The organism is Roseateles sp. P5_E1 (assembly GCF_054049335.1).
The window spans coordinates 1-55,078 of record NZ_JBFUMN010000035.1 but is presented as its reverse complement, the minus strand read 5'-3'; the positions used below and the strand labels follow the sequence as shown (position 1 = coordinate 55,078).

52 protein-coding genes are annotated in these 55,078 nt (G+C 67.3%); 31 read left to right on the top strand and 21 right to left on the bottom strand.

Going from position 1 to position 55,078, the window contains the following annotated elements:
- The 5 genes from ACXJKJ_RS21600 to ACXJKJ_RS21580 all read left to right on the top strand — a co-directional run.
- The coding region (locus ACXJKJ_RS21600) for a FlgK family flagellar hook-associated protein (RefSeq protein WP_457392285.1) at positions 1-1,694 on the top strand (1,694 nt) is incomplete at its 5' end.
- Positions 1,695-1,697: 3 nt separating this feature from the next.
- Positions 1,698-2,981 (top strand): flagellar hook-associated protein FlgL, encoded by a 1,284-nt coding sequence (flgL, locus tag ACXJKJ_RS21595; RefSeq protein ID WP_457354237.1) that lies wholly within the window; start codon positions 1,698-1,700, stop codon positions 2,979-2,981.
- A gap of 157 nt (positions 2,982-3,138) precedes the next feature.
- The gene (locus ACXJKJ_RS21590; protein WP_457392282.1) at positions 3,139-4,323 is read left to right on the top strand and encodes an EAL and HDOD domain-containing protein; all 1,185 of its coding nucleotides are present in this window, start codon (positions 3,139-3,141) and stop codon (positions 4,321-4,323) included.
- A 41-nt stretch (positions 4,324-4,364) separates the two neighbouring features.
- Positions 4,365-6,842, top strand: coding sequence for a sensor histidine kinase (locus ACXJKJ_RS21585; protein ID WP_457354239.1), 2,478 nt, complete (start codon positions 4,365-4,367; stop codon positions 6,840-6,842).
- A gap of 9 nt (positions 6,843-6,851) precedes the next feature.
- On the top strand, positions 6,852-7,481 hold the full coding sequence (locus ACXJKJ_RS21580; RefSeq protein ID WP_056199180.1) for a response regulator: 630 nt from the start codon (positions 6,852-6,854) through the stop codon (positions 7,479-7,481).
- Positions 7,482-7,615: 134 nt separating this feature from the next.
- Here ACXJKJ_RS21580 and ACXJKJ_RS21575 read toward each other — a convergent pair whose 3' ends face one another.
- Positions 7,616-8,953, bottom strand: a complete 1,338-nt coding sequence (locus ACXJKJ_RS21575) for a sensor histidine kinase (RefSeq protein WP_157281726.1) — start codon at positions 8,951-8,953, stop codon at positions 7,616-7,618.
- Between the two features lie 173 nt (positions 8,954-9,126).
- On the opposite strand from ACXJKJ_RS21575, the gene ACXJKJ_RS21570 reads away from it, so the two are divergent.
- From ACXJKJ_RS21570 to ACXJKJ_RS21555, 4 genes are all read left to right on the top strand, one after another.
- A complete protein-coding gene (locus tag ACXJKJ_RS21570; protein WP_056199185.1) occupies positions 9,127-9,495 on the top strand; it encodes an Hpt domain-containing protein in 369 nt (122 codons plus the stop codon).
- 7 nt (positions 9,496-9,502) lie between these two features.
- Entirely contained in the window at positions 9,503-11,725 is a 2,223-nt protein-coding gene (locus ACXJKJ_RS21565; protein WP_457392280.1) for a putative bifunctional diguanylate cyclase/phosphodiesterase, read from the top strand.
- A 176-nt stretch (positions 11,726-11,901) separates the two neighbouring features.
- Complete coding sequence (locus ACXJKJ_RS21560) at positions 11,902-13,779, top strand: GGDEF domain-containing protein (protein WP_457392278.1); 1,878 nt, start codon at positions 11,902-11,904, stop codon at positions 13,777-13,779.
- A gap of 163 nt (positions 13,780-13,942) precedes the next feature.
- Positions 13,943-15,985 carry an autotransporter gene (locus ACXJKJ_RS21555; RefSeq protein ID WP_457392275.1) on the top strand — a complete coding sequence of 681 codons (2,043 nt, stop codon included), beginning with the start codon at positions 13,943-13,945 and terminating at the stop codon, positions 15,983-15,985.
- Positions 15,986-15,992: 7 nt separating this feature from the next.
- Here ACXJKJ_RS21555 and ACXJKJ_RS21550 read toward each other — a convergent pair whose 3' ends face one another.
- The 6 genes from ACXJKJ_RS21550 to flhB all read right to left on the bottom strand — a co-directional run bounded on the left by ACXJKJ_RS21550 (position 15,993) and on the right by flhB (position 24,018).
- A complete protein-coding gene (locus tag ACXJKJ_RS21550) occupies positions 15,993-17,339 on the bottom strand; it encodes a methyl-accepting chemotaxis protein (protein ID WP_457392272.1) in 1,347 nt (448 codons plus the stop codon).
- A gap of 51 nt (positions 17,340-17,390) precedes the next feature.
- Complete coding sequence (locus ACXJKJ_RS21545; protein WP_457392269.1) at positions 17,391-18,104, bottom strand: RNA polymerase sigma factor FliA; 714 nt, start codon at positions 18,102-18,104, stop codon at positions 17,391-17,393.
- Positions 18,105-18,202: 98 nt separating this feature from the next.
- On the bottom strand, positions 18,203-18,979 hold the full coding sequence (locus ACXJKJ_RS21540) for a flagellar biosynthesis protein (RefSeq protein WP_200955297.1): 777 nt from the start codon (positions 18,977-18,979) through the stop codon (positions 18,203-18,205).
- An 8-nt stretch (positions 18,980-18,987) separates the two neighbouring features.
- Complete coding sequence (gene flhF, locus ACXJKJ_RS21535; protein WP_457392266.1) at positions 18,988-20,649, bottom strand: flagellar biosynthesis protein FlhF; 1,662 nt, start codon at positions 20,647-20,649, stop codon at positions 18,988-18,990.
- Complete coding sequence (gene flhA / locus ACXJKJ_RS21530) at positions 20,646-22,736, bottom strand: flagellar biosynthesis protein FlhA (protein WP_057295862.1); 2,091 nt, start codon at positions 22,734-22,736, stop codon at positions 20,646-20,648. Before flhA ends, flhF begins: the two co-directional genes overlap by 4 nt.
- A gap of 106 nt (positions 22,737-22,842) precedes the next feature.
- Positions 22,843-24,018, bottom strand: a complete 1,176-nt coding sequence (gene flhB / locus ACXJKJ_RS21525) for a flagellar biosynthesis protein FlhB (protein ID WP_457354249.1) — start codon at positions 24,016-24,018, stop codon at positions 22,843-22,845.
- A gap of 171 nt (positions 24,019-24,189) precedes the next feature.
- On the opposite strand from flhB, the gene ACXJKJ_RS21520 reads away from it, so the two are divergent.
- Positions 24,190-24,942: a substrate-binding periplasmic protein gene (locus tag ACXJKJ_RS21520; protein ID WP_457392264.1), complete on the top strand. Its 753-nt coding sequence runs from the start codon at positions 24,190-24,192 to the stop codon at positions 24,940-24,942.
- A 36-nt stretch (positions 24,943-24,978) separates the two neighbouring features.
- On the opposite strand, the gene ACXJKJ_RS21515 is transcribed toward ACXJKJ_RS21520, so the two are convergent.
- The 9 genes from ACXJKJ_RS21515 to ACXJKJ_RS21475 all read right to left on the bottom strand — a co-directional run bounded on the left by ACXJKJ_RS21515 (position 24,979) and on the right by ACXJKJ_RS21475 (position 31,218).
- Complete coding sequence (locus ACXJKJ_RS21515; protein WP_457323259.1) at positions 24,979-25,557, bottom strand: hypothetical protein; 579 nt, start codon at positions 25,555-25,557, stop codon at positions 24,979-24,981.
- A gap of 154 nt (positions 25,558-25,711) precedes the next feature.
- Complete coding sequence (locus ACXJKJ_RS21510) at positions 25,712-26,341, bottom strand: protein phosphatase CheZ (protein WP_157255979.1); 630 nt, start codon at positions 26,339-26,341, stop codon at positions 25,712-25,714.
- A gap of 27 nt (positions 26,342-26,368) precedes the next feature.
- Positions 26,369-26,761: a chemotaxis response regulator CheY gene (cheY, locus tag ACXJKJ_RS21505; RefSeq protein ID WP_056199225.1), complete on the bottom strand. Its 393-nt coding sequence runs from the start codon at positions 26,759-26,761 to the stop codon at positions 26,369-26,371.
- A gap of 55 nt (positions 26,762-26,816) precedes the next feature.
- Positions 26,817-27,791, bottom strand: a complete 975-nt coding sequence (motB, locus tag ACXJKJ_RS21500; RefSeq protein WP_457323260.1) for a flagellar motor protein MotB — start codon at positions 27,789-27,791, stop codon at positions 26,817-26,819.
- 127 nt (positions 27,792-27,918) lie between these two features.
- Positions 27,919-28,776, bottom strand: a complete 858-nt coding sequence (gene motA, locus ACXJKJ_RS21495; RefSeq protein WP_056199232.1) for a flagellar motor stator protein MotA — start codon at positions 28,774-28,776, stop codon at positions 27,919-27,921.
- An 89-nt stretch (positions 28,777-28,865) separates the two neighbouring features.
- Complete coding sequence (locus ACXJKJ_RS21490) at positions 28,866-29,618, bottom strand: class I SAM-dependent methyltransferase (RefSeq protein ID WP_457392260.1); 753 nt, start codon at positions 29,616-29,618, stop codon at positions 28,866-28,868.
- Positions 29,619-29,640: 22 nt separating this feature from the next.
- Positions 29,641-30,177: a flagellar transcriptional regulator FlhC gene (gene flhC / locus ACXJKJ_RS21485; RefSeq protein WP_056263210.1), complete on the bottom strand. Its 537-nt coding sequence runs from the start codon at positions 30,175-30,177 to the stop codon at positions 29,641-29,643.
- A gap of 35 nt (positions 30,178-30,212) precedes the next feature.
- Complete coding sequence (gene flhD / locus ACXJKJ_RS21480; RefSeq protein ID WP_457392257.1) at positions 30,213-30,533, bottom strand: flagellar transcriptional regulator FlhD; 321 nt, start codon at positions 30,531-30,533, stop codon at positions 30,213-30,215.
- Positions 30,534-30,756: 223 nt separating this feature from the next.
- Positions 30,757-31,218, bottom strand: coding sequence for a tetratricopeptide repeat protein (locus ACXJKJ_RS21475; protein ID WP_457392254.1), 462 nt, complete (start codon positions 31,216-31,218; stop codon positions 30,757-30,759).
- A gap of 443 nt (positions 31,219-31,661) precedes the next feature.
- Here ACXJKJ_RS21475 and ACXJKJ_RS21470 point away from each other — a divergent pair, with 443 nt between their 5' ends.
- The 8 genes from ACXJKJ_RS21470 (at position 31,662) to ACXJKJ_RS21435 (ending at position 38,877) form a co-directional block, all read left to right on the top strand.
- Complete coding sequence (locus ACXJKJ_RS21470) at positions 31,662-32,573, top strand: flagellin N-terminal helical domain-containing protein (RefSeq protein WP_457392253.1); 912 nt, start codon at positions 31,662-31,664, stop codon at positions 32,571-32,573.
- A gap of 291 nt (positions 32,574-32,864) precedes the next feature.
- On the top strand, positions 32,865-33,782 hold the full coding sequence (locus ACXJKJ_RS21465; RefSeq protein WP_056199250.1) for a flagellin N-terminal helical domain-containing protein: 918 nt from the start codon (positions 32,865-32,867) through the stop codon (positions 33,780-33,782).
- A 199-nt stretch (positions 33,783-33,981) separates the two neighbouring features.
- Positions 33,982-34,956, top strand: a complete 975-nt coding sequence (locus tag ACXJKJ_RS21460) for a flagellin N-terminal helical domain-containing protein (RefSeq protein WP_056199253.1) — start codon at positions 33,982-33,984, stop codon at positions 34,954-34,956.
- Between the two features lie 146 nt (positions 34,957-35,102).
- Positions 35,103-36,503: a flagellar filament capping protein FliD gene (fliD, locus tag ACXJKJ_RS21455; RefSeq protein ID WP_457392250.1), complete on the top strand. Its 1,401-nt coding sequence runs from the start codon at positions 35,103-35,105 to the stop codon at positions 36,501-36,503.
- A 124-nt stretch (positions 36,504-36,627) separates the two neighbouring features.
- On the top strand, positions 36,628-37,065 hold the full coding sequence (fliS, locus tag ACXJKJ_RS21450; protein ID WP_056199259.1) for a flagellar export chaperone FliS: 438 nt from the start codon (positions 36,628-36,630) through the stop codon (positions 37,063-37,065).
- A gap of 46 nt (positions 37,066-37,111) precedes the next feature.
- A complete protein-coding gene (locus ACXJKJ_RS21445; RefSeq protein ID WP_056199261.1) occupies positions 37,112-37,411 on the top strand; it encodes a flagellar protein FliT in 300 nt (99 codons plus the stop codon).
- A gap of 168 nt (positions 37,412-37,579) precedes the next feature.
- Entirely contained in the window at positions 37,580-38,311 is a 732-nt protein-coding gene (locus tag ACXJKJ_RS21440) for a flagellar brake protein (RefSeq protein ID WP_457392247.1), read from the top strand.
- Positions 38,212-38,877: a pilus assembly FimT family protein gene (locus ACXJKJ_RS21435; protein WP_457392244.1), complete on the top strand. Its 666-nt coding sequence runs from the start codon at positions 38,212-38,214 to the stop codon at positions 38,875-38,877. The genes ACXJKJ_RS21440 and ACXJKJ_RS21435 overlap by 100 nt, the downstream gene beginning before the upstream one ends.
- A gap of 222 nt (positions 38,878-39,099) precedes the next feature.
- On the opposite strand, the gene fliE is transcribed toward ACXJKJ_RS21435, so the two are convergent.
- Positions 39,100-39,426, bottom strand: a complete 327-nt coding sequence (fliE, locus tag ACXJKJ_RS21430) for a flagellar hook-basal body complex protein FliE (RefSeq protein WP_056199272.1) — start codon at positions 39,424-39,426, stop codon at positions 39,100-39,102.
- Positions 39,427-39,573: 147 nt separating this feature from the next.
- On the opposite strand from fliE, the gene fliF reads away from it, so the two are divergent.
- The 13 genes from fliF to fliR all read left to right on the top strand — a co-directional run bounded on the left by fliF (position 39,574) and on the right by fliR (position 51,109).
- Complete coding sequence (gene fliF / locus ACXJKJ_RS21425; protein ID WP_457392241.1) at positions 39,574-41,268, top strand: flagellar basal-body MS-ring/collar protein FliF; 1,695 nt, start codon at positions 39,574-39,576, stop codon at positions 41,266-41,268.
- Positions 41,269-41,282: 14 nt separating this feature from the next.
- On the top strand, positions 41,283-42,278 hold the full coding sequence (fliG, locus tag ACXJKJ_RS21420) for a flagellar motor switch protein FliG (RefSeq protein ID WP_056199280.1): 996 nt from the start codon (positions 41,283-41,285) through the stop codon (positions 42,276-42,278).
- Positions 42,279-42,527: 249 nt separating this feature from the next.
- On the top strand, positions 42,528-43,304 hold the full coding sequence (locus ACXJKJ_RS21415; protein ID WP_056199282.1) for a FliH/SctL family protein: 777 nt from the start codon (positions 42,528-42,530) through the stop codon (positions 43,302-43,304).
- Complete coding sequence (gene fliI / locus ACXJKJ_RS21410; RefSeq protein WP_457392238.1) at positions 43,301-44,728, top strand: flagellar protein export ATPase FliI; 1,428 nt, start codon at positions 43,301-43,303, stop codon at positions 44,726-44,728. The genes ACXJKJ_RS21415 and fliI overlap by 4 nt, the downstream gene beginning before the upstream one ends.
- Positions 44,729-44,807: 79 nt before the next feature.
- Complete coding sequence (gene fliJ, locus ACXJKJ_RS21405; protein ID WP_056199287.1) at positions 44,808-45,263, top strand: flagellar export protein FliJ; 456 nt, start codon at positions 44,808-44,810, stop codon at positions 45,261-45,263.
- Positions 45,264-45,276: 13 nt separating this feature from the next.
- Positions 45,277-46,590: a flagellar hook-length control protein FliK gene (locus ACXJKJ_RS21400; RefSeq protein WP_457392235.1), complete on the top strand. Its 1,314-nt coding sequence runs from the start codon at positions 45,277-45,279 to the stop codon at positions 46,588-46,590.
- A 134-nt stretch (positions 46,591-46,724) separates the two neighbouring features.
- On the top strand, positions 46,725-47,324 hold the full coding sequence (locus ACXJKJ_RS21395) for a flagellar basal body-associated FliL family protein (protein WP_056199292.1): 600 nt from the start codon (positions 46,725-46,727) through the stop codon (positions 47,322-47,324).
- 13 nt (positions 47,325-47,337) lie between these two features.
- Positions 47,338-48,342: a flagellar motor switch protein FliM gene (gene fliM / locus ACXJKJ_RS21390; protein ID WP_057295840.1), complete on the top strand. Its 1,005-nt coding sequence runs from the start codon at positions 47,338-47,340 to the stop codon at positions 48,340-48,342.
- A complete protein-coding gene (gene fliN / locus ACXJKJ_RS21385) occupies positions 48,332-48,778 on the top strand; it encodes a flagellar motor switch protein FliN (protein WP_056199299.1) in 447 nt (148 codons plus the stop codon). The genes fliM and fliN overlap by 11 nt, the downstream gene beginning before the upstream one ends.
- A 94-nt stretch (positions 48,779-48,872) precedes the next feature.
- Positions 48,873-49,196: a FliO/MopB family protein gene (locus ACXJKJ_RS21380; protein ID WP_457392232.1), complete on the top strand. Its 324-nt coding sequence runs from the start codon at positions 48,873-48,875 to the stop codon at positions 49,194-49,196.
- On the top strand, positions 49,186-49,932 hold the full coding sequence (gene fliP / locus ACXJKJ_RS21375) for a flagellar type III secretion system pore protein FliP (protein WP_457392228.1): 747 nt from the start codon (positions 49,186-49,188) through the stop codon (positions 49,930-49,932). Before ACXJKJ_RS21380 ends, fliP begins: the two co-directional genes overlap by 11 nt.
- Before the next feature lie 60 nt (positions 49,933-49,992).
- Positions 49,993-50,262, top strand: a complete 270-nt coding sequence (gene fliQ, locus ACXJKJ_RS21370; RefSeq protein ID WP_457392225.1) for a flagellar biosynthesis protein FliQ — start codon at positions 49,993-49,995, stop codon at positions 50,260-50,262.
- Positions 50,263-50,344: 82 nt separating this feature from the next.
- Entirely contained in the window at positions 50,345-51,109 is a 765-nt protein-coding gene (gene fliR, locus ACXJKJ_RS21365) for a flagellar biosynthetic protein FliR (RefSeq protein ID WP_056199310.1), read from the top strand.
- On the opposite strand, the gene ACXJKJ_RS21360 is transcribed toward fliR, so the two are convergent.
- The 4 genes from ACXJKJ_RS21360 to ACXJKJ_RS21345 all read right to left on the bottom strand — a co-directional run.
- Positions 51,106-52,422, bottom strand: a complete 1,317-nt coding sequence (locus ACXJKJ_RS21360) for an ABC transporter permease (RefSeq protein ID WP_457392223.1) — start codon at positions 52,420-52,422, stop codon at positions 51,106-51,108. The two genes, fliR and ACXJKJ_RS21360, sit on opposite strands and share 4 nt — an antisense overlap.
- A 2-nt stretch (positions 52,423-52,424) precedes the next feature.
- The gene (locus tag ACXJKJ_RS21355; protein ID WP_056199318.1) at positions 52,425-53,594 is read right to left on the bottom strand and encodes an ABC transporter permease; all 1,170 of its coding nucleotides are present in this window, start codon (positions 53,592-53,594) and stop codon (positions 52,425-52,427) included.
- Positions 53,595-53,682: 88 nt separating this feature from the next.
- Complete coding sequence (locus ACXJKJ_RS21350) at positions 53,683-54,369, bottom strand: ABC transporter ATP-binding protein (protein ID WP_056199321.1); 687 nt, start codon at positions 54,367-54,369, stop codon at positions 53,683-53,685.
- Between the two features lie 4 nt (positions 54,370-54,373).
- Positions 54,374-55,078 (bottom strand): efflux RND transporter periplasmic adaptor subunit (locus tag ACXJKJ_RS21345; protein ID WP_457392221.1); only part of this gene is annotated, 705 nt, incomplete at its 5' end.

Genomic DNA, 55,078 nt, shown 5'->3' with positions numbered 1-55,078 from the left:
AGATCTTCCCGCCCGGCACCGAGGGCCTGGGCTATGCCGCCAGCCAGTTCCTGAACGCCATGGTCGACGTGACCAGCCGCCCCAACGACCCCTCGGCGCGCCAGGTCGCCCTGGGCCGGGCCAACGAGCTGGCCGTGCGCTTCTCCAACGCCGGCCAGCAGGTCACCGATCTGCAGGCCGGCGTCGTCAGCGACCTCAAGGCCAACGTCGTCGTCGTCAATCAGCTCGCGCAGCAGATCGCCAACATCAACGACCAGATTTCCAAGACCCGCGGCAGCGGCCACACACCCAACGACCTGATGGACCAGCGCGAACGGCTGATCTCGCAGCTCGGTGAGCATGTGGCGGTGACGACACTGGCCGCCGACGACGACACCGTCGGCGTCTTCATCGGCGGCGGCCAGCGCCTTGTGCTCGGCAACCAGGCCTCGTCGCTGCAGGTCTCGGCCGACGCCTACGACCCGCTGCGCGCCGTGGTGTCCCTGAACGAAGGCGGCCAGAGCCGGCCGCTGGACGAAAGCGTGCTGACCGGCGGCTCGATGACCGCGCTGCTGAGCTTCCAGAACAAGGATCTGCAGGACGCCAAGAACCTGCTGGGCCAGCTCGCAGCCGCCATCGGCACGCGCGTCAACGACCAGAACGCCCTCGGCCTGGACCTGTCCAACCCGCCCGGCAAGGGTGCCGCCATCTTCAGCGTCGCCGTACCCAACGTGCTGCCAGCGGCCAGCAACCAGCGCAACCCCGGCGGCGGCTTCACCAACGGCGTCGCGGCCAGCATCGTCGACGCCAGCCAGCTGCAGGCCAGCAGCTACAAACTGAGCTCCAGCACGTCCGGCAGCTATGAGCTGACGCGCCTGTCCGACGGGCTGGTGCGCACCGTCAACGACGGCGACACCATCGATGGCTTCAAGATCGTCTTCACCCCTGCAGCGCCGGCCGCAGGTGAGAGCTTCCTCATCGAGCCCGTGGGTTCCGCCGCCGTCAACATGAAGCGCGTGCTGGACGCCCCCACGGGCATCGCCGCCGCGTCGCCGCTGACCGCTTCCACGAACGTCAACAACACCGGCACCCTCAGCGTCGACAGCATCTACGCGGTCAACCAGAACTTCGACCCGACCACGGCGCCCATGACCCTGCAGTTCGGTGCGCCCGATCCGGCCAACGCCAACAATGTGCAGTACACGCTGACGTTGGCCAACGGCAGCGTGCTCAGCGGCATCTGGAGCTCGGGCCAGCCCATCGGCAACCAACCCGCCGCCGGCATCGACCTCGGCTTCGAGCTGCGCACCAACGGCGTGCCGCGCAGCGGCGACAAGATCGCCATCGACCCGACGACCTACACCGCCACGAACAACGGCAACGCCAAGGCCTTCCTCAACATCCAGAGCGAAACCTTCGTCGGCCGCCAGGTGCTGGCTGGCGGCGGCTTCACGCCGGGTTCGACCATCAACGACACCTATGCCGCGGCGATGAGCGACATCGGCGCGCGCGTGCAGAGCGCCAACTACCTGTCCGACGTGTCCACCAGCGTCGCCGGCGATGCCGAGACCAGCCGCGCCGGCCAGGCCGGCGTCAACCTCGACGAGGAAGCCTCGCGGCTGATGCAGTTCCAGCAGGGCTACCAGGCCGCCGCCAAGGTGCTGCAGACAGCCCAGACCCTGTTCGACGAACTGATGCGAATTGCGCAGAGGTAATCCATGAGACTCGCTACCGCCAACCTCTTCGACGCGTCCATCGCCAATCTGCAACGCCGGCAGAACGCGATGCAGACCCAGCAAGAGCAGCTGACCTCGGGCAAGCGCATCGCCCTGGCCAGCGACGACCCCACCGGCGCTGCGCGCGCCGAGCGGGCTCTGGCCTCCATCGGCCGCGTCGAGGCCAACCAGCGTGCACTGGAGGCCAGCCGCAACAGCATGACCCTGGGCGAATCGGCCCTGGGCGACGCCAACGAGCTGCTGCAGCAGGCCCGTGAAACCATGGTTTCGGCTGGCAATGCCAGCTATTCCGACGCCGAACGCCAGGGGCTGGCCACCAAGCTCAAGGGCATCCGCGACCAGTTGCTGGCCATCGCCAACCGGCCCGACGGCTCCGGCGGCTACATCTTCTCCGGCCAGGGCGCCTCCACCCCACCCTTCCTGGATCAAGCCGGCGGCGTCAGCTACATCGGCGTGCCCGGCAACATCCAGACCGGCAACCTCGACAACTTCCAGCTGACCATCGATGGCCGCGCCTCCTGGGAGCAGGCGGGCAGTGGCAATGGCTCCTTCGAGACGGCGCCGCGCACGCTGACCACCGACCCCACGACCGGCAAGTCCGTCGTGCAGTTGATCGACCCCGCCACCGGCGGCCCGCTGGTCAATGGCATCACCGGCAACGTGGCTTCGGGATGGATCGACAGCGGCCGCACCATCGACCCCAAGCTGCTGACCGGCCATAACTACCGTGTCGACATCGCCGGGGCCACGCCCTCGCAAACCTACACGCTGACCGACACCGACCTCGGCAGCGTCGTCTCCAGCGGCAGCTTCAAGCCGGGCCAGGCCATCACGGGCGACGGCATGGCCTTCACCGTTTCAGGCACGCCGGTCGACGGCGACGCCTTCGCCATCGCCGGCTCCAAAAACGGCCTCAAGGTCTTCGACGTCATCGACAAGGCCATCGCCGACCTCAACACCACGCAGCGCACTCCCACGCAGGTGACCCAGGCCAACACCACCAGCATCCGCGACATCGACGCCGTCATGGGCAATATGCAGAGCATGCGCAGCCAGGTGGGCGAACGGCTGAACAACCTCGACGGCACCGAAAGCCGCCTGGCCGCCTTGAAGCAGTACAGCGCCGAGGAAAAGAGCGCAGCCGAGGATCTGGACATGGTGCAAGGCATTTCCGACTTCCAGAACCAGCAGACCGGCTACGAAACGGCGCTCAAGACCTATGCCATGGTCCAGCGCATGACGCTGTTCCAGTACATCCAGGGCTAGGCACGCCCCGCTGCACATGATTTCAGGACGGCGCCGCGCCGTCGGCTGCCATCTCTGGTGTGGCGCCACCGGGAATGAATTCGGTCACGAATCGTCCCGGTAGGGCGGCGGCGCTCGTGGCAGACTGCCGCATTCACCGCCAGCCCAGCGCCGCGCCATGTCCGACAACTCTCCCGCCGCTCTCGATCGCGCAATCCTGCCCGGTGTTGCCCTGGGCTATGCCCCCGTCATCGACCGCCAGCGCAACATCGCCGGCACACGGTTGACGCTGGTGCCGCTTCGCGCCGATGCCAGGACCGATCACGCCGAGCTGCTGGCCGCGCTGGCCGCGACCTGGCCCCAGGGCGGCGCCGTCATCAGCGCCCAGGGCGAAGCCCTGCTGGCCGCCCTGCTGGCCCAGCCGCCGGCCGAGCCGACCCAGATCGAGGTGCCGGCCTTCATCGCCGCTGATGCCGCGCACGGCGACGCCATCGCCGCGTTGAAGGCGGCTGGCCACAGGGGCCTGCTCAAGGGCCTGCCCAATGCACCGCTGCCGGCCGCCGTCGGCGCCGCCTTCAGGCAGGTGGTGCTGGAGCCCGGCCAGGCCGCGCCGGCCGGCGTTGCCGTCGTGCATGCCGGCGTGCGTGGCGCCGACGCTATCGACGCCAGCTTCAAGGCCGGCGCCGAAATCGTCATCGGCTGGCCCATGGACGGCCCTTACGAAGCGACCGCCGGCGCCGCCAAGACTGAGATCGCGGCCGACCTGCAGGTCATCATGGAGCTCATTTCACGCGTCGACGAAGGCGAGGACGTCGAGCGCCTGGAGCAGACCTTGAAGCGCGACCCCAGCCTGGCCTTCAAGCTGCTGCGCTACATGAACTCGGCCGCCTTCGGCCTGCCGGTCGAGGTGTCGAGCTTCCGTCACGCCATCATGCTGCTCGGCTATGCGCGCCTGAAACGCTGGCTGGCCCTGCTGCTGACGACGGCCAGCAAGGACCACAGCATGCGCCCCATCATGTTCGGCGCCGTGCGCCGCGGCCTGCTGATGGAGGAATTTGCCGCCAGCATCGAAGACCGCGAGCAGCGCGACGAGATGTTCATCTGTGGCCTGTTCTCGCTGCTGGACCACATGCTCAAGGCGCCGTTCGAGAAGCTGCTGCAAAGCATTCCCGTGCCCGAGCGTGTGCGCCAGGCCCTGGTGGACGACAGCGGCCCCTTCCACCCCTATCTGGAGCTGGTGCGCGCCATCGAATCCGAGAGCGTGTTCGACTACCGCGAACGCGCTGACGCGCTGATGCTCGGCGCCGGCGAGATCAACGCCTGCGTGCTGCGGGCCTTGCACAAGGCCACCCAGCTCGAATGAGCAAGGCGCCATTGCGGATCATCGGCTCGCCAGGCTGAGCCATGTTCGGCCCGCCCGCCTCCACTGCCCTGCTCGACCTCGTCGGCGACCCGGTGCTGACGCTACGGGCGGATCTGTCCGCACTGCGCGCCAATCCAGCGGCGCGCGAATGGCTGGGCGCCGACGCCGCCGAGGGCTGGCGGCTGCTTCGCCATGCCGCCGGAGCGCGGCTGGAAAGCTGGCTGCGCGAGGCCGCCCATGCCATCGACGCCGGTCGCGCGCCGCCACTTGCGCCACCGCTCAAGCTCGCCGACGGCCAGCGCGCCACGCTGCACCTGCTGCGCGAACGACCCAACTGGGTGCTGCATGCGCGCCTCAGCGCAGCCGACCCTGGCGAGCCACCGCTGGCCGAATGGCTGGCCCTGCTGCCCCTGCCGGCCCTGCTGGCCGATGCCGCCAGCGGCACGCTGCTGCGCCACAACGCCGCTTTTGCCGGCCTCTACGCCGGCGCCCCCCGCCACCTGAACGACCTGCCCGATCTGCTGCAGGCCCTGCTGGGTTGGCACCGCGGCACGCCGCTGCCGGCACTGACGGCGCAGCGCCCGCAGGACGGGCCGCTGATCACCGAGGCCGAGTACATCGACCCGCAGGGCCAGCACCGCTGGCTGCAGGCGCGGCTGCGCCTGTGGCGCCATGCCGGCCGCGCCCTGCTGCTGGCCGTGCTGGAAGACCACAGCACGCTGCATGAGCGCGACCTTGCCCACCAGCAGCTCGACGCGCTGATGGACACCGCCGCGGTGGGCCTGGCCACCTTCCAGCCCGAAGCCGGCTGGCTCAAGGCCCACCGCAAAGGCTCGCCCTTCAAGACCGGCAGCAAACAGCCAGGTGGCACGACAGGTACGGCCGGCTCGCTGCAGGGCATCAGCCGCGAGATCGTCGAGCCCGCCTCCCTGCCCGAATTCGAACGCCTGCAGCGTGCGCTGAAAAAGGGCGACGCCGTCGAGGTGCGCTATGCCGTGCGCCACCCCGAGCTCGGCCGGCGTTGGCTGCTGACCCGCGTCGCGCCTGGCCTGCTGGCTGGCGGGCGGCGCTCCACCTCGGTCGTCACGCTCGACGTGACGGCCCAGGCCCAGGCCGAGAACGCGCTGCTGCTGCGTGCCGAGAGCGAACGCGCCGTGCTGGACTCCGTGCTGGTCGGCATCGTCACCGTCGGGCCTGACGGCATCGAGTGGATGAACCGCTCCGCGCGCCGCATGTTCGGCTGCGAACTCGAGGACGTGCAGGGCCAGCCCATGGGCGTGCTGGCGCCGGAGGATGACGAGCACGCCTTTCACACGGAGCCCGGCGCCGATGTGTTCGAGTGCCGGCTGCGCGGCCGCGACGGGCGCGAGTTCTGGGTCATCGGCAATGCGGTGCAGACGCAGCGAGAGGATGGCCCCGGCAAAGTCACTCAGCAGCTGACCTATGCCCTGCTGGACATCGACCGCCGCCGCCAGGCCGAGGCCCAGAGCCGGCTGGCCCAGGCATCGCTGGCCCGCATCATCGAAGGTGCGCCACTGGCCATCACGCTGCATGAGGCGCAGAGCCTGCGCATCGTCAAGCTCAACCACGCCGCCGCCACGCTCGCCGGCAGGCCCGAGGCCGCGATGCTGGGCGGCACGCCGGCGCAGCTCTTCGGCGACGAGCAGGGGGCGCAGGTGGTCGCCGACATGCGCGAGGCCCTGGAATCCCAGACCGTCGTCCAGCGGGAATACCACGTGCCGGCCGGCAACTCGACGCGCATCTGGGACGCGCGGCTGCTGCACCTGGCCGGTGTCGGCGGCGACGACACGCCCGAACTGCTGCTGCTCGTGGCCAGCGACGTCACCGAGCAGCGCGCCGCCGAGCAGGCCAGGCTGCAGGCCGCCATCTCGCAGCGCGAGCTGTTGGTGCGCGAGGTGCACCACCGCATCAAGAACAACCTGCAGGGCGTGGCCGGCCTGCTGCAGCAGATCGCCGTGCGCCGCCCCGAGGTGGCCGGGGTGCTGAAGGAGGCCGTGGGCCAGGTGCAGGCCATCGCCCAGGTCTATGGCCTGCAGGTCGGCGCCTCCGGGCCGCTGGTGCTCAAGCGGGTGTTCGACGCCATCGTCGGCTCGGTGCAGCGCATGCAGGGCCGCGTCATCACCACGGCCGCCGAGGGCGGCGCGCTGATGGAGGACTGGTGCCTGCCCGAGGCCGAGGCCATCCCGATCGCGCTCAGCCTCAACGAGCTGCTCGGCAATGCGCTGCGGCACAGCAACGGCGCCCAGGTGCGCTGCCAGCTCATCTGCGACATGGCCGGCATCACCGTCGAGATCGCCAACCCCGGCCGCCTGCCCGAAGGCTTTGCGCTGCAGAACGTCAAGAGCGGCGTGTCGGGCCTGGGCCTGGTGCGCGCCCTGCTGCCGCGGCGCAGCGCCATCCTGAGCCTGGAACAGCAAGGCGACGATGTCGTCTGCCGGCTGGAACTGATTCCACCGAGCGTGGTTCACAATCCGGCCATAAAACCAAGTTCTGGATAGAGGGGCACGGTGAGCAAGGGCAAGATCCTGGTCGTCGATGACGACCGTCTGGTACTGGCGACGCTGAGCTATGGGCTCACGCAGGCCGGCTTCGAGGTCATCGACGCCGACAACGGCGACGATGCCATCCTGCTCGCCCGCGAGCACCGGCCCGAACTGGCCCTGCTGGACATCCGCATGGAAGGCCTGACCGGCTTCGATGTGGCCGCCTATCTGCGCGAATTCCTGCAGACACCCTTCATGTTCCTGTCCGCCTTCACCGACGAGGCGACAGTGGCGAAGGTCAAGGAGCTGGGCGCCGTTGCCTACCTCGTCAAGCCGCTGGACATCTCGCAAATCGTGCCCGCCGTCGAGGCCGCTTTTGCACGTTCAACCACGCGTTCGACGCCCCCCGTCGCCACCTCAGCCCCGGCGGCACCGGCCGCCATGGCCCAGGCTTTCGAGGCCCCCTCGGAATTGCCGTCCATGGACGTGACGGCCCTGGCCGTCGGCGTGTTGATGCACCGCTATTCCCTGCCACGCGACGAGGCGCTCGCCCGCCTGATGAGCCTGGCCTCCGCCGATGGCCACAGCCTGCCCGAGCAGGCACGGCGTGTCGTGGATGCGCTGGAGCTGCTGGCGCGCCCGGGCCAGAAGTGAGCCCCTCGTCCAAGGAATACCTTGGCCGGTCCCCCAGGGGGACGGCGATGCTTGCCGGATCGACCGGCAAGCACATCGCCTAAGGCGGGCCGGCTAGGGAGCGGCCCGGCGCTCGGCCCGCAAAGCAATGGGCGTCAGCCCAAAGTGAAATAAAAACGCGAGCCCTCGCCCACGGCGGATTCGGCCCAGATGTCGCCACCATGGCGGCGAACGATGCGCCGCACCAGGGCCAGGCCGACACCGGTGCCCTGGAAGTCGCTGGCGCTGTGCAGGCGCTGGAAGACGCCGAACAGGCGCTCGGCAAAGCGCATGTCGAAGCCGGCACCGTTGTCCGACACGACGAAGACGCGCCGCCCGCCCTGCTGCACGCTGCCAAAGCCGATCTGCGTGCACTCGACCTTGCCGCTGTACTTCCAGGCGTTGCCCAGCAGGTTCTCCAGCACCATGCGCAGCAGCGTCGGGTCGCCCTGCACCGTCAGGCCCGGTTCGATGTCCAGCACCAGCTCGCGCTGCGGCGCCCCGCGCTTGATCTCTTCCATCACATAGCCGGCCTGTTGCGACAGGTTGACAGGCTGGCACGCCAGTGGCCGCGTCGACAGCTGGGAGAGCGACAGCAGCGCGTCGATCATGCTGTTCATGCGCGCGGCAGCGCTCATGACGCGGTCGAGGTGGTCATTGCCGACGCGATCCAGCCGCGCGCCGTAGTCTTCCTTGAGGATGCGCGCAAAGCCCTCGACGACGCGCAGCGGCGCACGCAGATCGTGGGAGACCGTGTAGCTGAAGGACTCGTGTTCGGCGGCCAGGTCGGCGGCATGCGCCGGCTGTGGCGCTGGCGTCGCCTCGGCGGGCTCGTCGGGGCGGGCCGTGCCCAGGTAACCAGCGAAATGGCCGTGCGAGTCGATACAGGGCAGGCCGCGCAGCCGCCAGGCGGTGCTGCCATCGGCAGCGGCGAGCTGCAAGTCGACAAAGGGCTGGTGGGCACCGAGGCGCTCGCGCAATTGGGCGGCCGGCTCGGCAACCTCGAAGCGCTCCCACAGCTGCTGGGTGCTGGCGCCCGCACCCACCCAGCTCGATGACGGCGCGCCCTGCGGCGCCTGCCAGCGCACCAGGCGGTGCTCGGCATCGGTGGCCCATTGCCAGTCACGCTGCAGCTGGGCCTGCATCAGCAGCTGCTGGCGCACTTCGCGCAGGGGCTCGGCCAGGCGCTGGCGCGTCAGCCGCACGCCGGCATGCCAGCCCAACGCAGCCGCAACCAGCAGCAGGACGCCGGTGAAGAATGCCGTCAGCACCAGGGCCGCGTGCACGAGGCCAACCTCGCCGCCCCAGACCCGCATCAACGCCAGCACCACCAGGCCGCCCAGTACCAGCATCAAGATGGAGACCGTGGCCAGGGTCAGCATCAGCAGCCGCATCGGCAGTCGTCGCTCCTGGCGGCGCGAGATGAGCGCGCTGTCGTCGCTGAGGCTGTTCATGCGCTTCATTGTAGGCAGCGCTTCCCCAGCAACAGGGCCTGGGCATGCCCGGCGTCGCCCGATGTCAATAACCACAGCGCAGCCGGCCGAAAGTGTGCATTCCTTCGCGTTTGGCCCCCCTCCCACCCGAGATACATTTAGGCGTGCCGAGTCCCTGACCCGCAGACCAGTCCATGACCGCCTCACAGCCCGCAGCCCTGCTCGATCCCGAGGCGATTCGTCGCCTGCGGGAACTCGACCCGAGCGGCGGCAACAAGCTGCTGGAACGCGTCGTGGCGGCGTTCTCCAACTCACTGGACCGTTTGCTGCCCGACCTCGCCCGCGCCCGTGAAGGCGCTACACCTGACCTCGCCGTCGTGCGCCATGTCAGCCACACGCTGAAATCCTCGTCGGCGAGCCTGGGCGCCATGGCACTGTCTGCGCGCTGCGCCGACATCGAAACCATGGTGCGCGATGGCCGCGTGGACGGCCTTTCCGAGCAGTTGGACGCTATGCTCCAAGACATCCAACAGGTACGCGCGGCGTTGGCCGCGCTGCTCTAAGAGAAGCATGCTGCCTACCGGTCAAGCCCTCGACGACCTCCCGCCGCGCCCGCGCGTGCTGCTGGTGGACGATGACGAGGTCAATCTGCTGTTGACCGCCGCCGCGCTGCGCGAGCGCGGCTTTGAAGTCACCGAAGCGCCCAGTGGCAGCGAGGCCCTGGGCCTGCTGTCCACGCGCACGCCCGACGTCGTCGTGCTGGACGCGCTGATGCCCGAGCTCGACGGCTTCGAAACCTGCTCGCTGCTGCGCGCCACACCCGGCTTCGAATCCCTGCCCGTGCTGATGCTGACCGGCCTGGACGATGAAGCCTCCATCAACCGCGCCTACCAGGCCGGCGCGACCGACTTCTTCGTCAAGTCGCCGCAATGGAGCCTGCTCGACGGCCGGCTGCGCTATCTGCTGCGCAGCTCGCGCACCCGGCTTGAGCTGGAGCGCAGCAAGGCCAAGCTGGCGCGCGCCCAGGATCTGGCCCGCATGGGCAGCTTCGAATGGTGGCGCGACACGGCCGCCAGCTTCGCCATTTCCGCCGAGGGCCTGCGCGTCTTCGGCCGCGGCCCACAGGACCGGCTGGACTTCATCGGCGTCATGCGCATGGTGCCGGCGGACGACCGCCATGTCTTCCTGCGCCTGCTGCGCGACGTCATCGCCCACACCTCGGTGCTGGTCACCGACCTGCCACTGACCCTGCCCGATGGCCGCCAGCGCGTCGTCCACATCGAGGCCGAGCCCGAATTCAATGAACAGGGCGGTGTCAACGGCTACACCGGCATCCTGCAGGACGTGACCGACCGTCGCCAGGCCGAGGACCGCATCCGCCAGCTCGCCCATTTCGACGCGCTGACCGGCCTGCCGAATCGTCGCCAGCTGATCTACCGTGTCGAGCGCGCGATCGAGAGCGCGCGCCGCGGCGGCCACGAGGTTGGCCTGCTGCTGATCGACCTGGACCGCTTCAAGGTCATCAACSACACCCTGGGCCACGCCGCCGGCGACGAGCTCCTCGTCGAGGTCGGCCGTCGCCTGCGCAGCTGCGTGCGCCATTCCGACCAGATTCTGGAAGGCGTGCTCGACGGCCTGGGCAACCGCAGCCACCGCGGCCTGGAGGCCGTGGGCCGCCTGGGCGGTGACGAGTTTGTCGCCCTGCTGCCCGAGGTGGCCGACGAACGCGATGCCGAACGGGTCGCCCAGCGCGTGCTGGACGCCCTGCGCGAGCCCATCTTCGTCGGCGGCCAGGAATGCTTCGTCACGGCCAGCGTCGGCATTGCGCTGTACCCGCGCGACGGCCAGACCATGGCCGACCTGCTGCGCAATTCCGACGTGGCCATGTACGCGGTCAAGAGCCAGGGCCGCAATGCCTCGGCCGTCTATTCGCCGCAGCTGGCCGGCCACGGCAAGCAGAAGCTGGAACTGGAAAGCGCCCTGCACAAGGCGCTGGAGCGCAACGAGATCGTGCTGCACTACCAGCCCAAGATCGACGTGCGCGCCGCCCGCATGGTGGGCGCCGAGGCGCTGATGCGCTGGCAGCGTGGCAATGTGCTGGTGCCGCCGGCCGATTTCATCCCGCTGGCCGAAGAGACTGGCCTCATCGTGCCGCTGTCCGAATGGGCCCTGAAGGAAGCGGCCCGCCAGGCCAAGCTGTGGTCGCTGCAGTTCGGCTTCAGCGACTCCATCGCCGTCAACCTGCCCAGCCGGCTGTTCGAGCGTACCGATCTCGTCGAGCACATCCACCAATGCGTCAGCGCCTATGGCGTGCCGCACCGGTCGATCCAGCTCGAGATCACCGAGAACAACCTGATGAAGGACCTGCAGAACGTCATCCCGTCTCTGCATCGCCTCAACGAGGTGGGCGTGGAGATCTCCATCGACGACTTCGGCACCGGCTATTCGTCCCTCGCCTACCTGACGACGCTGCCGATCTCGGAAGTGAAGATCGACCGCACCTTCGTGCGCGACCTCGGCATCACGCCGCAAAGCTCGGCCGTCGTCACGGCCATCATTGCGTTGGCGCGGGCCCTGGGCTTGCGCGTCATTGCCGAGGGTGTCGAGACGCTGCGCCAGATGGAAGTGCTGCACCGCCTGGGCTGCTCGCTGATGCAAGGCTTCCTGTTCAGCAAGGCGCTGCCGCCCGATGAGCTGGAGCGCTGGATCGCCCAGACCGTGCTGCCGCGCAAGGCGCCCTGGATCACGCAGGCCGACGGCAGTACCGACGCCACATCTCGCGGGCAGCGTTAAAGAAATGACGCCCCTCGTCCAAGGTGTACCTTGGCCGGTCCCCCAGGGGGACGGCGATGCTTGCCGGCTCGACCGGCAAGCACATCGCCAACGCGGGCCGGCTAGGGAGCGGCCCGGCGCTCGGCCCGGATGTTTCATGTGCCGCATATGCGGCATTTGCCGGATGGAAAGCTGACATGCGCTCTCAGTTACCGCCGGCCCAACTGGCCAAGGCCGCGCTGCAGCGCCTCGCCCAGGCCAGGCTGGAACCCACACCCGAGAACTACGCCCGCGCCTACGCCATCGAAAGCGGTGGCGAGCCGGCGCAGGCCGCCAGTGGCGCCACCAGCGCCGTCTCCGAGCGCCTCCAGCAGCTGATGTCCAAGCTGATCAGCCTGGCCCTGCCCTCGGGCAGCACGCGCCAGGAGCTGCAGACCGCCTTGCGTGAACAAAAGCTCGACGAACTGCAACGCCAGGTCGACAAGCTGCTCGACGTGGCCGGCCCCGCGGCCCAGGCCGAGGCCCTGGCCCTGGCCATCGAGCGCCTGGTGCGCGGCCTGGAGCGCGGCGGCAAGCACTGGACGCTGGCGCGCAAGAAGGACGGCGTCAACCGTGTGCTGGAGCTGGGCCGCAACGACAGCGGCAAGCTCGTCAAGCGCCTGGGCCAACTGGTGGCAAGCTGGGACAAGGACGGCGACGGCAGCGGCGTGGAGACGGATGAGGACGGCGGCACACCCAGCCAGTTCTTCTCCGAGAGCACATTTGCCGAGACGGGCTTTGGCGAAACGTCCCGTTTTCGCGAGAGCACCGGCTTTGGTGAACTCAGCCGCACCGGCCTGCGCGACACGCCGCCGCCGGTTGTTGACACCAGCCCCCACTGGGCCGACGTCAGCAGCGAACTGAACGGCACGGTGCGCCATGCGCTGCGCTCGCCGCAGACCGAGGCGACGCCTGCCGACGCCTTGATGCGCGAGCTCGACGCCGCCCAGGCCGAATTGAAGTCCCATGGCGCCAGCCCCGACCGCGCCACGCAGATGGCCGCGCTGTGCCTGCGCGCCCGGCATCTGCTGGACCACCGCCGCCATCTCTTTGATGAACTCGGCGGCCTGTGCCGCGAGCTGAGCGGCAGCCTCGTCGATCTGGCCGAGGACGATTCCTGGGCCCGAGGCCAGGCCGAGGCGATGAGCAACGCACTCGCCCAAGGCCTGTCGGGCCGCGGCGTGCGCACCGTGTCCGAACTGCTGTCGGGCACACGCGAGCGCCAGCGCGCGCTGCGCGAGGAACGCTCCAAGGCGCGAGACTCATTGAAGGGCCTCATCCAGCGCATGCTGGCCGAACTCGGCGAGCTGGGCCAACACACCGACCGCTTCCAGACCAGCGTCGGCCGCTATGCCGAGGCCATCGAGCAGGCCGATTCGCTGGAAAGCCTGACCGGCACCGTGCGCGAGATGGTCGAGGAGAGCCGCAGCGTGCAGAGCCTGGTGTCCCAGACTCAAGCGCGCCTGACCCTCGAGCACGACCGCGCGGCCGCGCTGAACCAGCGCGTCGACGAGCTGGAGGGCGAGCTGCGCCGCCTGTCCAACGAAGTCCACACCGACCAGCTCACGCAAGTTGCCAACCGCCGCGGCCTCATCCAGGCCTTCGGCATCGAGCAGGCCAAGGCCGAGCGGGAGTCAACTCGCGTGGCCCTGGCTTTGCTGGACATCGACAACTTCAAGAAGCTCAACGACAGCCTCGGCCACCACGCCGGCGACATCGCGCTGAAGTCGCTGGCCGAGCGCACCCAGGCCTCGCTGCGCCCTGGCGACATGGTGGCGCGCTATGGTGGCGAAGAGTTCGTGCTGATGCTGCCCAACACGCCGCTGGACGAGGCCCAGCAGGTGCTCGTGCGGCTGCAGCGCTCGTTGTCCAGTGCGCTGTTCAACCACGAGGGCAAGGACGTCTTCGTGACCTTCTCGGCCGGCGTCACGCTCTACCGCCCCGGCGAGACGCTGGAAGCCGCGCTGGACCGCGCCGACGTGGCCCTGTACGAGGCCAAGCACACCGGCAAGAACCGGGCGTGTATCGCGGAGTGATTTGCACGGGCGCGTCCCAAAGCAGGCTGCACGCCAACTTTGACGCGGTTCCCCTGGGGTGAACGGAAAGTTGCAATTGGCACTCCGGCCGGGAGCGGGCTCGCCGGCATGATGCGCGCGGGCGCGGCAACCGGCGCTCGCAGATCATCCAGCAGGAGCCTCCTTGCGTTCGACCTTTACTGGCGCCAGCCGGCGCGGAATTTTATTGGCCGGCTGCGCCGTCCTCACGACGGCCTGTGGCGGCGGTGGAGACGCCACCAGCACGAGCGCGACACCGGACGCCTCCGCCCTGGCGGTCCAGGCTGCCAGGGATATCACAGCGGACGTTCTCGCCAATCGTGACATCACGCTGGACGGTACCGCCGTCATCAAGCTGCCCGCGGGCACGACGACTTATTCCGGCGTCATCAGCGGGCAGGGCACGCTGCGCCTCATGCCCGCCGCCGGCACGGGCACGCTGACCATCACGCGCACCAGCACGTTCACGCTGCCGACGGCCCAGCAAGTCCAGGTCGTCAAAAAGACAATCTATCCCGGCGCAGGCTATGCGCTGACCCGCACCGGCTTGAACCCGCCGGTGCTGACCATCGATCCCGGCGCCACGCTCCAGATCGGCACCAACACCAGCGCCGACAGCTCGCCCAACATCATCGCGACGTCCGACAGCAAGAATGAGGCGAGCCTGATCAACCGGGAGATCAACCTCAACAACATCCTGAACAACGGCACGATCATCCTCAGCAGTGCGCAGTTCGTGCTGCTGGGCCAGATCAGTGGCAGCGGCAGCATCGTCCAGGCCCCGGACGTCTGGGGCGGCAACTCATCGGGTGGCGTCAATACCTACTCGGGTGTGCTCGCTCTTACCGTCGGGCAGGATTTCGGCAGCAACCATGTCGCTGCATCGCTGGCCAATGCCAAGGCGGTCCTCAACGAAGGCTCATGGCTGGTCTGGAGCCCGCCAGGCAGCGTCGTCACGGTGACGCAGAACATCTATGAAGCGGCCTACGGGAACGACATCAACTTCCACGCCATCGGCCCGTCGACCATCGTCATGTCGGGCGTCTACAGCCACACCGACAACAGCCCGCACAACCATCCCAACCTGGTCAACCCGGGCCTGAGCGACCTCAGTTTGAACTTCGCCAAGGTCATCTACCGCGGCGGCGCGAACGACGTCAACGGCAACGACGGCAGCTACCGCGGCATCAACATCGAGCGCGGCGCCGGCGTCGTCCAATGGGGCGACGGCACACACGCCAACTTCTTTCTGCCGTCGGCGCCGTCGCCGGCCGCCCCCTACCCGACGCTTGGCAAGAAGAACGCCTACATCAACCTGCGCAGCGGCACGCTGGCCTTCAACTACAACGGACCGGTGACTCTGCACGTGGGCATCACCGGCGGCGGGGGCGGCCCGCACCGGGATGGCGCGGTCGGTACGGGCAACGTCAAGGTCATGCCGACGCCGGGCAACGACGTGACCTTCGCCCAACCGCAGAACTACAACGGCACCACGACCATCGGCGCCAACGCCATCCTGCGCCTGGGCACAGGAACGCCCGTGCCGCTGAACTACATCACCGTCAATGCGAGCAAGGGCAAATCGACCTTCCTGCAGGCCACCTACAGCGGTGACGCCAGCCTGCTGACGGCCGAGTCGCCCAATGGCGTGGCGAGCAATGCCATCGTCAACGACGGCCAGCTCATCGTCCAGAACACCACGACCGCGATCACGCTGTCCAACATCAGCGGCAGTGGCAGCCTCGCTCACAACGGCGCTGCTGCGCTCACGCTGCAGAACAACAGCTACAGAGGTGCCACGCTGCTCAATGGGGGCACCACCTGGGCCGGCAGCGCCAACGCGATGGGCACGGGCGACGTCGTCAACAACGCGGCCCTGGGGCTGGCCAGCGGCCAACATGAATTGGCGCTGGGGGGTAGCTTCCGGCAGGGCGCGACCGGCCAGCTCACGCTCTCCATCGCCGGCACCGCACCTGGCGTCACCCACGACCATGTCAGCGTAGCCGGGCCTGCCATGCTCGGTGGCAGCCTGGTGCTGAACTTCAGCGGCAGCTACGCCCGGGGGCAGAAGCTCGTGCTGATCCAGGCCACCGGTGGCCTCAGCGGTGCGTTCAGCTCGATCAGCAGCAATGGGGCGACCGTGGCGCCCGGGCAGGATGCCACGAGCTTCTTCGTCACCGTGCAGTAGCTCCCGATCAGAAATTGAAAGCCAGGCGGAGTCCGCCCCAGTGCTTGCCGGCGACGATGATGGGCGCCGCGGCCTCCTTCAGGATGACGAAGCGGCCACCGCCCATGTCGCGCCGATAGGTCTGCAGCAGGAAGGGCCGCGTGTTGCGTGCCGAGGCCAGGCCCGTGCGGTCGTTGAAGATGCGGCGGTAGCGGCTGTTGGCCGTGTTCCAGACCGTGTCGCCCGGGCGCTGCGGCTGGCAGTACTTGCGGTTGTGCGTCGCGATATAGCCGTTGCGGTCGGCCGCGATGCAGAACACCACCTTGTCGCTGAAGGCCAGCATCTTCTCCTGCACGGTGGGGAAGAGGCGATCCGTCAGCTGGCAAAAGCGCGTCGTGTGCTGCTGCGGCGCCGTGCCTTCGATCGGGCGATATTTGTCGTCGAACAGATCGGCCTGGCTGATCTGGCCACCGCGCAGCGCCTCTTCGAGCAGGGCACCGATCTCGGCGGCGGCCTGCTGCGCAGTACGGATGAAGGGCATGTCGTCGACCTCGACGCCGCTCTCGGCGATCTGCTCGACCAGTTCCTCGGACATGCGCAGGAAACGGTCGCTGCCGTCGAAGGCCACCTTGAGGCCGTGCGAGGCCTGGGACACCTCGCGCTCCAGCTCATGGGCGCGTTCGTTGAGCAGGCTCATCTGCTGGCTGCTCTCGCCGGCCGAAGCGGAGATGCGCTGCACGTCCTGCTCGACCTCGTGGAAGGCGGCGTGGATCTGGCTGGGCTTGGCCGGGTTCTCGGTCAGCTCGGCACTGAAGCGATCGATGCGCTCCTGCAGGCTGGCGATGGCGCTGACGATGGCCTTGGACGAGGCCTCGACCTGGCCGGCCAGCGCCTTGACGGCCTCGGCGACGACAGCGAAACCGCGCCCGGCATCGCCCGCGTGCTTGGCTTCGACGGCGGCGTTGAAGGCGACCAGGCGGGTTTGCAGGGAAATCTTGGTGATCTCGGCCGCGGCGCCCGACACCTGGGCCAGCGTGGACGCCATGCCAACGACCTCGCCACCGACGACGCCGAGCGCGCCGMGGGCCCGCTGCACGGCGGCAGCGCTCTGGGCGGTGGCGGTGGTGATGGCGGTCTGCGCCTGACCGATCTGGTTGAGCTGCTGAGCCAGGGCCTGCATGGCCTGGCTCTGGGCCTGGACGATGCGCTGGGTATCTTCCAGGGCACCGCGCACTTCCGCGGCATCCTTGCCGACCGTGGAAATCGAGCGGGCCAGCCGCTTGACGACATTCAACGCCGCACTGTCATCTCGCCGGACGGGCTCGTCCCGAGTGATGGCGGGGGAAGAACCTCCGCCCTTGGGCCACTTGAACATGCATTTGTCCCCGCTTATTGGCCGGGGCTCGGCAAGAAGTGGCCCCGTAAATTACCAGTCACGCAGCTTAACGCGCAACCTTGCAATCGACTGACTGTGCAACTGGCACACGCGGGACTCCGTGACCTTGAGCACGGCCGCAATCTCCTTGAGATTCATGTCGTGCTCGTAGTACATGCTCATGACGAACTGCTCGCGTTCGGGCAGGTTCTTGATGGCGGCCACCAGCGCCTCGCGCATGCGGTGGTCCTGCAGCTGGGCCACGGGGTTGGCGCCCTCGTCGGCCACATGGCGGTCGAGATAGTCGTTGTCGCCGTCGGCACCCGACATGTCTTCCAGATAGACCAGCTGGGTGCCGCGCACCTTGCCAAGCAGCTCCTGGTATTCAGCCAGCGGCAGGCCCATCTCGGCAGCAATCTCATCCTCGCGCGGCGCGCGACCCAGGCGCTGCTCGACCTTGTGCACCGCGACTTCGATCTCACGCTGCTGGCGGCGCGTGCCGCGGCTCATCCAGTCGCCGCCGCGCAACTCGTCGAGCATGGCGCCGCGGATGCGCTGGGTGGCGAAGGTCTCGAACTGCACGCCCTGCTCGGCATCGAAGCGCGACAGCGCATCGTTCAGGCCGATCAGCCCCACCTGGATCAAGTCATTGACTTCCACATTGGCCGGCAGCTTGGCAATCATCTGATGCGCCAGGCGTCGGACCAACGGGCTGTACTGCTTGATCAGCGTGTTGTTGTCGAGGCGGCCTTTGGGTGTGTACATGGTCAGCTCCGCACGGCCGCCCGAAGGGGCTGAAGCGCCCCCGCGGGGGGCAGCGAACGCAGTGAGCGTGGGGGCATCATGTTTGGTCTCCGGCGAGATCAATGCGCAGCGATGAACGGGGAAGACGCCTTGCGCGCCGGGCGCAGCGGAGTCGCGTCGGAGGCGGCGTCAACGGCCGCTCCCGGGGGAGCTGCAAGCAGCAGCTCGCGGGCGAGATGGCGCAGTTCAGGCGTGAGTGGTGCGTGCTGGGAGGCTCTTGGGTCCAGGCAGGCCCAATCGCGCAGCACCGCGCCGAGGAAGCCGTCGGCGCAGGAATGAAGCTGTTGCGCGATGCGGGTGGCCACGCGCAGCTGAGGGTGGCAGGCCATCAGCAGACTGTAGACCATCAGCCCCGCTCGTTGTGTGAGCCATTTCATGCCCGCGTAGGCTTCCGTGACGCTCGCGGGCTCGGTATCTGCCAGCAGCAGCGGGCGCACCTCGCGCAGGGCCACGATGCGGGCGAGTTCGGCCGCTGGCGCGTGCAGCAGGATGACGTCGGCGTCGGGCGCGGCGTCGGCCACGGCCTCCAGGAAGGAAGCCGCCGAGCCATGGGCATTGATGTGGCGCAGCGGCAGCCCGCGCGCGGCAAGGTAGGACACCTTGGGCGACAGGCGTTCGATGCAGTTGGACAAATCCACACTGGCCAGCTCGGAAGGCTTGGCCGAGTGTTCACCGGCGTCGACGACCAGGGTGTTCAGGTTCAGTTCGGCAAAGGCCGCGCACAGGCCTTCCAGCAGCACGCCGGCCCCCATGACGCGCGGGTTGCTGACGACCGGCACGAAGCGGGTCTTGGAAGCGGCGAACAGCCGCCGCAGGCCGTGGGCTTGGTCTTGCATGATGGACATCAGTGGACTGCCCTCATGCCTTCGGTCAGCGGCGCGCCAGCAAAGATGAGGTTGACGTCGGTGTTGTCCATGCGCCAGGCCCCAGAGGCGGCGCCCTTCAGGGCACGCTGCACCAGGCCGACGCTGGGCAGGCGATGCCAGTCTTCCGGTACGCGCTGGCCGTTGGCCACGCCCAGCACCTTGAGCTTGTGGCGGATCAGGGTGTCCAGGGCCGGAGCGAGCTTGACGGCTTCGTCGATCTTGCTGAGCACGACGCCTTCGCAGGCCGCGCCCTTCCAGGCGTTGACGACGTCTTCAATGGTTTCACCCTGCTGGGCGGCATTGATGACGAGCAGCTTCTTGATGCTGGGGTGGGCCAGCATCTCCAGCAGCTCCTGGGTGCGGCTGTCGCGCTGGGCCATGCCGGCGGTGTCGATGAGCACCAGCTTCTTGCTGGACAGCAGGTCCAGCAGGTCGTCCAGCGAGGCGCGGTCATGCGCGGTGTGCACGGGCACACCGAGGATGCGGCCGTAGGCGCGCAGTTGTTCGTGAGCGCCGATGCGGTAGGCGTCCAGCGTGATGAGGCCGAGCTGGCTGGCACCGAACTTGGTGGCGAAGTGGGCAGCCAGCTTGGCGGTCGTCGTCGTCTTGCCGACGCCGGTGGAGCCGATCAGCGCGAACACGCCGCCGCGGTCCTCGATGGCCGGGGCAGCCTCATCGGTATGCAGGTTGCGTGACAGCACATGGGCGGCCCAGGCGGTCTCGTCGGCCGGGTCGGCGGGCGAGCCGGGCTTGAACTCGGACGGGCAGCTCTCGGCCAGCTTGCGAACCAGGGCCGGGCTGAAGCCCAGTTCCAGCAGCTTTTGCGTCAGACGCGCCTGCACGGGCTGGCGCTGCAGCTTTTCCATGAAGGCCAGCGACGAAAAACGTTCTTCGATCAGGCCACGCATCTGGCGCAGCTCGGAAGCCATGTCCATCTGGTTGCGCTGGCTGGCATTGGGCTGGCCGGGCAGCGGCATGGGCTCCACGGCACCGATGTCGCTGAGCTGCGGCACCGCGCGTTGCGAACTGGCTGACGGGATGCGGATCTCGTCGCGCAGCACGGGCGGCGCCGGGCGAGGTTTAGGCTGAGGCTGAGATTGAACCGGTGCAGCGGCGCGCTTGGGTGCCAGCGCGGCAATAGCCTCGGCGGCGCGGCGCTCGCGCTGCTGGCGGGCGGCGTCCAGGGAGGTAGCCGCCGGCTGGGTCGGCGGCGGGGCGATCCGCGTTGCCGTTGCGATGGGATCGGGCTGGCCCGTCATCTCGGCCTGGCGGCGGCGCAGCACGCGCTCGCGCACATAGTCCTGGAAGCTCAGCGTGCTCATGGCGAGTTGCTCGACGTCGCCACTCACCTCGGGGCTGCCGAAGCTGGGCTCCATGCGGGAGCGGTCGGCGAAATTGGCACGGGCGGCAGGCGCCTGCGGTTGCACGGTGGGCGGCGGCACCTGCGGGCGGGTCTGGCTGCGCGGCGCACTGTGGGCCATCTGCTCGATCTGCCCCATGCCTTCCGGCGCCATCGCCAGCACCTCGACGCCTTCTGGCACGGTCTTGTTGGACAGCACGACGGCGTCGGCGCCGAACGCCTGCTTGACGAGCGCGAGCGCCTCGCGGGATGTGCGAGCGGTGAATTTGCGGACGTTCATGCTGTGCCTCCGATGATGGAGCCGATGCGGATGGTGTGGGTCTCAGGAATCTCGCTGTGGCCGAGCACCTTGAGGCGGGGCGCGGCGCGCCTGAGCAGGCGCGCCATGGGCGCGCGGATCAGGTCGGGGACCAGCAACGTGGCGGGCACGCCGCGGTCTTCCTGCTTCTGGGCGTTCTCGGCGGCGCTGCGCGCCAGCGTGTCGGCCACGCCCGGGTCGAGTGCTGCGCCGTGCGGCGAATTGAGGGCCTGGGTGACGAGGCGCTCCAGCTCGGGCTCCAGCGCGATGACGTCCAGCTCCTTGGTGGAGCCGTAGATCTGCTGCACGATGGCCGGCGCGATATGGGTGCGGATGCGGCGGGCCAGCTCGACGGGGTCGGTGACGGCGGCGGCATGCTCGGCCAGGCATTCGACGATGGAGCGCATGTCGCGAACGTGCACGCCCTCCTCCAGCAGCAGCTGGAGAACGCGTTGCAGTGTGGCGATGCTGACCATCTTGGGAATCACGTCTTCGATCAATTGCGGCGCCTGCTTGGTGAGGTGTTCCACCAGGGCTTGTGTCTCCACGCGGCCCAACAACTTGGCCGCGTGCACTTGCATCAAGTGTGAAAGATGGGTGGCCACCACGGTCGAACAATCAACGACCGTAAACCCGCTCATTTGGGCCATCTCCTTTTGCCGCTCCTCGATCCACACGGCCGGCAGGCCGAAGGCGGGGTCGGTCGTCGGCGTGCCGATGAGCTTTTGCGTCGCATGGCCGGGGTTGATGGCCAGCCACATGCCGGGGAAGGCCTCGGCCTCGCCGACAACGGCACCGCGCAGCGAGATGCGGTACTGGCTGGGGCGCAGCTCCAGGTTGTCACGGATGTGCACCGGCGGCGGCAGGAAGCCGACTTCCTGCGCGAACTTGCGGCGCACGCCCTTGATGCGGCTCAGCAGGTCGCCTTCCTTGCTCTTGTCGACCAGGGTGATGAGGCGGTAGCCGACCTCCAGGCCCAGGGTGTCGACCGGCACCAGGTCTTCCCAGCTCGCTTCGCCGGCGCCTTCGCTGCTGGGCATGATGGGCTTGACGGCCTTGGCGGCCTCCAGTGCCTGCTCCTTGCTGCGCAGCCAGTAGGCCAGGTAGCCCAGGCCGGCGGCGATCAGCAGGAAGACGACGTGGGGCATGCCCGGGATCAGCCCCAGCGCAGCGATGACGCCGGCCGTGATGGCCAGCGACTTGGCCGAGCCGAACACCTGCTTGCCGATCTGGCTGCCGATGTCCTTGTCCGTGCCAACGCGCGACACCACCATGGCAGCCGCGACCGAGATCAGCAGGGCCGGCACCTGGGCCACCAGCGCGTCACCGACGGCCAGCAGGATGTAGCTGTCGGCGGCCTGGCCGGCGGACAGGCCATGCTGGGCCACGCCAATGATGAAGCCGCCGACGATGTTGATGGCCAAGATCAGCATGCCGGCGACCGCGTCGCCACGCACGAACTTGCTGGCACCGTCCATGGAGCCGAAGAAGTCGGCCTCGTCGGAGAGTTCCACGCGGCGGCGCTTGGCCTCCGCTTCGTTGATGAGGCCGGCGTTCAGGTCGGCGTCCACGGCCATCTGCTTGCCGGGCATTGCGTCCAGCGTGAAGCGCGCACCGACTTCGGCGATGCGCTCAGCGCCCTTGGTCACGACGATGAAATTGATGACCACCAGGATGGCGAAGACGATCAGGCCGACCGCGAAATTGCCGCCGATCAGGAAGTGGCCGAACGATTCGATGACCTTGCCGGCGGCGCCCGTGCCAGTGTGGCCCTCCAGCAGCACCACGCGCGTGGAGGCGACGTTCAGCGACAGGCGCATCAGCGTGGTCAGCAGCAGCACGGTCGGGAAGGCCGCGAAGTCCAGCGGCCGCACCATGTGGGCGGCGACCATCATGACCATCACGGCCATCGCGATGTTGAAGGTGAACAGCAGGTCCAGCGCGAAGGGCGGCAGCGGCAGCACCATCATGGACAGCACGAGCAGCACCGCGATCGGGGCGCCGAGCGCGGCGATGATGCCCGCGCGCGGGCCGAGCAGGGCTTGGAGTTTGGCGGTGAGCTGGTTCATGCGGCGGGTCTGGTCTCACCTGCATTCTTCGCGGCGGCTCGGAAAACTTGAGCCGGAGAAACGGCGGGAAAACCGGGCTGTTCTCGCCCGAGGCGCCCCGCAGCGCTCACTCTGTGAAGTCTTCCTCGGGCTCGGGTGCCCAGCCCGGCTTGTTGTGCGGGTCGAGCTCCGGCGGCACATGCGGATGCGGCACATCCGGGCGGGCCATGTTGCGCGACGCCAGGGCGGCGCGCAGCTGGTAGACGTAGGCCAGCACCTGGGCCACGGCACCGAACAGCGCGGCGGGGATCTCGTGGTCGACCTTGGCATGGGCGTAGAGGGCGCGGGCCAGCACCGGCTGCTGCAGCACCGGCACCTTGCTCTCCTTGGCCAGGTCGCGGATCTTCATGGCCAGCAGGTCGGCGCCCTTGGCGATGACCTTGGGCGCGGCCATCTTGCCTTCCTCGTACTTCAGCGCGACGGCATAGTGGGTCGGGTTCATGACGACCAGGTCGGCCTGCGGCACGGCGGCCAGCATGCGGCGCTTGGCCATGTCGCGCATGATGGCGCGCATCTTGGCCTTGATCTCGAGGTTGCCTTCAACCTCCTTCATTTCCTGCTTGACCTCTTCGCGGCTCATGCGCATGCGGCGCAGCCAGAGCTGACGCTGCAGCGGCACGTCGATGGCGGCAAACACCGCCAGCGCCACAGCCAGCAGGCCGAGGCCCCCCATCAGCTGCTGGCCCGCGTAGGCCAGGGCGGAGGGCAACGGCACGGACATGATGCCGACATAGGCCGCCAGGCGGTCCTTCAGCACCATGGCGCCGACGATGCCCAGCACCAGGGCCAGCAGCACGGCCTTCAGGGCCGAGCCGAACCCCTGGCCGGTGAACAAGCGGCCCAGGCCGGCGAGGGGGTTGAGATGGCTGAACTTGGGCGCGAGCGGCTTCATCGTCCAGTTCCAGCCGCCGCTGGCCAGGTTGCTGGCGATGCCAACGATCACCAGCACGGCGGCGATCGGTCCCATGACGGCGGCGAAGGCCAGCGTCATCTCGACCAGCCGCTCACCCATGAACCCCTTTTGGGCCAGCAGGCGCGCATCGAAGTGCAGGCCGTTGATCAGCATCTGGCGCAGCTTCTCGACAATCTGCGGCGCGCCCACCGACAGCACGGCGCCGCCAGCGACCATCATGGCGAAATGCGGCAGGTCGCGCGAGCGCGGCAACTGGCCCTCGGCCCGGGATCTTTCGATCTTCTTGGGCGAGGCGGGTAAGTTGCGATCCTGTGCGTCGTGGTCGGCCATGGTGGTGCTGCAGCTGAACCGAATTGTTCGAGGCAGCCGCTGAAACTTGAGCGAGAAAAGCAGGGTGGATGCCCGGCTAATCCCAGCCGGGCCGCAGCGCGCCGGACCAGGTGTGCAGGATTGCCGCCGCCAGGGTGGCGAGGCCGGCGCGGCTCACGCTAATCTCGGGCCGTGCCCCGCTCTGCCCGCCTGCTCACGCTGTTGGCCGCGTCCTGCGCCGGCGCAGCCCTGGCCCAGGCGGAACCGTTGGCCATCGAGTACCGCGACAAGCCGCCCTACAGCTACACGGTGGACGGCAAGCCGGCCGGCTTCCTGATGGAGCGCACCGCCAAGCTGCTCAAGCGCGCCGGCATCGAGGCCCGTTATGCCGAGGTGCCGATCCGCCGCACGCTTCAGAATCTGCAGGCCAACCTGGCGGCGCTGTGTTCACCGGGCCTGTACAAGAACCCCGAGCGCGAGGCCTTTGCCCGCTTCTCCCTGCCCATCCACCGCGACCGGCCGCATGTCGTGCTGGCCCATGCCAGCGTCGCGGCACAGATCCGCGCCATCCCGCGCGTCGCCCAGCTTTTTGCCGATGCTTCGCTGCAACCCGGCGTTCTGGATGGTGTGTCTTACGGCCCGCAGCTGGACCAGTTCCTCGCCACGGCGGCCAAGCCGCCCTTGCGCGCCCAGCTGGCGCCACTGCAGCTGGCGCGCATGGTGGGAGTCCGCCGCGCCGACTACATGCTGATCGACGAGGAAGACCTGAACTGGCTGCGCAAGGACCCCGAATTCGCCCCCCTGCCCCTGGTGCGCGTCGAGTTCGCCGACATGCCGCGCGGGGAGCTTCGCTACCTGGCCTGCTCCCTGCAGGTCAAGTCACAGACGCTGGACAAGCTCAATCAGGCCATCCGCGAGCTGCCGCCCGAAGCGCAGGCCGACTGAGGCGCCAAAGAGAAAAGCCGGGCGGCCCTGGCGCGTTCAGAAGCGCTGGCGGAACCCCAGCGTGATGGGCACGGCGTCGGTACGGGCGCCACTGGCATCGCTGGCGCGAAGATAGTCCCAGCTCAATTCCAGCGTCGCGGTTTCGGTGGTGCGCCAGCCGATGGAAAAGCCCAGCGTGGGCCGCACGTCATGCTTGGTGCTGCCGCCGGCAGAAGCATTGACGAAGGCGGCGCCGGCGCGCCAGGTGGCCTCGACATGCTGCCCCCACCGCACGGCCCAGGCGCCGCCCAGTACAGCAGCACGGAAATGTGCCGAGGTGGCCGGGCCGTAGAAGTCGGCGCCGAAATTTGCCTTGCCGAAGTCCACGTACCAAGCCTCGACGGCGGAGACGCCGAAGCGGTAGCCGGCGCCGACCTTGATGGAGGTGGCACTGCCTTTGCGGCAGCGGCAGAGGATGAAGCCGGGTTCGGACTCATAGTGGGTGCCACCGACGGCAACGTCGCCGTACCAACCGATGCGCGAGTCCGGCGCACTGGATTGAGCCTGGGCCAGCGGTGATGCGACGGCCAGCACGGCGGCCGCCAGGGCGACAGCCCCCTGTTTGATTCGGATCATTTGACTTCCCTGATGTTGTTGATGCCCGCCCGTCTGCGGGCGCGGCGGCGTTTGTAGCAGAAGCCTGCCGCCCACCCAGCGAGCGGCATCACCCATTTCGGGACAAGAAAAAGCCCGCCGAATGGCGGGCTTGATGCGGGGCGCGCGAAGCGCTTCAGAAGCCGAGACTGGCCAGCAGATCGTCGACCTCGCCCTGGTTCGTGACGACGTCGGTACGACCCTCGGCGTTGACGACCGGGCCCTGCAGGATGGTCGGGTCGACCTTCTCGCGCTGCTCGGGCGGCACGACCTGCACCAGCAGCTTGACGAGGCTGTCTTCCAGGTCGTTGGCCAGCTTCACGACCTTGGCCACCACCTGGCCGGTCAGGTCATGGAAGTCCTGGGCCAGCATGATGTCCGTCAGATGGCCGTCAATGCTCGCGGTGCGGTTCTCGACATCCTTGACGAAGTTCATCACGGCGCCACTGGCAACGGCGCGCACCGGATCGGCAACGATGGCAGCAGCCAATTCCTTGGTCGCCCGGCTGATGCCGGCGTGCTCGCCCTTGGCCTGGTCGACGGAGTTCAGCACCTTTTCGGCGGCGGCGGCGGTCTTCTCCGCGATGTAGCTCAGGCGGCTGCGCGCATCGGGCAGGCCGTCGGTGGCCACCTGCAGCTTGGGCATGACGCCCAGGCGCTGCATGGTGTCGTGCAGCGTGCGCGTGATGGTGCCAAGTTGCTGAAAGACTTCGGGCGAGACGAGCAGCGGCTCCTGGGCCTTGCCCAACTGCTCCAGTTGATCCATCGACATGACAGTCCCCTTTTGGTGTTGTCAGGCCGCGGCGGCCAGCTTCTGCATGATCTTGAGGACTTTTTCTTCCAGCGTCGCCTTGGTGAAAGGCTTGACGATGTAGCCCGCAGCACCCGACTGGGCGGCCAGCACGATGTCTTCCTTGCGCGCCTCGGCGGTGACCATCAGCACGGGCAGGTGCTTGAGGTTGGGGTCTTCCTTGATGGCCTTCAGCAACTCGAAGCCCGTCATGTTGGGCATGTTGATGTCGCTGACGACGAAATCGAACTTGGCGCCCTTGAGCATGTTCAACGCCTCGACGCCGTCCTCGGCCTCTTCGCAGTTGTTGTAGCCAATCTCCTTGAGCAGGCCGCGCACGATGCGGCGCATGGTGGAGAAGTCGTCGACGACCAGGAATTTCATATCAGTGCTCATGGCGATCCTCTCTCGGGTGCAGGCGGTATTTCAGGGTCAGCACGCAGTCTAGTTTCTAGCGGGCCGGCGCCGACGATTGAGTTTGCGGCATTTTTCCGTTCTGCGGCACTTGCGTGGACCCGGTCTGCGCAGGCGCTGCGTCGGCTTCGGGCTCGTCGGGCACGTTCTTCAGCACGGCGTCTTCGGCGTCGCGGTTCATGACGATGATGCTGATGCGCCGGTTCAGCGCGCCGTTGGGGTCCTTGGCGTCGAGCAGCTTGCTGGCGGCCAGGCCTTGCACGCGCAGCATGCGCGCCTCCGACAGGCCGCCCGCGACGAGCTCGCGGCGCGAGGCATTGGCGCGGTCGGCCGACAGCTCCCAGTTGCTGTAGCCCTTGTCGCCGCCGGGGAAGGCCTGGGCGTCGGTGTGCCCCTCCACCGTCAGGCGGTTGGGCACCTCGGTCAGCACGCTGCCGAGCTCGCGCAGCAGTTCACGCATATAGGGCTTCACGACGGCACTGCCACTGTCGAACATCGGCCGGTTGCCCTCGTCGACGATCTGGATGCGCAGGCCTTCCTTGGTCATGTCCAGGCGGATCTGACCGCCTAAAGCGGCGAGCTTGGGGTTCTCGGCCAGCACTTCCTCGACCTTGGTCTTGAGCTGCTCCAGCCGCGCCTTCTCGGCCTTGCGCTGTTCTTCCTTCAGCGCACGCAAGGTGTAGCTGGCCCGCTTGGCGGCGCTCTCGCCTTCCTTGACCTGGCCGGTCTCGCGCGTGAGGTCCTTGCCGCCGCCACGGATGACGCTGGAGGAGTCCCCCGAGCCCGAGCCGCCCAGCATCGCCACCTTCAGGGGCGACTGGAAGAAGTCGGCAATGCCCTTCTTGTCGCCCTCGGTCGTGGAGCCGAGCAGCCACATCAGCAGGAAGAACGCCATCATGGCCGTGACGAAGTCGGCATACGCGATCTTCCACGCACCGCCATGCACCGCATGGCCGCCCTTCTTCACCTTTTTGATGATGATGGGCTGTAACTTCTTTGCGTCGCCAGCCATCAGACGGTCTCCGTGTTTCCGGCGCGCGAAGCGCCGCCACCCTCAAGCGGCAGCCGTGGAACTGGCTTTGCCAGGCCGCTGGGTGCGCCCCCCTGGGGGGGAGCGCCGAAGGCGCTTCGGGGGGGGGTCATTTCTTCTTGACGTGGCCTTCGAGTTCCGTGAACGACGGCCGGTCACCCGAGAACAGCACTTTGCGGCCGAATTCGATGGCCACCTGGGGCGCATAGCCCTGCATGCTGGCCAGCAGCGTCGTCTTGATGCACTGGAATTCCTTGCCGCCGTCCTCGACCTTTTGTTCCAGCAGGCCGGCCAGCGGCTCGGCGAAGCCGTAGGCCAGCAGGATGCCGAGGAAGGTGCCGACCAGCGCCGAGCCGATCATGCCGCCCAGCACCGCCGGCGGCTGGCCGACCGAGCCCATGGTGTTCACGACGCCCAGCACGGCGGCCACGATGCCAAAGGCCGGCAGGCCGCCCGCCAGGCGCTGCAGCGCGGCAACCGCCGCATGCTCTTCCTGGTGGTGGGTCTCGATCTCGCTGTCCATCAGCGACTCGATCTCGTGGGCGTTCAGGTTGCCCGACACCATCATGCGCAGGTAGTCGGTGATGAATTCGGTGACATGGTGGTCGTTGCCCACCACCGCGTACTTCTGGAACAGCGGCGAGTTGTGCGGATCCTCGACGTCCTTCTCAATGGACATCAGGCCTTCCTTGCGCGCTTTCTGCAGGATGTCGTACATCAACGCCAGCAGCTCCATGTAGCGGGCCTTGCTGTATTTGCTGCCCTTGAAGCAAAGCCCCAAGCCGGCGGCCGTCGCCTTGACGACCTTCATCTGGTTGTTGGCCAGGAAGGCGCCGATGGCCGCGCCGAAGATGGTGATCATCTCGAAGGGCAAGGCGTGCAGGATGACGCCGATGTTCCCGCCGTGAGCGATGAACACGCCGAAGATGCAGACCATGGAGATGGCCCAGCCGATGATGACGAACATGCGCGGTTGAGTTTGGGGTGTTCAGGCCATATCGGCCCGGAGCCGGGGGGCTTGAGCAAGTATGCCGCGCGTCAGTTGCGGCAGTACTTTCAATTGGGCCCCTTTGAGACGGCTTTCCCTACAGTTGCATACAACCATACGGGTTGCCCACCCGGCAGCTGCCAGTTGGCCACGGGCACCACATCGGGCACGGCAAAGTCCAGGCTGACCAGCCAGGATCCCGGCGCCTGCTCGGCGCAGGCCTTGGCCCAGACACGAGGCATGGACTCGGGCCGCTGGAAGACATAGACCAGGGCAAACGGCGCCCAGTCGTCGGCCCACAGGTCGCCCTGGCGCACCGTGGCGCCGCGCACGCGCCAGCGCGCCAGCGAGGCCAGGGGCCGGCTCCATTCGACGCCCTCGACGCGGGCTTGTGGGTAGATGTGCAGCAATTCACGCAGGCCGTCGCCGACACCGCAGCCGGCGTCCAGCACGCGCGCACCCGGCGGCAGGGGCGCCAGGGCCGGCAAACGGGCCAGCGCGCCGCGGGGGGTCGGGAACAGGGGCGCCTCGGACCAGCTGCGGCGCGGGTAGAGCCACCACAGCAGCACCAGCGGCGCCAGCCACAGCAGGCCAGACGCGCCGCCCTGCCAGCCCAGGGCCAGCACGGAGGCCGGGAAGCCCAGGGCGACGATGAGGCGGCGCCAGCGCTCGCCATTCAGCCAACCCAAGGCTGCGGCGACGGCTGCACCCAGCGCCAAGGCCGGGCCGGGTGACAGGCCGGCAAAAAGCGCGGCCGCATAAATGAACCAGGCCGCCAGCCAGCTCAACAGAGCCGGCAGCGGCCAACGGGTGATCCACATGGCGAACAGTGTCGCCCTGTATTCAATGCATCTGGATGGAGCCCTGCGCACGGCCCTTGCCAGCGCGTGCCGGCGGATTGCACAGGCCGCAGACGTAGTGGCGCGCCACTTCATGCGGGTGGGTGACGAAGTGGCCGTTGCACTTGGAGCACTTGGTCAAGGTCAGCATGCCGTTGTCCACAAACTTGACCAGGCGCCAGGCGCGCGTGACCGACAGCATGGCTTCCAGGCCCTGGGCCGTCGTCTGCTCCTGATAGAGCTGGTAGGCCTTGATGACGGTGTCGATCTCGTCCATCTCCGCGGCCTTGTTCAGGTACTCGTGGATGTTCAGGAAGAGGCTGGCGTGGATATTGGGCTGCCAGGTCATGAACCAGTCGGTCGAGAAGGGCAACTGGCCCTTGGACGGCGACTTGCCGCTCACTTCCTTGTACAGGCGCAGAAGGCGCTCGTAGGACAGGTCGGTTTCCGATTCCAGCACCTGCAGGCGGGCACCGAGGTGGATCAGCTGAACGGCACGGTCGATCTGCTTGGCTTCGGTGAGGATGCTTTTGACGCGCATGGTGTGGCTCCGGAATCAGTAAGGGCGGTTCTAGATCAGGCGTGCTCGTGGCGGCCGGCGATCAGGATGGAGGCGTGCAGGCGGCTGACGCTCTCGTTCGCACCGGGCTTGCTGTGGTTGGTCAGCAGGCCCCACACCAGGTCGTCGCTCATGCGGAAGGCGCACAGCAGCGTGTTGCCGGAAGCGATCTTCATGATCTGCGCCGGGCTCAGCGTGCCAATCAGCGTGGCCGTGTCCTCGCTGATGCCCAGGCGGTACAAGGCCTGTTCGCGGTCGACGCGGATCAGGCTCTGGGCCAGCATCAGGTAGGACAGGTTGGCTTCACGGATCTCGGCGAGCATTTGGTCGGTGTTCATGGCGGCTTCCGTCAGAGGTGATGGGGTGTTGCGGATCAGTGAAACGGATTGTGTTGACCCCTCTTCTTTCGCGATATCAGGCTGCGTCGGTGCGCCACGTCACCTTTTCTGGAAGCCCTTGTCAGCCAAATTCCTACAGCCGCGTCGGGCTTGCCGGCGCCCAAAAACCAAGGCCCCGGCAGCTCGCGCTGGCCGGGGCCTTGAAGGTGTGAAATTAGTCGCGTCAGTCGCGCTGCAAGCGGTGCAATTCCATCATGGCGACCGGCATCAGTTCTGGTGACTCGGCGCGCAGGCTGTCAGCGCCGGGGCCCGACTGCAGCGCAGTCAGCACCTCGATGGCCCGCTTCTTCTCACCGCGGCCGGACAACGCAAAGCCCAGGGTGTAGAGGCTGGGGCCATGATCGGGCTGGATCTTCAGCGCGCGCTCGGCGCTGGCAGCGGCCTGGTCGTGGCGGCCGGCCACGAGCAGCAGCGCACCCATGTCGGCCAGCAGCTCGTGGCTCATGGGCTCGTCAGCCAGGGCGTCCTGCAGGATGCCCAGGCCTTGGCCCAGGTTGCCCCGGGCGGCCTCGGCAAAGGCAGCATTGYGGGCGCGGGCCAGCAGCATCAGGGGTTCTTCCGGCGGCGTGGCGGCGGCGGGAAGGTGAACAGCTTTTTGACGGGTCGAGGCGGACAAGGCGGGCATCGCAGGCTCCAGTCCGGCGTGCGGGTTCGGCCGGGATGGAGCGGACTTTAGGCAGGCCTCAGACGACCGATCCAAGGAAAAGGCAGGCCCGAGCAGGCCAAAAAATCTTCATCCGGCTGATCCGATGAACAAGGCTTTGCAGATGCCTCTGTTCAAAAGATCACACCCCTTGACAAAAGCGACTCAAGAAACGTGTCAGCCCGTCCGATAGCCATTGCAACGGCGCCGGCAACGGTTCCGTGGTCCGGCTGGAAAGCCGAGGCGATGTCCAAAGCTCAGGCGGCGGACGAGCTTCAACGGTTGACTGGCGTCGGGCGTAGCCACAAGGGCTTGCCTATTAGTTAGTAAGGCGAGTCTGCGTGGGCAGCACGGGTGCCTCACCCGGGCACTCGGGTCTTCGCCGGCGCTTTGCCGGGTCATCTCTAGCTAAAAGGAAGCGCATCATGCCCGCAGTTATCAATACCAACCTGCTGTCGCTCAACGCGCAGCGCAATGCCAGCTCCGCACAAAGCTCGCTGGCCACCTCCATGCAACGTCTGTCGTCCGGCCTGCGGGTGAACTCCGCACGTGACGACGCCGCCGGCCTGGCCATCGCGGAACGCATGAATTCCCAGGTCAAGGGGATGAATGTGGCCATCCGTAACGCCAACGACGGTATTTCGCTGTCGCAGACGGCTGAAGGCGCCCTGGGCAAAGTCAACGACATGCTGCAGCGCATGCGTGAACTGGCCGTGCAGTCCGCCAACGGTACCAACAACACCGACGACCGCACCRCGCTGAACAACGAGTTCACGCAGCTGCAGAGCGAAATCACCCGCCTGAGCAACAACACGACCTTCAACGGCCAGGCCGTGCTGACCAACACGACGGCGTTCAATTTCCAGGTCGGTGCCAACGCAACGACCAACGACACCATCACGATCAGCGGCCAGAACATGCTGGGCACCGTCACCGCCGCCGGCAAGAACGACGGCGCACTGGCTGAAGTGGCCAACGCAGCCAACACCGACATCTCGAACGTCGGCGCGGCCGGCACCGGCGCGACCTTCGATGCCTACACCGGCACCGGCACCAAGGGCGCCCTGGATTCGATCGCCAAGATCGACCAGGCCATCGCCCAGGTCAACGTGGCCCGTTCGACCTTCGGCGCCGCCCAAAACCGCTTCGACGCCGTGATCGAAAGCCTGGGCACCGCGGTCGAAAACCAGTCCGCCGCCCGCAGCCGCATCATGGATGCCGACTACGCCATGGAAACCGCCAACCTGAGCCGCGCGCAGATCCTGCAGCAGGCGGGTACGGCCATGATTGCCCAAGCCAACCAGCAACCGCAGCAAGTGCTGTCGCTTCTTCGATGATCCTGGGCCAGCCTCGACGCTGGCCCTGAGCTCCGACGCGACAGCCGTCGTCGTCGACCCCCGAGGGCAAAGCCCGCCAGCTCAAGCACCTTAAAAGGCCGCCAATCACCCCGCAATTCGCGAGATTGAGCGGCCCGTTTTACAAAGGATCACTCTCAAGCGTTCCCCCGACCGGTCCGATAACGGTTTCAACGGGTCCCAGCTCGTCAGCCCAAGCAACAGGCCACAAGGCCCCATGCGCCGGCTGCCCAGGGCTCGGATTCAACCTATTGGCACTGAAAGGAACGCGCCATGTCCGCAATCATCAACACCAACCTCGCCTCGCTGAACGCTCAGCGCAACACGTCCGCCTCGCAGGGCTCGCTGATGGTCAGCATGCAGCGCCTCTCGTCGGGCCTGCGTGTCAACTCGGCCAAGGACGACGCCGCTGGCCTGGCCATCGCCGAACGCATGAACACCCAGGTGCGCGGCATGAGCGTGGCCATCCGCAACGCCAACGATGGCATCTCCTTTGCGCAGACCGCTGAAGGCGCACTGGGCAAGATCGGCGACATGCTGCAGCGCATGCGTGAACTGGCCGTTCAATCAGCCAACGGCACGAACAACATCGACGACCGCACTGCGCTGAACAATGAATTCTCGCTGCTGCAGTCCGAAATCACGCGCCTGTCCAGCAACACCAACTTCAACGGCAACTCCATCCTGACGGGCTCCGCAGCCACCACCTTCCAGGTGGGCGCCAACGCGACGGCCAACGACACCATCACGATCACCGGTGCCGACATCCTGAATGCCGCCACCGCTGCCAGCACCAACCAGGGCGCCCTGGCCGAGGTCACCAACACGACCAACACCGACATCCTGCTGGTCGGCGCGGCTGGTACCGGCGCCACCTTCGATCTCTACACCGGCACAGGCACCAAAGGTGCGCTGGACTCGGTCGCCAAGATCGACCAGGCGCTGTCCCAGGTGAACACGGCCCGCTCCACCTTCGGTGCCGCCCAGAACCGCTTCGACGCCGTCATCTCCAGCCTGCAGGTGTCGGTGGAAAGCCAGTCGGCCGCGCGCAGCCGCATCATGGACGCTGACTACGCCAGCGAAACCGCCAATCTGAGCCGTGCGCAGATCCTGCAGCAGGCCGGCACGGCGATGATCTCGCAGGCCAACCAACTGCCCCAGCAGGTGCTGACGCTGCTGCGCGGCGGCTGATAGAAGCAAGGCCGCCGGCGGTGGGGCACCGCCGGCACGGGCTTGAGAAGCGTTGAACAACGCTTCCTTAATAGCCGTGGTTTTGACCGTTGTTCGCGGGTTTGACCTGCGCAGGGCACCAACACAATTCACTCCATCGCGTCGCTGACTTCTGCGGCGCGGACACCGGAATCAACCGGGCTGTTGCAGGAGTGCTTAAATGCCCCAGACGATCAATACCAACATCGCATCGATGAACGCGCAGCGGAACCTGAACAGTTCCCAAGGGCTGCTGGCGGTGTCGATGCAGCGCCTGTCTTCTGGCATGCGTGTGAATTCCGCCAAGGACGACGCCGCCGGTCTGGCGATCGCCGAACGGATGAACACCCAGGTCCGTGGCATGTCGGTTGCCATGCGCAATGCCAATGACGGCATCTCGCTGGCGCAGACGGCTGAAGGCTCGCTCGGCAAGGTTGGCGACATGCTGCAACGCATGCGTGAACTGGCCGTGCAGGCCGCCAACGGCACCAACAACGTGCAGGACCGCGCGGCGCTGAACAACGAGTTCACGCAGCTGCAGACCGAAGTGGGGCGGCTGATCCGCAATACCAACTTCAACGGTTCGCAGATCCTGACCGGCGCGGCGACCTCGTTCACGTTCCAGGTCGGCGCCAACGCCACGGTGGATGACCAGATCGTCATCACCCAAAGCGACATCCTGACGACGACCCTGGGAACCAGCGGCACGCCCAACGGCAACGACGGCGCCCTGGAAGCTGCCATCAACAGCACCAAGATCAACATTCTTGGCGCCTCCGGCAGCGGTACAGGGGGCGTACCGCCGACCGCGGCGGTGGATTTCTCCGCCGCTGGCGCGCCGCCCGCCCTGACGGGCGCCAACGGCGACGAAGGTGACCCGTCGGTGGCCGTCCAGTTCCTGGACTTCGCCCTCGCCCAGGTCAATCTGGCCCGCTCCACCTACGGTGCGACGCAGAACCGCTTCGACTCGGTGATCGCCAACCTGCAGGTCGCCGTCGAGAACCAGACTGCAGCCCGCTCGCGCATCATGGATGCCGACTACGCCCAGGAAACGTCCAACATGTCGCGGGCACAGATCCTGCAACAGGCTGGCAACGCCATGGTCGCTCAGGCCAACCAGCTGCCGCAGCAGGTGCTGCAACTGCTCAAGGGCTGAGTCGCCCGCCGCACCCAAAAACGCCGGGATCCGCGTGTCGGAAGTCCCGGCGTTGTCATTTCAGCGCCGGCCCCGCGAAAGTTTTCCTAAAGTTCGCCACCGGCATGCCGAAGGCGTTACGGAACGGGTCTTAACAGGAAAGGGCTATGGCCACCATCTCATCGCTCGGTATCGGCAGTGGTCTTGATGTCGAGAGCCTGGTCAGCAAGCTGATGTCGATCGAGCAGCAGCCGATCAACAACATCAAGCAGGCTTCTGCCAGGCTTCAGACCAAGATCTCCGCTTACGGCCAGCTGCAGTCGGCCGTATCCAGCATGCAGACGGCCGCTCAGAAGCTGTCCGACGCCAGCCTGTGGAACGCTTCCACGGTCAGCGTGTCGGACAGCTCGGTCGCCACCGTCAGCGCCAGCAGCGCGGGCAGCCAGAACCATCTGCTCAAGGTCAGCCAGCTGGCCTCGGCCCAGTCTGTGGCCAGCCGCATCTTCACTGGTGGCAGCGAAACCCTGGGTGACGGCACCCTGACCATCGCCCTGGGCCGTTGGGCCGGTGACCCGCCGGTCTTCACCGCCGGCAGCGGCACGCCCGCCGCCATCACCGTCAGTGCGACCGACACGCTGTCCAGCATCCGCGACAAGATCAACGCCGCCAATGTCGGTGTCAACGCCAGCCTGGTGAACGACGCGGCCGGCACGCGCCTGGTCATCCGGTCGCTGAGCACCGGCGAGAACCAGGCCTTCCAGATCACGAGCCCCGATGCCGCCCTGGCCGACCTGACCTACGATCCCGGCAGCGGCGCAGGCATGGCCCAGACCCAGGCCGCCAGCAATGCCCAGTTCAACTGGGACGGGCTGGACCTGACCTCCGAAAGCAACACGCTGACCGGCATCACCGACGGCATGAGCGTGACCCTGCTCAAGACGACGGCCAGCGCCATCAGCATCGGCACCAGCAACGACACGACCAGCATCAAGAAGGCGATCACGGATTTCGCAGACTCCTACAACAAGCTGCTCAACCTGATGCGCGACCAGACCAAGTACGACGCCGGCACCAAGACCGCCGGTGTGCTTCAGGGCGACAGCAAGGCAGTTTCCGTGCAACAGATGCTGCGCGGCATCACCGGCGGCAGCACGACACTCGCCGGCGCCTTCGGCCGCCTGGCCGACATCGGCCTGGAACCCGGCCAGAACGGCACGCTGACGGTCAACTCGACGAAGCTCGACAAGGCGCTGACCAATCTCACGGACTTGAAGAAGCTGTTCGCCGCGCCGGACGCCGCCACGCCGCGCAACCGGGGCTTCGCTCTGCAATGGAACACCTTTGCCACCCAGATCCTGGGCACGGACGGCGCCATCACCAACGGCCAGAGCAGCCTGCAAAAGCGCATCGCCAGCAACGACGCCACGATCGACCACATGCAGGACTCGCTGACATTGACCGAAAAGCGCCTGCGCGCGCAGTACAGCGCGCTGGACACCAAGATGAGCCAGCTCAGCGCGCTGTCGTCCTATGTCAACAAGCAGTTCGGCAGCACCTCGTCGAGCTGAGCCCGTGAAGAATTGCAAACAAGGCGCCTTAGGGCGCCTTTTTCATGCCGCCGGCGGGGGGTGGTCGCCTCAAGTTCCCCGGCCGGGCGCCGAAATTTGAAGGTATCCAGCCCAGAGAGCCCCCATGTACGGATCCTCCTCCCCGTTTGCTTCCCGAGCTCACCGCGCCGGCTCCGCCTACGGCAAGGTCGGCGTCGAGACCGATGTCCTCAGCGCCAGCCCGCACCGCCTCGTCGCCCTGCTGTTCGACGGCGTCATGGAAGGCATGAACATGGCCCTGGCCGCGATCCAGGCAGGCAACACGCCGGTCAAGAACAACTCACTGTGCCGCTGTGTGCGCATCCTGGACGAAGGTCTCAAGGCTGCCCTCAACCTCGAATCCACCCCGCTGGCCCACGACCTGCGCGACCTTTACGCGTATCTGTGCATGCGGCTGACCCAAGCCAACCTGCACAGCGACGTCGCTGCCATCGAGGAGTGCAAGCGTCTGCTGGCGCCAGTACGTGACGCCTGGCAAGCCATCGCCGACAACCCCGCAGTGCGCCCGCCCAGGGCCGCCTGATCCGCCCAATCCGCCCCGCCCTGCTCACGCTTTCCGGTACGCCCCCATGAATTCCGAACTGCTCAACTATTACGAGGCCATCGAACAAGCCAGCGCCGACATGCTGTCAGCTGCCCGCACCGGCAACTGGGATGAAGTCGTCAAGCTCGAAGGCGCCTGCGTGCTGCTGATCTCCCAGCTCAAGTCCGCCGCCAACCAGTCCCAGCTGGCCCCGAGTGAATCGGCGCTGAAGACCCGCATCATGCAGCGCATCCTGCTCAATGACGCCGAGATTCGCCATCTGGCCGAACCCTGGCTGGAAGACCTGGATCATGTGATGAAGGGCAAGAGCAGGATGGTGCATTGAGCCCCTCGTCCGGTCTCGCCCTGCTGAACGCGGGCGAGTCCAGCCGGTCCCCCGAGGGGACGGCGATGCTTGCGGCGTCGAGCCGCAAGCACATCGCCCAAGGCGGGCMGGCTAGGGGCGGCCCGGCGCTCGGCCCGCAAAACCAACCCGCGCAGCTACCATCCTGGCATGAGCGCTCCTGAACCCACCTCCGAGGAACTGCGCGTCGCCTCCACTGCCGAGATCGCGGCGTATCTGCAGCAACTGCAGCGCGAGAATTCCGGCGTGCTGCTGAGCGGCCCCCAGGGCCAGAGCCTGTCCAGCCGCATCGTCGCGCTGGACGCCGACGCCGACCTCATCGGCCTGGAGATCGGCACCGATCCCGACGGCATCAGCCAGGCCCTGGTGGCCGAGGGCGAGATCACCGCCGTCGCCTACCTCGGCGCCATCAAGCTGCAATTCGAACTCGAGGGCCCCGTCCTCGTCAGCGGCGAACAGGGCACGGTGCTGCGCAGCGCGCTGCCAGCCCGCCTGTACCGTTTCCAGCGCCGTCAGTCCTTCCGCGTGCAACCGGCCGGCAGTGCCTATCCGCGCATCGTGCTGCCTGGCGCCGAGCAACCCGGCCGCGCACTGCGCGTGCTGGACCTCAGCATCGGCGGCCTCGCGCTGGCCCTGCCGCCCGATTTCAGCCCCCTGCCCGTGGGCGAGGTCAGCGACGGCCTGGTGCTCGAGCTGGATCGCATCAGCGCCCTGCGCGTCACCCTGCTGCCCCACCATGTCAGCCCCATCGCCGGCGATACGAGCGGCATGCAGCAGCTGGGATGCTCCTTCGTCGACCTCGATGCCAACGCCGGCCGCTCGCTGCAGGTCTATGTGGACCAGACGCAAAAGCGCCGTCGCCTGCTGAAGCTGGATCCATGAACGCGGCCGGCGGACGGGCTGAGCACAGGGCCGCTCCCAAGCCAGCCCGCGTTCCCTCGGGGGACCGGTGCGCGTACTCGCGCGCCGAGGGGCAAGGTTTCACGCTTCTCGAGGTGGTTTTCGTGCTGGCCGTGCTGGGCATCATCCTGTCGGCGGCCGTGCCCAGCTACGCGAGTTATCTGGCCCGCCAGCGCCTGCGCCACGTGGCCGAGATGCTGGAGCAGGACCTGCGCCGCGCCCGCGGCCTGAGCGTGGACGAGGGCCGCAACATCTATGTCAGCTTCAGCAGTGGCGCGCAATGGTGCTGGGGCACCAGCCGCACCGCGCCCTGCGACTGCGCCACAGGCGTGCCGCGCTGCGAGCTCGGCGCCATCAACTCCCGCGAGCACAAAGGCACGCTGCTGCAGTCTGGCCAGAGCGTCACCTTCCAGGCCGGCATGGGCCGGGCGCTGGAATGGACGCGCATCGGCATCTCCAACGACCGCAATCAGCAGCTGTATCTGGACTTGAACCCGTTGGGCCGGCCAGCGATCTGCGGAGCAGACGCACGAAAAGGCGCTTGCTGAGTGGTGCCCCTCGCCCAGCCTTGCCGCGCTGGACGCGGGCAAGTCTGGTCGGGACCGCGCTGCGGCTAAGGCCGCAACGCTTCGGCAGGCACATGCCGCCCACTGGGCGCCATGTGTCCGGCCTCAGCCCCGAAGGGACGGCGATGCTTGCGGCATTGAGCCGCAAGCACATCGCCAAGCCGGGCCGGCTCGGGAGCGGCCCAGCGCTCGGCCCGAAAGCCGCTAGATCTGCATGTTCATGATCTCGGAGTAGGCCGAGACCAGGCGGTTCCTGACCTGCAGCGTGGCCTGGAAGCCGATCTGCGCCTTCTGCATCGAGACCATGGTCTCTTCAAGGCTGACGGTCGGGTTGTCCAGTTGCACCTCGCGCTGCAGGCGGGCGGCCTCGTTCTGCGAGGCGCTGACATTCTTCAGCGCCTGCGTCATCGCGTCGCCGAAGCTGGCGCCTGACGTGGCGGCCGGCTTGGGCGCAAGCGGCGTGCCATTGACCGCCAGGCCCGCTCGGGCGGCGGCCTGTGCAAAGTCGAAGGGGCGCAACTTCATGTCCATGGGGCAGGACTTTGGCAGCAAGTCACGCGCACTAAGGGCGGAGATGCGCGGGCTCAGTCGGCCACTTCGGCGCTTTCTTTAGGGGCCTGGCACGAATAATTTGCGCCATCGCCGGATTCCCCGGCCCCCGCTGTACTCGCCCATCCGATGGACAACGCCCTGAGCGCCTCTGCTGCTGCCGCCCCGGTGATGATCACCCCGATCAACGCCCAGCCCAACTTCGTGCAGCGCTTGAACGGCCTGCCGCTGCGCAGCAAGCTGACCATGGGCGCCGGCCTGGCCGCGCTGGCCGGCGCCGTGCTGGCTATCACGCTCTGGTCCAGCCAGGGCGACTACCGCCCGCTGTTCAGCGGACTGGCCGACAAGGACGGTGGCGCCGTCATCGGCCAGCTGTCGGCCCTGCAGGTGCCCTACAAGCATGAGGCAGGCGGCACCATCCTCGTGCCCGCCGGCCAGGTTTACGAGCTGCGCATGAAGCTGGCGGCGATGGGCCTGCCCAAGGGCGGCACCGGCAACGCCGTCGGCTTCGAGCTGATGGACAAGTCCAGCATCGGTCAGACCCAGTTCAACGAACGCCTGAACTTCCAACGCGGTCTGGAAGGCGAGCTGACACGCACCATCACCGCCATGTCGGACGTGGCCGATGCCCGCGTGCACCTGGCCATCCCGCAGCAGAACGGCTTCTTCCGCGAGCAGCAAAAGCCCAGCGCCTCCGTCGTGCTGACCCTGCGCGGCGGCCGCACGCTGGATCGCAACCAGATCGCCGGCATCGTGCACCTCGTCTCCAGTGCCGTGCCCGAGCTCAATCCCAAGGCCGTCAGCGTACTGGACCAGACCGGCGCCCTGATCTCCCAGACCGGCGCGGACACCGCCACCGGACTCGACAGCCAGCAGCTCCTTTACAAGCAGCAGGTCGAAGCCGGCTTCAACAAGCGCATCTTCGAATTGCTGGAGCCCGTTGTCGGGCGCGACAACCTGCGCTCCTCCGTCACCGCCGACGTGGACTTCTCCCAGACCGAGGCCACCGCCGAGGAGTACCGCCCCAACCAGGGCCCGAACGCCCAGGCTGCGGTGCGCTCCAGCCAGAGCAACGAGAGCAACAACGCCAGCAATGCCACGCCCACCGGCGTACCCGGTGCTGCCACCAACCAACCGCCTGTGCCGGCCACCGCCCCGGTCAATGGCGCCAGCGCCCCGCTGCAGGCCGCACAAGGAGCGGGGGCTGGCGGCAACAGCCGCCGCGAGCAGGTCACCAACTACGAGGTCGACAAGACCGTGCGCGTCACGCGCGGCGCGGTCGGCAACGTCAAGCGCCTGAACGCAGCCATCGTCGTCAATCACCGCTCGGTGACCGACGCCAAGGGCAAGACGACGCAGCAGCCCGTGCCGACCGAAGAGATCACGCGCCTGACCGACCTCGTCAAGGAAGCCATGGGCTTCAACACCGAGCGCGGCGACTCGGTCAAGGTCATCAGTGCGCCCTTCGTCGTCGACAAGACCGAACCGGCCGATGTGCCGATCTGGAAGCAACCCTGGCTGCTGGACGTTGCCCGCAGCGCCATCGTGCCGCTGGCCTTCGTCGCCATCGCGCTGATCGCCGTCTTCGGCATGATCCGCCCCGCCATCAAGGCCGCGGCGCCGCAGCCGCCCGAGGACAAGGCCGAGACGGTGGATGAAGTCGTCGATGACGAAGAGCTGCTGCCTGGGGGCGCCGGCATGCCGCGCCTTGAAGCGCCGATTCATAACGAAAAACTCGAGCGTGCCCGCGCCCTGGCCCGCGACAATCCGGTAGCGGTCGCCAACATCATGCGCGACTGGATGGCCGGCGAGACGGCTGCATGATTCAGAGCTGAACCATGGATGACAAGGGCATAGAGAACGCTGCAATCCTGTTGATGTCGCTGGGCGAAGAAGAAGCCAGCGAGGTCTTCAAGCATCTGTCGCCCAAAGAGGTGCAGGCGCTGGGGGAGCAGATCGCCAAGCTCAAGGTCATCAAGCGGGCCCAGGTCGAGACCGTGCTCGACAAGTTCGACGCCGTCGCCGAGACCCAGAGCACCCTGGTCACCGACACCGACGAGTACGTGCGCGCCGTGCTGCGCAAGGCCCTCGGCGAGGACAAGGCCAACCTGCTGCTGGACCGCATCCTGCAGGGCAGCGACGTCTCCTCCATCGAAAGCCTGAAGTGGATGGACGCCGCCAGCGTGGCCGAGCTGCTGCGCAACGAACACCCGCAGATCATCGCGGCCATCCTGGCCCACCTGGATTTCGACCAGACCAGCTCGGTGCTGAAGATGTTCACCGAACGCGGCCGCAATGAGGTGCTGATCCGCATCGCCACGCTGGACGGCATCCAGCCAACGGCGCTGAAGGACCTCAACGAAGTGATGAGCCAAATCCTGGCCGGCGGCGAGCGCATGAAGAAGAGCTCGCTGGGCGGCGCCAAGACGGCCGCTGAGATCATCAACATGATGGGCTCCAGCGTCGAGGCCTCGGTGCTGGACTACATCCGCGAGGCCGACTCCGACCTGGCGCAGAAGATCATGGACAACATGTTCACCTTCGACGATCTGAACAAGATCGAGGACAAGGGCATCCAGGCCGTGCTCAAGGAAGTGCAGAGCGAGGCACTCATCGTCGCACTCAAGGGCGCCGGCGCTGAGCTGCGAGAAAAGATCTTCCGCAACATGTCCACCCGCGCCGCCGAGACGCTGCGCGAGGACCTCGAGACCCGCGGGCCGGTGCGGCTGTCCGAGGTCGAGGCCGAGCAGAAGGAAATGCTCAAGATCGTGCGCCGCCTCGTCGACGAGGGCCAAATCGTCCTGGTCGGCGGCGGCGACGACCAATTCGTTTAATCATGAAGCCCCTCGTCCAAGGAGTACCTTGGCCGGTCTTGCAGACCGCGCTGCGGCATGTGCCGCAGCTCTTCGGCAGGCACATCGCGCCCACTGGGCGCAATGTGTCCGGCCTCAGCCCCCGAGGGGACGGCGATGCTTGCCGGATTGACCGGCAAGCACATCGCCATGGCGGGCCGGCTTGGGAGCGGCCCTGCGCTCGGCCCGCAGAATCCCTGGTGCGCAACGACGCACATTGGAGCAACTGACATGGCCACCGGTCGCCAACCCCCGCGGCAAGTCCCGCCGCCCGATCGCCGTGAGACTGATCGGCGTGGCAGCTATGCCCGCTTCATTCCTGGCGAGGAACTCCAGGGCGCCAAGGCCTGGAACCTCGACAACCTGGGCAACGCCGCACCCTCGCCCTTCGCGCCGATGCGCCCCGGCAACCCGCCGGCCACACCCACCGCCGCCGCACCGGTAGAGCCGCCGCCCCCGCCCGAACCCAGCGCGCAGGAACTGCTACACGCCGCGCGCCAGAGCGGCTATCAGGACGGCTACCGCGATGGCATGGCCGCGCTGGACGCCTTCAAGCAGAGCTTTGCCCAGCAGATGAGCAAGCAGCTCGGCACGCTGGTGACGGGCTTTGATACCGAGATGCGCTCGCTGGAAGACGAGATGGCCCAGTCCATCGCCCGTATCGCCGTCGAGCTGGCCCGCCAGGTCGTGCGCAGCGAGCTTGAGCAACGCCCCGAGCTGATCGCCCGTGTGGCCCACGACGCCGTCGAGGCCCTGCAGTTGTCGGCGCGCCACGTGCGCGTGCGTGTCCACCCCGATGACCACCCCCTGGTGCAGGAAGGCGCCGGCAACGAGTTGCAGGCCCGCGAGGCGCAGCTCATCCCCGATCCCGAGGTGCCGCGCGGCGGCGTCAAGGTGGATGCCGACATTGCCAGCGTCGACGCGACGATTGCCACGCGCTGGCAACAGGCCGTCTCGGCCATCGGCCAGCAATCGATCTGGGAAGACCGGCGCACGGAGGACGAATGACTTCGGCGCGCACCGATCGCTGGCAGCGCTATCTCGCCGACCTTGAGACGCTGGCGGCCAACACCGCGCCGCTGGAATCCCACGGCAAGCTGGTTCGCGTGGCCGGCCTGGTGCTGGAAGCCACCGGCATCAAGGTGCCGATGGGCTCGGTCTGCCGCATCCAGATGCCCAGCAGCGGCAACAGCCCGCGCCGCGGCTCGGCGCCAGTGAATGCCGAGGTCGTCGGCTTCTCGGGGGACCGCGCCTATCTGATGCCCACCGACGAGGTCCAGGGCCTGTCCAGCGGCGCCACCGTCGTGCCGCGCCACCTGCCGCCGCTCGCTCCCCAACTCGGCCAGCCCTTGCACCCCTGGCGCCGTGGCGAGGATCGCGGCCTGCACCTGCCGATGGGCGACGGCCTGCTCGGCCGCGTCGTCGACCCGCACGGCCACCCGCTGGACCGCGGCGRCGAGCTGGCCGACATCCACAACGAACCCATGGTGCGGCGCCCCATCAACGCGATGGACCGCGACCCGGTGCGCATCCCGCTGGACACCGGCGTTCGCGCCATCAACGCACTGCTGACCGTCGGCCGGGGCCAGCGCCTCGGGCTGTTCGCCGGCACTGGCGTCGGCAAGTCGGTGCTGCTGGGCATGATGGCCCGCTACACCCAGGCCGATGTCATCGTCGTCGGCCTGATCGGCGAGCGCGGCCGCGAAGTCAAGGAATTCATCGAGGACATCCTCGGCATTGAAGGCCGCCAGCGCAGCGTCGTCGTCGCCGCACCCGCCGATTCGCCGCCGCTGATGCGCATGCAGGGCGCGCACTACGCCACGGCGATTGCGGAACATTTCCGCGATCAGGGCCGCCACGTGCTGCTGCTGATGGATTCGCTGACCCGCTATGCGATGGCCCAGCGCGAGATTGCCCTGGCCATCGGCGAGCCGCCGGCCACCAAGGGCTACCCGCCGAGCTGCTTCGCCAAGCTGCCGCAGCTGGTGGAGCGCAGCGGCAACGGCCTGCCGGGCGAGGGTTCCATCACCGCCTTCTACACGGTGCTGACCGAGGGCGACGACCCGCAGGACCCTATCGCCGACGCGGCGCGGGGCATCCTGGACGGCCACATCGTGCTGTCGCGCGACCTCGCCGAGGCCGGCCACTACCCGGCCATCGACATCGAGCGCTCCATTTCCCGGGTGATGACCAGTGTTGCACCCCAAAACCAGGTCGATTCCGCGCGTCGATTCCGCCAGCTTCTGGCGAAATACAACAAGGCCCGCGACCTCATCCAGCTCGGCGCCTACGCCCCGGGCAGCGACCCCGAGCTGGACCTGGCCGTACGCCTGCATGCCGACATGACGCGGCTGCTGCAGCAGGACATGCACAGCCCGGCACTTCTTCACGCCAGCGTCAGCCAATTGCAGGCCGTGGTCCAAGGCGCCTAACCTTTCGGGTCGGGCCGCCGATATCGACTGAGCGCCGGGCCCCCTGTCGGGGTCGCCGGGCGCTGTGCTGGAGTTTGAGATGAGTGCACCCGCCAAAGACACACTGAGCCTGCTGCTGGAACGCGCCGAGAACGAGCGCGACGCCGCCGCTCAGGCCTTGCATGCCGCCAGCACCCAGGCCCAGGCCGCCCGCGCCCAGCATGGCGAGCTGTCCGGCTACCGTCAGGACTACCAGCAGCGTTGGACGCAATCCTTCGCCCAGGCCACGACCATGGACATCGTCGGCTGCTACCAGAGCTTTGGCCGCCGCATCGACCAGGCCGTGGACACGCAGGGCCACGTCGCCAGCCACGCCGACCAGCGCCAGGTGCGCGCCCGCGAGGCCCTCGGCCAAGCCGAGATGCGCGTCGCCGCCTTGCGCCAGCTGATCGCCCGCCGCCAGGCCGAAGCCGCCAAAGCGGTGCAGCGCAGCGAACAGCGCGCCACCGACGAATTTGCCGCCCGCGCCCACCTGCGGCGCATGGCGCACGCCTGAGGAGGCCGCCACCATGCTCGCATCCTCGCAGACCATCGCTCCCAAGCCGGCCGCCTTGCCCTCCGTTCAAGCTTCTCAGCCCGCCCACCCCGCCCTGCCCGGCAGCGGTTCGGCCGGCGGGCCGAGCTTTGCGCAATTCCTGAACGACCAGCCTGGGTTACCGACGCCGCCGGCCCACGCCGATCCGGTGCCGCGCGAGCCAGAGTCGCCGACCCACGAGCCCGCGCCGGCTGCCGCCACAGCCACAACCCGCCGCCCTGCCGCGCCTGCACCCGCCAAACCGGCGCAGGGCCGCACGCCCGATGCTGCAGCTTCGGCCAAACCCGAGCAGGGAGCCGTCAGCGGCGAGGCAGGCGATGACAGCACCGTCGCTACGACCGACGGCGACGGCGCGCAAGACCTTGAAACCTCCGGCCTGGCCGAGTTCACCCAGCTCATCGGCCTGACGCCGCCGGCCTTGCCCGCCCAGGCGGCCGCGCTGCCGGGCGCCGAGGCCACGGCAGACGACACGCCTGGCGGCAAGCATGTCGCCCGCGGCCGCATCAACCGGCTGGCCGACGACGACAGCACATCAACCGCCCGCGCCAGTACCGGCGCTGATGCCGCTTCGGCTGGAGCTTTCGAGCGCCGCCCGGCGGACGCCACCTCACAGGACGTCGCGCCTCGCGCCAAGGGCGTGGAACAAGCCATTGCCGCCGACAAGGTGGCGGCACGCGCGGCCATCCACAGTGACGCCCTGCAAGCCGCCTCCTCCGGCGATGCCAGCACGGCTCACGCGGCCACCTCGCCTGATGCCCTCCCCACCAGCTTCGCCGCGGTGCTCGCCCAGGCCATGCCGGCCCTGGCGGCCGCGGCCGACACCGCACCGGTCAGCGCCAGTGGCCAGGTGCAGGCCGCCGTTCACAGCAATGCCTTCGCGCCCGAGCTTGGCGCGCGCGTCAGCCTGCTGGCGGTGGACGGTGTGCAGCAGGCCGAGTTGCAGCTCAACCCGGCCGACATGGGCCCGGTGGCGGTGCAGATCGTCATCGACGGCTCCCAGGCGCAGGTCTCCTTCCATGCCGCCCAGGCCGAAACCCGCCAGGCGCTGGAGCAGAGCCTGCCCGACCTGGCAGCCGCGCTGCAGAGCCAGGGACTGACCTTGTCGGGAGGGGGCGTCTTCCAGCAAACCCAGCAGGATCAGAAGGATCCCAGGGGCAGCGATGCCGACGCCGGCAACAGCGGTGACGACCGCAGTTCGCGCACAACGACCGGCGGCGGGCGCATCGCCGCCGGCACCGCGGCAGCACCCACCCGGCGCGCCGTCGGCCTGCTCGACACATTTGCCTGAAGCTGAAGCGGAAATAGGCACACCTCGCTCCAGCTAATCGGCGCTTGCCCGGCGGGCCCGGGGTCAATAATCCAGCGCATGTGCCCACGGCCTGCAGTGGCTGGCCTGGGCGATGGACGTCTCAAGGAGTGCTCATGGCGACTGCGCCGGCTGCTGCGGAAACTGCCGCGCCCAAGGGGGGCGGCAGCAAGAAGCTCATCATCATCCTCGCCGCCGTGCTGGTGCTGGTGCTGGTGGGCGGCGGCGCGGCCGTCATGCTGCTCAAGAAGAAGCCCGTTGCCGAGGACGGTGAAGACGGCGCCGAAGCCACCACCGAGAGCCCGGCCAAGCCCAAGGCCCACGCCAAGAGCGACCACCCGCCCACCTTCGTGCCGCTGGACCCCTTCACGGTCAACCTGGCGGACAAGGACGTGGACCGCTTCGCCCAGATCGGCATCACGCTGCAGGTCGAAGACCCGAAGTTCGCCGACCAGATCAAGGCCTACATGCCTGCCATCCGCAGCAATGTGCTGATGGTGCTGGCGCACAAGACCGCCGCCGAGCTCTTGACCCGCGAGGGCAAGGACAAGCTCGCCAAGGACATCATGCGCGAGTCGGTGCGCCCCATGGGGATCGAGCTCGATGAGGACGACGAGCACGAAGCCGCCGATGCGCCCAAGAAGAAAAAGAAGAAAAAGGCCCACGTCGAAAGCCCGGTGACGCAAGTCCTGTTCTCCAACTTCATCGTCCAGTAAGCCTGGGTCAGCAATGAATCAGCAGATCCTTTCCCAAGACGAAGTCGATGCACTGCTCCAGGGCATCACCGGCGAGAGCCAAAAGCTCGAGCAGGAAGAGGAGCAGGTCGGCGGCATACGCGAGTACAACCTCGCCAGCCAGGAACGCATCGTTCGTGGGCGCATGCCCACGATGGAAATCATCAACGAACGGTTCGCGCGCAACATCCGTGTCGGCCTGTTCAACTTCATCCGCAAGAGCCCGGAAGTCGCCATCGGCGGCATCAAGGTGCAGAAGTACAGCGCCTTCCTGCGCGAGATCGTCGTCCCGACCAACTTCAACATCGTGTCGGTGAAGCCGCTGCGCGGCAGCGGGCTGATCGTCTGCGACCCGACGCTGGTGTTCGCCGTCATCGATTCCCTGTTCGGCGGCATCGGCAAGTTCCACGCCCGCATCGAGGGCCGCGACTTCTCGCCCACCGAGCAGCGCGTCATCACCCGCATCGTCGAGGTCATCCTCGCCGAGTACCACAAGGCCTGGAAGGGCATCTATCCGCTCGAGCTGGAATACCAGCGCTCGGAGATGCAGCCCCAGTTCGCCACCATCGCCACGCCCAGCGAGATCGTCGTGTCGACCTCGTTCACGCTGGAAATCGGCGAGACCAGCGGCACCATTTATTTCTGCATCCCCTACTCGACGCTGGAACCCATCCGCGACGTGCTGTATTCGACGACGGTCGGCGACTCCTCCGAGCCGGACCGGCGCTGGATCAATCTGCTCAAGACCCAGATCCAATCGGCCGAAGTTGAGCTGGTGGCGGAGCTGGGCACGGCGCCGGCCACCGTCGAGCAATTGCTGGCCTTCAAGCCGGGCGATTTCATCGAACTGGACCTGGACCCCATGATCCAGACCAAGGTGGACGGCGTGCCCGTCTTCGACTGCCACTACGGCACGTCCAACGGGCGTTATGCCCTCAAGATCGACAAGATGCTGACCGGCCCTCAAGAGAGCTGGTTGGGAGCCAAACATGAGCCCTGATTCACCCAGCCAAGAAGAACAAGACGCGATGGCGGCCGAGTGGGCCGCGGCGCTGGCCGAGGCCGCGCCCGCCCCCTCCACCGCGACCGAGGTCGTTACCGAGGTGCCGGAGCAGGTTTCCACGCCCAGCTTCGCCAACTTCACGCCGACCAGCGGCGCGGGTCCGGGCAATGACATCAACATGATCCTGGACATCCCCGTCCAGCTGACCGTTGAACTGGGCCGCACCCGCATCCCGATCAAGAACATCCTGCAACTGGCTCAGGGCTCGGTCGTGGAGCTGGACGCGCTGGCCGGCGAGCCGATGGACGTGCTGGTCAACGGCTACCTGATCGCCCAGGGCGAGGTGGTGGTCGTGAACGACAAGTTCGGCATCCGGCTGACAGACATCGTCACGCCTTCCGAGCGCATGCGCCGCCTGTCCAAGGCCGCTTGAGACCACGCCCGAGGCATGGTCTTCGGACAACCAAGGGTTTGCCGGGCCATTTAGGGGGTTCGGCAGCTCAAGTCCGTCCGCAGAATGCCGAGGCATGAATGCTTCCGGCCTGCTCCCCTTTCTCTGGTTCCTCGGCATCGTCGCGCTGATCCCGGTCGCGCTGTGGCTGCTCAAGCGCACGCCGCTGGGTGGCGCGGCGGCTGTCGGCGTGCTGCGTGTCGTGGCGCAACTGCCCACGGCGCCGAACCAGCGCATCCTCGTCGTCGAGGTCGGCCAGGGCGATGACCGCCGCTGGCTGGTGCTTGGGGCCACGGCCCAGAACATCACGACGCTGCATGTGATGCCGCCGCAGGCCGAGCCCGTCCCGCCAGCCAGCTTTGCCAAGCTGCTGAGCAAGGAGCGCCAAGATGCGTCTTAAGCCCCTGCTTGGCGCCACGTTGCTGCTCGCAGCCGGTGCCGCCTTTGCCCAAGCCCAGACGCCGCCGGCCACCGTGCCGCTGCTGATTGGGCAGGGTGCGGGCGGCAGCTACTCGGTGCCGATCCAGACGCTGCTGTTCTTCACCGCCCTGGGCTTCCTGCCCGCAGTCATCCTGATGATGACGGCCTTCACGCGCATCGCCATCGTGCTGAGCCTGATGCGCCAGGCGCTGGGCACGCAGGCCGCGCCGCCCAACCAGGTCATCGTGGGCCTGAGCCTGTTCCTGACCTTCTTCGTCATGAGCCCGACGCTGGACAAGGTCTACGCCGAGGCCTGGCAGCCCTACAGCGCCGGCACCATCCAGTTCGACGAGGCCTTGAAGCGCGCCGAGGTGCCGATGCGCGGCTTCATGCTCAAGCAGACGCGCCAGGCCGACGTGGCCCTGTTCTCGCGCCTGGCCAAGCTGGACGCCAGCGTGAAGGCCGAGGACGTGCCCTTCAAGGTGCTGGTGCCGGCCTTCGTGACCAGCGAGCTGAAGAGCGCCTTCCAGATCGCCTTCCTGATCTTCATCCCCTTCCTCGTCATCGACMTGRTCGTGGCSAGCGTGCTGATGWSSMTGGGCATGATGATGCTGTCGCCGGTGCTCGTCGCCCTGCCCTTCAAGCTGATGCTGTTCGTCTTGGCGGACGGCTGGAATTTGCTTCTCGGTTCTCTTGCAGCGAGCTTTGTGACTTAGTCAGTTGGGGACAGAGCTGTCGGCGAGTACGCCTCCAGGTCAGTCCCGCAAAGGAAACAGATGGACGCACAACAAGTCTTCACCTTTGGCCAGCAGGGCCTGTACATGATGATGCTGGTCGCCGCACCAGTGCTCATCGTCGTGCTGCTCGTCGGCGTCGTCGTCAGCGTGATCCAGGCGGCCACGCAGATCAACGAGGCGACGCTGTCCTTCGTACCCAAGGTCATCGCCACAGTGCTGACGCTGGCGGTCGCGGGGCCTTGGATGATGACGACGCTGGTGGAGTACATCCAGCGGACGTTGATGACCATTCCGCAAGTCGTCGGATAAGTCGACGCCATGTGTGCGGGGCTGTCTGCTGCTTTGGCTTGGCGCCACGAACAAAGCACGACACCAGGCGACAGGCGCTGAAATGTTCTCCGTCACCGAAGCCCAACTCCTCGCCTGGTTGAATCCACTTTTGTGGCCCTTCATCCGCACGCTGGCCCTGTTCGCCGGCATGCCCACCTTCAGCCAGCGCAATGTGCCGCTGCGCCTGCGCGTGGGCCTGGCCCTCTTCATCTCGGTCGCCTCCCAGCCCTCACTGCCGGCGATGCCGGTCACGCCGCTGGACTCGCTGCCCGCGCTGACGCTGCTGGTCGCCCAGCAGCTGCTGATCGGCCTGTCCATGGGTTTTGCGGTGCGCATCGTCTTCGCGGCGCTGGAGTTCGCCGGCGAAATCATCGGCCTGCAAATGGGCCTGAACTTCGCCGGCTTCTTCGACCCCAGCACCGGCGCYCAGGGCACSGCCAGCGCACGCTTCTTCGGCAGCATGGTGGCCTTCCTGTTCATCGCCATCAACGGCCATCTGCTGCTGATCAACGCGCTGATCCAGAGCTTCCACGCCTTCCCGGTGGGGGGCGAGCCCTTCGCCTTCCTGCGCGTGGCCACGCCCCAGCAATGGGGCGCGGAGATCTTCAGCATCGGCCTGTGGATCGCGCTGCCGCTGATCACGATGCTGATGTTCGTCAACCTCGTGCTCGGCGTGATCTCGCGCGTTGCGCCTCAGATCGGTGTCTTCTCGGTCGGCTTCCCGCTGACCGTCAGCATCGGCCTGATCGGCATGGTGGCCACCCTGCCGCTGATGCAGACGCCGTTCATGGTGGCGCTGGAGCGTCTGCTGTCAGCATTCAGTTAGGCCTCGCGCAACGCCGTCGTCACAGGCAGCGAAGCCGCCCGCACCGCCGGGAACAGGCCACCCACGAAGCCGATGGCCAGCGCCCACTTGATGCCCTCCCACAGCAGGCCCGGCGACACGGCCAGGTTGAAGCTGAGCTTGCCGACCGAGCCGGCCGCCATCGTGGAGGCCTCGTAGCCGTTGAAGATCAGCCAGGCGATGCCGCCGCCGATGAGGCCGCCGATCAAGGCCAGCAACGTTGTCTCCAGCATCACGGCGACAACGACCGGCAAGCCGCGAAAGCCGATGGCTCGCAGCGTGGCGATCTCGCGGGCCCGTGCGGCCACGGCGGCGAACATGGTGTTCAGCGCGCCGAACACCGCCCCCACGGCCATGATGGAGCCGACCACGATGCCGATGATGCGCAGGATCTTGGTCATCTGCTCGCTCTGCTTGGCGAAGAACTCCACCGTCGTGGTCGCCTTGACCTTGAGCTGCGGGTTGTTCTCCAGCGATTCGCTGAAGGCCTTGATCGCTGCCGGGCTGTCCAGTTTCACCGTGGCTGAGTTGGCCCCGTTGCCACGCCGGTAGGCGTCGTTGACCATCGTGGCGTCGCCCCACAGTTCGGACTCCATCGCGTCGCCTGAGGCGAAGATGCCGACGACGGTCCAGGGCTGGTTGCCGAGCTTCAACGTGGCGCCCACCGTGAGCCCGTCGAACTGCCGCACCGCGCCCTTACCGACGACCAGTTCCCGCAGGCCCGGTTGGAAAACCTTGCCCTCGACGATCTTGACATTGGGCCGCACGGTGAAGGCGGCCTCGCTGATGCCGCGCACCTGGGCGCTGCCCTGGTCGCCGGCCTTGCCGCCCTTGACCGGCAGGTTGGCCGCCACCACGGTTTCGGCCGAGAGGATGGGCTCGCCCTTGGCGTTGCGGGACACCCCAGGCGCCTGCCCGATCTGCACGACGTCCTCCCGCGTCAGCGACGACGACACCTCGTTGGCGGATGCGCCGCGCATGACGATGGCGGTATCCAGGCTGCCCGAGTTGCGCAGGGTCTGCGCATAGCCCTCGGCCATGGCCAGCAGCGACACGAGCACACCCACCACGCCGGCAATGCCGACGACGATGACGGCCGAGGAGCCCAGCCGCTGCGTCAGTGTGCTGATACCCACCGAAGTGACCGAGAGCGCCTGCGCGCCGCTGCGAAAGAGCAGCATCCACAGCGCCAGCAGCGCGGCCAGCGCGAGGGCGCCATACCAAGGCATGAGGATCCACGCGACCAGCATCAGGACTGTGAGGAGGATGAGGCCGAAGTTCTTCAGGAATTTCATGCTCATGCCCTCCCGGCCAGTGCATCGGTGATGTTGATACGCATGGCGCGCAACGCCGGCAACGCGCCGACGGCCAGACCGAACAGCAGGGCCAGGCCCACGCCGATCATCCAGCTGTCCACCCCGGCCGCGGGCAGGTTGAGTGCGCCGCCGCTGCCTTGGCTGACGATGGGGCCGATGACGCTGGCCAGCCCCAGGCCGGCCGTGCCGCCGATCAGCAGCAGCAGCACGGACTCCGCCAGCACCATCGAAAGCACGCTCTCACCCGAGAAGCCCAGGGTCTTCAGCACCGCGATCTCGCCGGTGCGTTCACGCACGGCCTGCATCATGGTGTTGCCGGCCAGCAGCAGCAGCGTGAAGAACACCGCACCCATGATGGAGGTGACGATGAGGTTGATGTCGGCCACCTGCTTCATCCAGCTGGACATGGCGGCTGCCTCGGTCTGGGTGCGCGTCTCGTGGTCGGAGTTGGCCGAGATCTCGTCGATGGCCTTGAGCACGCGGTCAGCCTGGTTCACATCCTTGACGCGTGTCACATACCAGCCCACCTGGCCCTGGTTCCAGGGCGTGGTGTCGTCGAAGTATTTCCAGTTCAGCAGGAACATCTGGTCCCACCAGCCGGCCGCCTTCCTGTCCGCCACATGGATGATGCCGACGATCTGGAAGGGCCAGTTCTGGCTGCCGTTGCGGTCCGGGAAGATGGTGGACTGCATGGGCACTTGGTCGCCGACCTTCCAGCCAAATTTGCGCGCCAGGCCTTCGCCAACCAGGGCGCCATTCTTGGTCTCGGCAAACGCCTTACGGTGCTCGGCCGAGACTTCCATCTCGGGGTAGATGTCGAGGTAGTTGGGTGCGACGGCGAAGCTGAAGACCGCGTTCTCGGGCTTTTGGTAGGCGCCGCCGAACCAGTTGGCGAAGGCTACATCCTTGACGCCGTCGATCTGCGAGATGCGTGCGCCCAGCGACATCGGCAGCAACTGGATGAAGCTGAGCTTGGAGCCCGTCTGCAACCGTTGGGCGCCGTTGGCACTCTTGCCGGCCTGGTCGAAGCCGACGCGCACCGCGTCCAGCAGGCCGAACAGCAGGAAGGCCGTGATGATGGACACCAGGGTCAGGAAGGTCCGGCCCTTGCGCCGGAACAGCGCCGCCCAGATGAGATGAAGGTATTTCATGCCAGCCTCCGCAGGGCCGTCTCAAAGAGGCTGGACGCCCCCTCGGGGGGCTGCGAACAAAGTGAGCGTGGGGGCATCATCTGCTCCTTCAAGCGGTGGCTTCGGTTACCAGCGTGCCCTTGTCCAGATGCAGCGTGTGGCTCGCTCGGGCGGCGGCGCGCGGGTCGTGGGTGACCATGACGATGGTCTTGCCATGATCGCGGTTGAGGGCCTGCAGCAGCGTCAGCACATCCTCGGCGGATTGCCGGTCCAGGTCGCCGGTGGGTTCGTCGCAGACCAGCAGCGTTGGGTCCGACACGATGGCCCGCGCGATGGACACGCGCTGCTGCTGGCCGCCCGACAGTTCGGTCGGCTTGTGCGAGGCGCGGTCGGCCAGGCCGACGAGCTGCAGCGCAATCGCCGCGCGCTTCTTGCGCTCGCCCGCTGACAGCTTGGTCAGCAGCAGTGGCAGCTCGACGTTCTTCTGCGCCGACAGCGTGGGCATCAGGTTGTAGAACTGGAACACGAAGCCGACGCGCGAGGCGCGCCACTTGGCCAGCGCCGCGCCGGACAGCTTGTCGATACGTTCACCGCCAACGCTGATGGCGCCGCCGCTGGGAGCGTCCAGGCCGCCAATGAGGTTGAGCAGCGTGGTCTTGCCGGAGCCCGAGGGGCCCATCAAAGCAAGGAAGTCGCCCTGCTGCACATCCAGCTCGATGTGGTGGAGCACTTCCACCTTCTGCTTGCCACGGGTGTAGACCTTGGACAGGTCACGGATCTCGATCAGTGCGCTCATCTCTTCAGTCCTTCTTCACGATGTTGGAACCCTGCTTCAGTTCGGTGGGCGGCGACAGCACGACCGTCTCGCCCGCCTTCAATCCGCTGGTGACCAGCTTGAACTTGCCCGCGTCGGCGCCGAGCTTCACGGCGCGCTGCTCCGCGCGATCGTCATGGGCGACGAACACGGCGTCGCCGCCGTCGCGCTGCACCAGGGCCTCCGGCGGCAGCAGCACGCCGGGTACCGGTTTGGCTTCGGTCTTGGGCTTGGCCGCCAGGAAACTCACGCGCACGCCCATGTCGGGCACCAGGCGTTCGTCCTTCTTTTCCAGTGCCACACGCACCTTGACCGTGGCCTTGCCACGATCGGCGCTGGGGATGACGGCGACGACATGGGCCGGGATCTTCCAGTCCGGGTAGGCGTCGAGAACGGCCTCACAGGGCATGTCGGGCTTGACCTGGGCGATGTAGGCCTCGTTGACGTCGACGTTCACCTCCAGCGAGTCCATGTCGACGATGGTGCCCACGCCGGTACGGGTGAACCCCCCGCCGGCGGACAGCGGCGAGATGATTTCGCCCACCTGCGCCGCGCGGGCCGTGACGACGCCGTCAAACGGCGCCCGCACGGTGGCGTAGTCGAAGTTGACGCGAGCCTGCCGCGCCTGGGCCTGGGCGGCCTCGATCTGGCGCTGAGACGCCTCCATCTGCGCGGACACGGCGGTGAAGAC

Excerpts from the sequence above, each read along its gene's own strand:
- ACXJKJ_RS21545 (WP_457392269.1), bottom strand. The coding sequence starts at position 18,104 with ATGTACACACCCAAAGGCCGCCTCGACAACAACACGCTGATCAAGCAG.
- ACXJKJ_RS21460 (WP_056199253.1), top strand. The coding sequence starts at position 33,982 with ATGCCCCAGACGATCAATACCAACATCGCATCGATGAACGCGCAGCGG.
- ACXJKJ_RS21465 (WP_056199250.1), top strand. The coding sequence starts at position 32,865 with ATGTCCGCAATCATCAACACCAACCTCGCCTCGCTGAACGCTCAGCGC.
- motB (WP_457323260.1), bottom strand. The coding sequence starts at position 27,791 with ATGGCTGGCGACGCAAAGAAGTTACAGCCCATCATCATCAAAAAGGTG.
- fliF (WP_457392241.1), top strand. The coding sequence starts at position 39,574 with ATGGACAACGCCCTGAGCGCCTCTGCTGCTGCCGCCCCGGTGATGATC.
- ACXJKJ_RS21540 (WP_200955297.1), bottom strand. The coding sequence starts at position 18,979 with ATGCAAGACCAAGCCCACGGCCTGCGGCGGCTGTTCGCCGCTTCCAAG.
- cheY (WP_056199225.1), bottom strand. The coding sequence starts at position 26,761 with ATGAGCACTGATATGAAATTCCTGGTCGTCGACGACTTCTCCACCATG.
- ACXJKJ_RS21355 (WP_056199318.1), bottom strand. The coding sequence starts at position 53,594 with ATGAAATACCTTCATCTCATCTGGGCGGCGCTGTTCCGGCGCAAGGGC.
- flhF (WP_457392266.1), bottom strand. The coding sequence starts at position 20,649 with ATGAACGTCCGCAAATTCACCGCTCGCACATCCCGCGAGGCGCTCGCG.
- flhB (WP_457354249.1), bottom strand. The coding sequence starts at position 24,018 with ATGGCCGACCACGACGCACAGGATCGCAACTTACCCGCCTCGCCCAAG.
- fliS (WP_056199259.1), top strand. The coding sequence starts at position 36,628 with ATGTACGGATCCTCCTCCCCGTTTGCTTCCCGAGCTCACCGCGCCGGC.
- fliM (WP_057295840.1), top strand. The coding sequence starts at position 47,338 with ATGAATCAGCAGATCCTTTCCCAAGACGAAGTCGATGCACTGCTCCAG.
- flhC (WP_056263210.1), bottom strand. The coding sequence starts at position 30,177 with ATGCGCGTCAAAAGCATCCTCACCGAAGCCAAGCAGATCGACCGTGCC.
- ACXJKJ_RS21575 (WP_157281726.1), bottom strand. The coding sequence starts at position 8,953 with ATGAACAGCCTCAGCGACGACAGCGCGCTCATCTCGCGCCGCCAGGAG.
- ACXJKJ_RS21490 (WP_457392260.1), bottom strand. The coding sequence starts at position 29,618 with ATGTGGATCACCCGTTGGCCGCTGCCGGCTCTGTTGAGCTGGCTGGCG.
- ACXJKJ_RS21560 (WP_457392278.1), top strand. The coding sequence starts at position 11,902 with ATGCGCTCTCAGTTACCGCCGGCCCAACTGGCCAAGGCCGCGCTGCAG.
- fliJ (WP_056199287.1), top strand. The coding sequence starts at position 44,808 with ATGAGTGCACCCGCCAAAGACACACTGAGCCTGCTGCTGGAACGCGCC.
- flhD (WP_457392257.1), bottom strand. The coding sequence starts at position 30,533 with ATGAACACCGACCAAATGCTCGCCGAGATCCGTGAAGCCAACCTGTCC.
- ACXJKJ_RS21510 (WP_157255979.1), bottom strand. The coding sequence starts at position 26,341 with ATGGATCAACTGGAGCAGTTGGGCAAGGCCCAGGAGCCGCTGCTCGTC.
- fliE (WP_056199272.1), bottom strand. The coding sequence starts at position 39,426 with ATGGACATGAAGTTGCGCCCCTTCGACTTTGCACAGGCCGCCGCCCGA.
- fliQ (WP_457392225.1), top strand. The coding sequence starts at position 49,993 with ATGGACGCACAACAAGTCTTCACCTTTGGCCAGCAGGGCCTGTACATG.
- ACXJKJ_RS21570 (WP_056199185.1), top strand. The coding sequence starts at position 9,127 with ATGACCGCCTCACAGCCCGCAGCCCTGCTCGATCCCGAGGCGATTCGT.
- ACXJKJ_RS21590 (WP_457392282.1), top strand. The coding sequence starts at position 3,139 with ATGTCCGACAACTCTCCCGCCGCTCTCGATCGCGCAATCCTGCCCGGT.
- flgL (WP_457354237.1), top strand. The coding sequence starts at position 1,698 with ATGAGACTCGCTACCGCCAACCTCTTCGACGCGTCCATCGCCAATCTG.
- fliG (WP_056199280.1), top strand. The coding sequence starts at position 41,283 with ATGGATGACAAGGGCATAGAGAACGCTGCAATCCTGTTGATGTCGCTG.
- fliN (WP_056199299.1), top strand. The coding sequence starts at position 48,332 with ATGAGCCCTGATTCACCCAGCCAAGAAGAACAAGACGCGATGGCGGCC.
- ACXJKJ_RS21515 (WP_457323259.1), bottom strand. The coding sequence starts at position 25,557 with ATGATCCGAATCAAACAGGGGGCTGTCGCCCTGGCGGCCGCCGTGCTG.
- ACXJKJ_RS21400 (WP_457392235.1), top strand. The coding sequence starts at position 45,277 with ATGCTCGCATCCTCGCAGACCATCGCTCCCAAGCCGGCCGCCTTGCCC.
- ACXJKJ_RS21360 (WP_457392223.1), bottom strand. The coding sequence starts at position 52,422 with ATGAAATTCCTGAAGAACTTCGGCCTCATCCTCCTCACAGTCCTGATG.
- ACXJKJ_RS21445 (WP_056199261.1), top strand. The coding sequence starts at position 37,112 with ATGAATTCCGAACTGCTCAACTATTACGAGGCCATCGAACAAGCCAGC.
- ACXJKJ_RS21395 (WP_056199292.1), top strand. The coding sequence starts at position 46,725 with ATGGCGACTGCGCCGGCTGCTGCGGAAACTGCCGCGCCCAAGGGGGGC.
- flhA (WP_057295862.1), bottom strand. The coding sequence starts at position 22,736 with ATGAACCAGCTCACCGCCAAACTCCAAGCCCTGCTCGGCCCGCGCGCG.
- ACXJKJ_RS21435 (WP_457392244.1), top strand. The coding sequence starts at position 38,212 with ATGCTCCTTCGTCGACCTCGATGCCAACGCCGGCCGCTCGCTGCAGGT.
- motA (WP_056199232.1), bottom strand. The coding sequence starts at position 28,776 with ATGTTCGTCATCATCGGCTGGGCCATCTCCATGGTCTGCATCTTCGGC.
- ACXJKJ_RS21440 (WP_457392247.1), top strand. The coding sequence starts at position 37,580 with ATGAGCGCTCCTGAACCCACCTCCGAGGAACTGCGCGTCGCCTCCACT.
- ACXJKJ_RS21585 (WP_457354239.1), top strand. The coding sequence starts at position 4,365 with ATGTTCGGCCCGCCCGCCTCCACTGCCCTGCTCGACCTCGTCGGCGAC.
- ACXJKJ_RS21350 (WP_056199321.1), bottom strand. The coding sequence starts at position 54,369 with ATGAGCGCACTGATCGAGATCCGTGACCTGTCCAAGGTCTACACCCGT.
- fliD (WP_457392250.1), top strand. The coding sequence starts at position 35,103 with ATGGCCACCATCTCATCGCTCGGTATCGGCAGTGGTCTTGATGTCGAG.
- ACXJKJ_RS21380 (WP_457392232.1), top strand. The coding sequence starts at position 48,873 with ATGAATGCTTCCGGCCTGCTCCCCTTTCTCTGGTTCCTCGGCATCGTC.
- ACXJKJ_RS21415 (WP_056199282.1), top strand. The coding sequence starts at position 42,528 with ATGGCCACCGGTCGCCAACCCCCGCGGCAAGTCCCGCCGCCCGATCGC.